This is a genomic window from Pleomorphomonas diazotrophica (genome assembly GCF_002844595.1).
Classification (GTDB): domain Bacteria; phylum Pseudomonadota; class Alphaproteobacteria; order Rhizobiales; family Pleomorphomonadaceae; genus Pleomorphomonas; species Pleomorphomonas diazotrophica.
In genome coordinates, this window is the sequence record NZ_PJNW01000023.1 from 1 (window position 1) to 55,245 (window position 55,245).

General features: G+C 65.1%; 56 protein-coding genes (1 of these 56 only partly in view). 39 read left to right on the forward strand and 17 right to left on the reverse strand.

Translation table 11 applies throughout. The features are described 5' to 3' along the window. Positions 1-187: 187 nt before the first annotated feature. From CXZ10_RS20665 to CXZ10_RS20695, 7 genes are all read left to right on the forward strand, one after another. On the forward strand, positions 188-613 hold the full coding sequence (locus CXZ10_RS20665; RefSeq protein WP_101291265.1) for a hypothetical protein: 426 nt from the start codon (positions 188-190) through the stop codon (positions 611-613). A gap of 204 nt (positions 614-817) precedes the next feature. Continuing rightward, positions 818-1,234, forward strand: a complete 417-nt coding sequence (gene mscL / locus CXZ10_RS20670; RefSeq protein ID WP_101291266.1) for a large conductance mechanosensitive channel protein MscL — start codon at positions 818-820, stop codon at positions 1,232-1,234. 146 nt (positions 1,235-1,380) lie between these two features. Next, positions 1,381-2,586 (forward strand): pyridoxal phosphate-dependent aminotransferase, encoded by a 1,206-nt coding sequence (locus CXZ10_RS20675; protein ID WP_101291267.1) that lies wholly within the window; start codon positions 1,381-1,383, stop codon positions 2,584-2,586. A gap of 165 nt (positions 2,587-2,751) precedes the next feature. Beyond that, on the forward strand, positions 2,752-3,915 hold the full coding sequence (locus CXZ10_RS20680; protein WP_101291268.1) for a two-component system sensor histidine kinase NtrB: 1,164 nt from the start codon (positions 2,752-2,754) through the stop codon (positions 3,913-3,915). Between the two features lie 246 nt (positions 3,916-4,161). Then, entirely contained in the window at positions 4,162-4,782 is a 621-nt protein-coding gene (locus CXZ10_RS20685) for a response regulator transcription factor (protein WP_101291269.1), read from the forward strand. A gap of 74 nt (positions 4,783-4,856) precedes the next feature. Continuing rightward, positions 4,857-5,195, forward strand: coding sequence for a response regulator (locus CXZ10_RS20690; protein WP_101291270.1), 339 nt, complete (start codon positions 4,857-4,859; stop codon positions 5,193-5,195). A 395-nt stretch (positions 5,196-5,590) separates the two neighbouring features. Beyond that, a complete protein-coding gene (locus tag CXZ10_RS20695) occupies positions 5,591-6,349 on the forward strand; it encodes a Crp/Fnr family transcriptional regulator (protein ID WP_210199977.1) in 759 nt (252 codons plus the stop codon). Positions 6,350-6,356: 7 nt separating this feature from the next. On the opposite strand, the gene hemN is transcribed toward CXZ10_RS20695, so the two are convergent. Beyond that, entirely contained in the window at positions 6,357-7,718 is a 1,362-nt protein-coding gene (gene hemN / locus CXZ10_RS20700) for an oxygen-independent coproporphyrinogen III oxidase (protein ID WP_101291271.1), read from the reverse strand. Between the two features lie 517 nt (positions 7,719-8,235). On the opposite strand from hemN, the gene ccoN reads away from it, so the two are divergent. The 8 genes from ccoN to ccoS all read left to right on the forward strand — a co-directional run bounded on the left by ccoN (position 8,236) and on the right by ccoS (position 16,416). Further along, the gene (ccoN, locus tag CXZ10_RS20705) at positions 8,236-9,861 is read left to right on the forward strand and encodes a cytochrome-c oxidase, cbb3-type subunit I (protein ID WP_210199979.1); all 1,626 of its coding nucleotides are present in this window, start codon (positions 8,236-8,238) and stop codon (positions 9,859-9,861) included. Between the two features lie 11 nt (positions 9,862-9,872). Next, entirely contained in the window at positions 9,873-10,604 is a 732-nt protein-coding gene (gene ccoO / locus CXZ10_RS20710) for a cytochrome-c oxidase, cbb3-type subunit II (protein ID WP_101291273.1), read from the forward strand. Positions 10,605-10,613: 9 nt separating this feature from the next. Continuing rightward, on the forward strand, positions 10,614-10,769 hold the full coding sequence (locus CXZ10_RS20715) for a cbb3-type cytochrome c oxidase subunit 3 (RefSeq protein WP_101291274.1): 156 nt from the start codon (positions 10,614-10,616) through the stop codon (positions 10,767-10,769). A 3-nt stretch (positions 10,770-10,772) separates the two neighbouring features. Continuing rightward, entirely contained in the window at positions 10,773-11,639 is an 867-nt protein-coding gene (gene ccoP / locus CXZ10_RS20720) for a cytochrome-c oxidase, cbb3-type subunit III (protein WP_101291275.1), read from the forward strand. A 188-nt stretch (positions 11,640-11,827) separates the two neighbouring features. Further along, on the forward strand, positions 11,828-13,282 hold the full coding sequence (gene ccoG / locus CXZ10_RS20725) for a cytochrome c oxidase accessory protein CcoG (protein WP_101291276.1): 1,455 nt from the start codon (positions 11,828-11,830) through the stop codon (positions 13,280-13,282). 85 nt (positions 13,283-13,367) lie between these two features. After that, complete coding sequence (locus tag CXZ10_RS20730; protein WP_180336113.1) at positions 13,368-13,877, forward strand: FixH family protein; 510 nt, start codon at positions 13,368-13,370, stop codon at positions 13,875-13,877. 14 nt (positions 13,878-13,891) lie between these two features. After that, the gene (locus tag CXZ10_RS20735) at positions 13,892-16,204 is read left to right on the forward strand and encodes a heavy metal translocating P-type ATPase (protein ID WP_244617189.1); all 2,313 of its coding nucleotides are present in this window, start codon (positions 13,892-13,894) and stop codon (positions 16,202-16,204) included. Further along, positions 16,201-16,416 (forward strand): cbb3-type cytochrome oxidase assembly protein CcoS, encoded by a 216-nt coding sequence (ccoS, locus tag CXZ10_RS20740; RefSeq protein ID WP_101291278.1) that lies wholly within the window; start codon positions 16,201-16,203, stop codon positions 16,414-16,416. Before CXZ10_RS20735 ends, ccoS begins: the two co-directional genes overlap by 4 nt. Before the next feature lie 86 nt (positions 16,417-16,502). Here ccoS and hemA read toward each other — a convergent pair whose 3' ends face one another. Continuing rightward, positions 16,503-17,774, reverse strand: coding sequence for a 5-aminolevulinate synthase (gene hemA / locus CXZ10_RS20745; RefSeq protein WP_101291279.1), 1,272 nt, complete (start codon positions 17,772-17,774; stop codon positions 16,503-16,505). Between the two features lie 438 nt (positions 17,775-18,212). Between hemA and CXZ10_RS20750 the strand changes: the two genes are divergently transcribed. Together CXZ10_RS20750 and CXZ10_RS20755 are read left to right on the forward strand one after the other, a co-directional pair. After that, on the forward strand, positions 18,213-18,713 hold the full coding sequence (locus CXZ10_RS20750; RefSeq protein ID WP_026790096.1) for a response regulator: 501 nt from the start codon (positions 18,213-18,215) through the stop codon (positions 18,711-18,713). A gap of 108 nt (positions 18,714-18,821) precedes the next feature. Further along, the gene (locus tag CXZ10_RS20755; RefSeq protein ID WP_101291280.1) at positions 18,822-19,148 is read left to right on the forward strand and encodes a hypothetical protein; all 327 of its coding nucleotides are present in this window, start codon (positions 18,822-18,824) and stop codon (positions 19,146-19,148) included. A gap of 16 nt (positions 19,149-19,164) precedes the next feature. On the opposite strand, the gene CXZ10_RS20760 is transcribed toward CXZ10_RS20755, so the two are convergent. Next, positions 19,165-19,869, reverse strand: a complete 705-nt coding sequence (locus tag CXZ10_RS20760) for a polysaccharide deacetylase family protein (protein WP_101291281.1) — start codon at positions 19,867-19,869, stop codon at positions 19,165-19,167. Between the two features lie 126 nt (positions 19,870-19,995). Here CXZ10_RS20760 and CXZ10_RS20765 point away from each other — a divergent pair, with 126 nt between their 5' ends. Then, complete coding sequence (locus tag CXZ10_RS20765; protein WP_210199978.1) at positions 19,996-20,355, forward strand: DMT family protein; 360 nt, start codon at positions 19,996-19,998, stop codon at positions 20,353-20,355. Here CXZ10_RS20765 and CXZ10_RS20770 read toward each other — a convergent pair whose 3' ends face one another. The 7 genes from CXZ10_RS20770 to cpaB form a co-directional block, all read right to left on the reverse strand. After that, entirely contained in the window at positions 20,356-20,832 is a 477-nt protein-coding gene (locus tag CXZ10_RS20770; RefSeq protein WP_180336114.1) for a tetratricopeptide repeat protein, read from the reverse strand. 233 nt (positions 20,833-21,065) lie between these two features. Then, positions 21,066-22,064 carry a type II secretion system F family protein gene (locus tag CXZ10_RS20775; protein WP_101291283.1) on the reverse strand — a complete coding sequence of 333 codons (999 nt, stop codon included), beginning with the start codon at positions 22,062-22,064 and terminating at the stop codon, positions 21,066-21,068. 7 nt (positions 22,065-22,071) lie between these two features. Continuing rightward, the gene (locus tag CXZ10_RS20780) at positions 22,072-23,031 is read right to left on the reverse strand and encodes a type II secretion system F family protein (RefSeq protein ID WP_101291284.1); all 960 of its coding nucleotides are present in this window, start codon (positions 23,029-23,031) and stop codon (positions 22,072-22,074) included. Positions 23,032-23,038: 7 nt separating this feature from the next. Continuing rightward, a complete protein-coding gene (locus CXZ10_RS20785) occupies positions 23,039-24,445 on the reverse strand; it encodes a TadA family conjugal transfer-associated ATPase (protein WP_101291323.1) in 1,407 nt (468 codons plus the stop codon). After that, positions 24,438-25,673 carry a CpaE/TadZ family protein gene (locus CXZ10_RS20790; RefSeq protein WP_101291285.1) on the reverse strand — a complete coding sequence of 412 codons (1,236 nt, stop codon included), beginning with the start codon at positions 25,671-25,673 and terminating at the stop codon, positions 24,438-24,440. The genes CXZ10_RS20785 and CXZ10_RS20790 overlap by 8 nt, the downstream gene beginning before the upstream one ends. Before the next feature lie 5 nt (positions 25,674-25,678). Then, positions 25,679-27,049, reverse strand: a complete 1,371-nt coding sequence (locus CXZ10_RS20795; RefSeq protein WP_101291286.1) for a type II and III secretion system protein family protein — start codon at positions 27,047-27,049, stop codon at positions 25,679-25,681. Next, positions 27,046-27,987 (reverse strand): Flp pilus assembly protein CpaB, encoded by a 942-nt coding sequence (gene cpaB, locus CXZ10_RS20800; protein WP_101291287.1) that lies wholly within the window; start codon positions 27,985-27,987, stop codon positions 27,046-27,048. The genes CXZ10_RS20795 and cpaB overlap by 4 nt, the downstream gene beginning before the upstream one ends. Before the next feature lie 194 nt (positions 27,988-28,181). On the opposite strand from cpaB, the gene alr reads away from it, so the two are divergent. Beyond that, positions 28,182-29,288 carry an alanine racemase gene (gene alr, locus CXZ10_RS20805; RefSeq protein WP_244617190.1) on the forward strand — a complete coding sequence of 369 codons (1,107 nt, stop codon included), beginning with the start codon at positions 28,182-28,184 and terminating at the stop codon, positions 29,286-29,288. Between the two features lie 4 nt (positions 29,289-29,292). Here alr and CXZ10_RS20810 read toward each other — a convergent pair whose 3' ends face one another. The 6 genes from CXZ10_RS20810 to CXZ10_RS20835 all read right to left on the reverse strand — a co-directional run bounded on the left by CXZ10_RS20810 (position 29,293) and on the right by CXZ10_RS20835 (position 34,455). Further along, a complete protein-coding gene (locus CXZ10_RS20810) occupies positions 29,293-30,126 on the reverse strand; it encodes a class I SAM-dependent methyltransferase (RefSeq protein ID WP_101291289.1) in 834 nt (277 codons plus the stop codon). A 20-nt stretch (positions 30,127-30,146) separates the two neighbouring features. After that, positions 30,147-30,608, reverse strand: a complete 462-nt coding sequence (locus CXZ10_RS20815) for a NanQ anomerase/TabA/YiaL family protein (RefSeq protein WP_101291290.1) — start codon at positions 30,606-30,608, stop codon at positions 30,147-30,149. 281 nt (positions 30,609-30,889) lie between these two features. Next, entirely contained in the window at positions 30,890-31,648 is a 759-nt protein-coding gene (locus tag CXZ10_RS20820) for an iron ABC transporter ATP-binding protein (RefSeq protein ID WP_101291291.1), read from the reverse strand. Then, complete coding sequence (locus tag CXZ10_RS20825) at positions 31,645-32,610, reverse strand: iron chelate uptake ABC transporter family permease subunit (protein WP_101291292.1); 966 nt, start codon at positions 32,608-32,610, stop codon at positions 31,645-31,647. The genes CXZ10_RS20820 and CXZ10_RS20825 overlap by 4 nt, the downstream gene beginning before the upstream one ends. After that, positions 32,600-33,523 carry an iron chelate uptake ABC transporter family permease subunit gene (locus tag CXZ10_RS20830; RefSeq protein ID WP_101291293.1) on the reverse strand — a complete coding sequence of 308 codons (924 nt, stop codon included), beginning with the start codon at positions 33,521-33,523 and terminating at the stop codon, positions 32,600-32,602. Before CXZ10_RS20830 ends, CXZ10_RS20825 begins: the two co-directional genes overlap by 11 nt. 44 nt (positions 33,524-33,567) lie before the next feature. Then, entirely contained in the window at positions 33,568-34,455 is an 888-nt protein-coding gene (locus tag CXZ10_RS20835) for a helix-turn-helix domain-containing protein (RefSeq protein ID WP_101291294.1), read from the reverse strand. Between the two features lie 212 nt (positions 34,456-34,667). On the opposite strand from CXZ10_RS20835, the gene CXZ10_RS20840 reads away from it, so the two are divergent. The 18 genes from CXZ10_RS20840 (at position 34,668) to fdxB (ending at position 53,910) form a co-directional block, all read left to right on the forward strand. Continuing rightward, the gene (locus CXZ10_RS20840; RefSeq protein WP_101291295.1) at positions 34,668-36,863 is read left to right on the forward strand and encodes a TonB-dependent siderophore receptor; all 2,196 of its coding nucleotides are present in this window, start codon (positions 34,668-34,670) and stop codon (positions 36,861-36,863) included. A gap of 5 nt (positions 36,864-36,868) precedes the next feature. Then, positions 36,869-38,497 (forward strand): enterochelin esterase, encoded by a 1,629-nt coding sequence (gene fes / locus CXZ10_RS20845; RefSeq protein WP_180336115.1) that lies wholly within the window; start codon positions 36,869-36,871, stop codon positions 38,495-38,497. Then, entirely contained in the window at positions 38,494-39,405 is a 912-nt protein-coding gene (locus CXZ10_RS20850; protein ID WP_101291297.1) for a siderophore ABC transporter substrate-binding protein, read from the forward strand. The genes fes and CXZ10_RS20850 overlap by 4 nt, the downstream gene beginning before the upstream one ends. Positions 39,406-39,438: 33 nt before the next feature. Beyond that, positions 39,439-40,518, forward strand: coding sequence for a siderophore-interacting protein (locus tag CXZ10_RS20855; protein WP_101291298.1), 1,080 nt, complete (start codon positions 39,439-39,441; stop codon positions 40,516-40,518). Between the two features lie 306 nt (positions 40,519-40,824). After that, a complete protein-coding gene (gene nifA / locus CXZ10_RS20860) occupies positions 40,825-42,594 on the forward strand; it encodes a nif-specific transcriptional activator NifA (RefSeq protein ID WP_101291299.1) in 1,770 nt (589 codons plus the stop codon). A gap of 142 nt (positions 42,595-42,736) precedes the next feature. Continuing rightward, positions 42,737-42,931, forward strand: coding sequence for a 4Fe-4S binding protein (locus CXZ10_RS20865; protein WP_101291300.1), 195 nt, complete (start codon positions 42,737-42,739; stop codon positions 42,929-42,931). Position 42,932: 1 nt separating this feature from the next. Further along, positions 42,933-43,232, forward strand: coding sequence for a nitrogen fixation protein NifZ (locus tag CXZ10_RS20870; RefSeq protein WP_101291301.1), 300 nt, complete (start codon positions 42,933-42,935; stop codon positions 43,230-43,232). Beyond that, positions 43,229-43,441: a putative nitrogen fixation protein NifT gene (nifT, locus tag CXZ10_RS20875; protein ID WP_101291302.1), complete on the forward strand. Its 213-nt coding sequence runs from the start codon at positions 43,229-43,231 to the stop codon at positions 43,439-43,441. Before CXZ10_RS20870 ends, nifT begins: the two co-directional genes overlap by 4 nt. 1 nt (position 43,442) lies before the next feature. Next, positions 43,443-44,312, forward strand: a complete 870-nt coding sequence (locus tag CXZ10_RS20880) for an SIR2 family NAD-dependent protein deacylase (protein ID WP_101291303.1) — start codon at positions 43,443-43,445, stop codon at positions 44,310-44,312. 310 nt (positions 44,313-44,622) lie between these two features. Beyond that, the gene (gene nifH / locus CXZ10_RS20885) at positions 44,623-45,522 is read left to right on the forward strand and encodes a nitrogenase iron protein (RefSeq protein WP_101291304.1); all 900 of its coding nucleotides are present in this window, start codon (positions 44,623-44,625) and stop codon (positions 45,520-45,522) included. 80 nt (positions 45,523-45,602) lie between these two features. Continuing rightward, positions 45,603-47,117: a nitrogenase molybdenum-iron protein alpha chain gene (gene nifD / locus CXZ10_RS20890; protein ID WP_101291305.1), complete on the forward strand. Its 1,515-nt coding sequence runs from the start codon at positions 45,603-45,605 to the stop codon at positions 47,115-47,117. A 135-nt stretch (positions 47,118-47,252) separates the two neighbouring features. Next, entirely contained in the window at positions 47,253-48,794 is a 1,542-nt protein-coding gene (gene nifK / locus CXZ10_RS20895) for a nitrogenase molybdenum-iron protein subunit beta (RefSeq protein WP_101291306.1), read from the forward strand. A gap of 194 nt (positions 48,795-48,988) precedes the next feature. Further along, positions 48,989-49,627: a hypothetical protein gene (locus tag CXZ10_RS20900; protein ID WP_101291307.1), complete on the forward strand. Its 639-nt coding sequence runs from the start codon at positions 48,989-48,991 to the stop codon at positions 49,625-49,627. A 151-nt stretch (positions 49,628-49,778) separates the two neighbouring features. After that, positions 49,779-51,254: a nitrogenase iron-molybdenum cofactor biosynthesis protein NifE gene (gene nifE, locus CXZ10_RS20905; RefSeq protein ID WP_101291324.1), complete on the forward strand. Its 1,476-nt coding sequence runs from the start codon at positions 49,779-49,781 to the stop codon at positions 51,252-51,254. A 16-nt stretch (positions 51,255-51,270) separates the two neighbouring features. Continuing rightward, positions 51,271-52,641 (forward strand): nitrogenase iron-molybdenum cofactor biosynthesis protein NifN, encoded by a 1,371-nt coding sequence (gene nifN, locus CXZ10_RS20910; protein WP_101291308.1) that lies wholly within the window; start codon positions 51,271-51,273, stop codon positions 52,639-52,641. Further along, the gene (nifX, locus tag CXZ10_RS20915; protein ID WP_180336116.1) at positions 52,604-53,092 is read left to right on the forward strand and encodes a nitrogen fixation protein NifX; all 489 of its coding nucleotides are present in this window, start codon (positions 52,604-52,606) and stop codon (positions 53,090-53,092) included. The genes nifN and nifX overlap by 38 nt, the downstream gene beginning before the upstream one ends. Positions 53,093-53,096: 4 nt before the next feature. Beyond that, the gene (locus tag CXZ10_RS20920; protein WP_101291309.1) at positions 53,097-53,558 is read left to right on the forward strand and encodes a NifX-associated nitrogen fixation protein; all 462 of its coding nucleotides are present in this window, start codon (positions 53,097-53,099) and stop codon (positions 53,556-53,558) included. 34 nt (positions 53,559-53,592) lie between these two features. Next, positions 53,593-53,910 carry a ferredoxin III, nif-specific gene (fdxB, locus tag CXZ10_RS20925; RefSeq protein ID WP_425298932.1) on the forward strand — a complete coding sequence of 106 codons (318 nt, stop codon included), beginning with the start codon at positions 53,593-53,595 and terminating at the stop codon, positions 53,908-53,910. Between the two features lie 15 nt (positions 53,911-53,925). Here the strand turns inward: fdxB and CXZ10_RS20930 are convergent, their stop codons facing one another. Further along, a complete protein-coding gene (locus CXZ10_RS20930; protein WP_101291311.1) occupies positions 53,926-54,525 on the reverse strand; it encodes a DUF2478 domain-containing protein in 600 nt (199 codons plus the stop codon). A gap of 125 nt (positions 54,526-54,650) precedes the next feature. On the opposite strand from CXZ10_RS20930, the gene CXZ10_RS20935 reads away from it, so the two are divergent. Both CXZ10_RS20935 and CXZ10_RS20940 read left to right on the forward strand, forming a co-directional pair. Then, positions 54,651-54,863, forward strand: coding sequence for a TOBE domain-containing protein (locus tag CXZ10_RS20935; RefSeq protein WP_101291312.1), 213 nt, complete (start codon positions 54,651-54,653; stop codon positions 54,861-54,863). A gap of 105 nt (positions 54,864-54,968) precedes the next feature. Next, a protein-coding gene (locus CXZ10_RS20940; RefSeq protein ID WP_101291313.1) for a nitrogen fixation protein NifQ crosses the window boundary here: on the forward strand, positions 54,969-55,245 show its 5' portion. It continues 353 nt past the right edge of the window; 277 of the gene's 630 nt are visible here — the first part of the coding sequence; the start codon lies at positions 54,969-54,971; its stop codon lies off the right edge, out of view.

The window sequence follows — 55,245 nt, forward strand, 5'->3', positions numbered from 1 at the left end:
CGGCTTCCGGCGTCAAGCGACGCCGCGCGAAGCGGGTCTTTCGAGACCCGAAGCGTCTCGAAAGACGTCAAGCGGAGCGAAAGCCAGGGGCCGGAGGCCCGCCGGCGCCTGAGGCCGGAATAAAAGAACACGTCAAGGCGCTCGATGGGGTATTCTGTTGGCGAGAAAACCAACCGGGAGACCCACGATGCGCGCGATCCTGGCAGCCCTTCTTGCCCTCGGCACCATTCTCACCTCGCAAACTGCAACGGCCCAAGAACCGCCACCACCTCAGGAAGGCTACAGTCTGCAGCCGGCCACCGGCGAATATCTGAAGATCGACCGTCGTACTGGCGACGTCTCCCTTTGCGCGTCGCGCAGTGGCGGCTGGTCCTGCGAACTGATCGCCGACGATCGCAAGGCCTATGAAGACCGCATCGCCGAACTCGAGGCCGAGAACGAGCGACTTGGCAAGCGGATCGCCGCCCTGGAGGCCGACGGCACGCGGACGCCGCTTCTCGGTCAGGACGACGAGCGCCGTCTGCAAGAATTCTTCGACCTTAGCGATCGCATGTTCCGCCATTTCTTCGATCTGGTCGGTCGACTGCGCGAACGGGACGAGGCACCGATCTAGCTGGAGTAGTTCCAGCAAAAGTGGGAACCGGTTTTGCGTCCGCTCTTCCGTTGAATCTCATTTCACCGGAAGCGCTCTGGCGACGGACCGAAATCCACAGATTTATCCGTAAAAATGCGGTCGGGGCCGACCCAGGCCATGGCAGCGCGGCAAGCGCTGCTGCATGATCGCACTCACCCTAAGCACATGCGGGGAGGCTGAAACATGCTCAAGGAATTCAAGGAATTCGCGCTACGCGGCAACATGGTAGACCTGGCTATCGGTGTGATCATCGGCGGCGCCTTCGGCGGCCTCGTCAACTCGATCGTCGCCGATCTCCTGATGCCGATCATCGGCCTGATCACCGGTGGCATCGACTTTACCAATCTCTATGTCCAGCTGTCCGGGCAACCGGTGGCGAGCGATCTCGAGGCCGCCCGCAAGGCCGGCGCGACGATCGCCTACGGCAACTTCGTGACGCTGGCCATCAATTTCCTGATCATCGCCTTCGTCCTGTTCATGGTGGTGAAGGTGATGAACCGGCTGAAGACCTCCTCGGAACCTCCGGTGGCGGCGCCTCCCGAAGTGCCGGCCGACGTCGCTTTGCTCACGGAGATCCGCGACCTTCTGAAGAAGGGCTGAAGGGGAACGCGCCGCGATCGTCAGGGCCGCGGCAGCTTCTTCCATATTTTGCGTTTTGATTCGTTTTTGCGAGCCTGATACTCCCGGATGACGGCGATTCCCGCCGGGCATCCGAGCAAGGCATCCCCATGACACCCGATGTTGCCATGCGTTTTCTCGACGATATCCGGCCAACCGCCCGGAACGCGCCGCCGAGCGGCATCGTCGAAGTTCATCTCGAAGGACTGAAGAGGCCGGGAACCGCAAAACTCTGGGTCGGCGAGGGCAGCCTGCCGACACCCGCCCATATCCGCGACGCCGCGGTCCGCTCGCTACTGGCCGGTGAAACCTTCTATACCCATCAGGCGGGGCTTCCCGAACTGAGGGAAGCCCTCTGCCGTTATCATGACCGGCTCTACGGGCCGTTCGGCGGCCGCCCTGCCGACGCCGCCCGCTTCATCATCACCGGCTCGGGCATGCACGCCATTCAGATGGCGGCGTCGCTGGTTACCGGCGCCGGTGACGAGGTGATCGTGCCGACGCCCGCCTGGCCGAACGCACCGGCCGCCGCTGCGCTCTGCGGCGCTTCGATGTGCGAGGTGCCCATGCGCTTCGGTCCGAGCGGTTGGGATCTCGATCCCGACGATCTCAAGGCGGCGATCACGCCTCGCACGCGTGCCATCTTCGTCAACTCGCCGGGCAACCCCACGGGCTGGGTGGCAAGCCGCGATCGTCTCGCCGCCATCCTCGACATCGCCCGCCAGCACGGCATCTGGATCGTCGCCGACGAGGTCTACGGCCGCTTCTGCTACCTGGACGGTGTCATGGTGGCGCCGTCCTTCCATGAAGTGGCCGAGCCTGAAGACCGCCTGATCTTCGTCAACACCTTCTCCAAGAACTGGGCGATGACCGGCTGGCGCATCGGCTGGATCGAGGTTCCTGCCGCCCTCAACGCCACCGTCCAGAATCTGGTGCAGTATACGACCTCGGGAACGGCGGTCTTCATGCAGCGGGCGGCCGTCGAGGCGCTCGACAACGGCGAGGATTTTCTTGCCTTCCAGATCGCCCGGGCGCGCGACAACAGGGCGGCGGTCATCGCCGCGCTCGCTGCCACGGATGGCGTGACGATGTCGCCGCCCGATGGCGCCTTCTACCTGTTCTTCTCCGTCGAGGGGGAGAGCGACACGCGTCGCCTCTGTCTCGACATGGTGCGCGAGGCCGGTGTCGGCATCGCGCCAGGCACCGCCTTTGGTCGAGGTGGCGAGCGATTCATGCGCCTCTGCTTCGCCGGGGATCCGCAGGACATCACCGCCGCGCTCGACCGTCTTCCGGCCTGGCTCGCCACGCGCCGAGGGCTTGGCGGCGGTCGTTAGCGACTTTTTGCAGGCATTTGCATTTGAATTTGATCTGGAACAGTTCCTTTTCCGTCAAACTCGTGCATGGTACATCCGGACTTGCACTGAAGGGCTGTTCCTGATTTGACAGGCTCGTAGGCCGAGGCCGTGGCCAAACGGGACGAAGGGGAGAGCGAGGCGGATATGGGTGAACTCGAGGACCGCAGGACAGCGGTTTCGGAAGCTCGTTTCGAGAGCCTTCTCGACACCGCCGCCGATGGCATCATCGTCATCGACGATACTGGTCGCATGCTGGTCTTCAACAAGATCTGCGAACGGCTGTTCGGCTATACCGCCCAGGAGGCGATCGGCCAGAACGTGTCGCTGATCATGCCGCCCGAGTTCTCGACCTACCACGACCGCTTCATGCATAATTATCACCGTACCGGTGAGAGGCGGATCATCGGCATCGGGCGTGAAGTGTCCGGCATGCATCGCGACGGCACTGTCTTCCCATTGGAACTGTCGGTCGGCGAGGCGAAGACAACCGATGGCCGGCAGTATATCGGCGTGTTGCGCGACCTGCGCTCGCGCCGGGCCGTCGAGCAGCGGGTGTCGCAGCTCCAGGCTCAAGTGGTGCACATGACCCGCCTGTCGGCCATGGATGAGATGGGCGCCGCCATGGCCCATGAACTCAACCAGCCGCTCACCGCGCTGCTGCTTTACCTTCAAGCGGTTGCCCGACAGGTCAAGGCCTGCCATGCCGACGCCAAGCCGCCGAGCGACAAGATGCTCGACGTGCTCGACAAGGCGGTTCTGGAGGCCGAGCGGGCCAGCCATATCGTCCAGCGCATGCGCCAGATGGTGGAAAAGCGCGATCCCGAACGCGCCACCGTCGATCTGCGCGAGGTGGTCAACGAGGCGCTCGATCTCAGTGAGTTCGTGGCGCAGGGTGCCACCGTCACCATCCGTCGCGTCTTCGGCATGGCGCCCATCCACGTGGACGCCGACGCCACGCAGATCCAGCAGATCATCCTCAACCTCTTGCGCAACGCCCTTGAGGTGGCCAAGGAGAGCGAGGAGCGCTGGGTGAAGGTATCGATCGGCTCTGACGATCGGTCGGCCTTCGTCTCGGTGACCGACAGCGGTCCCGGTTTCTCCGAAGAAGTCGGCAAGTCGCTGTTCAGAACATTCAGTACGACCAAGAAGTCCGGCATGGGGCTGGGGCTCGCCATTTCCCGGGCAATCGCCCAGAACCATGGCGGCGACCTGATGGCCGACCCAGGCGGCAACGGCCAGGGCGCGACCTTCACGCTGATGCTGCCGATGCACCGTTCGGACGAGGCGGAAGACGATACGTGGGGGTGAGAGGCGGCGCGGTTGGCGCCGGTGGGGAAGGGCAACTAGTCAATACGACCGTCCAAAGGGCGGTAACTGGCGCGGCGGGAGGTTTCGCCGTATAAATACGTAGACCAACAATGTCCGCCGCGCAGTTTGCGGGGCCGCCCAAGGGCGGGAAGCTCAAAAGGCGCGGAGCGGACGCGATCCATGGACTTGGCTAGCCGGGCGGGACCCTGGCGGTCTTCAGGGATCCTCAGATCGAGGAAGGGTGACATGGCTGAAACAGAAGGAAAAATCTTCGTTGTCGATGATGACGCTTCGGTGCGTGACGCGCTGTCGGTCATCTTCGAGATGGAAGGTTATGGCGTGAGAGTGTTCGCCGACGGCGACCAGTTCCTGACCGCGCTCAAGACGGAAAAGCCGGCCTGCGTGCTGCTCGACGTGCATATGCCCGGCAAGTCCGGCCTCGACATTCTCCGGTCGATCGATGTCGGCACCTTCCCGGCGCCGGTGTTCATCATTTCCGGCCAGGGCGACATTCCCATGGCGGTCAGCGCCATCAAGGCCGGCGCCACCGACTTCATCGAGAAGCCGTTCGACGCCGATACCGTGGTGACGCGCGTCCGCGAGGCGATCGCCTCCTACGGCCGCCACGCCAACGGCAGCAGCCCCAGCCTCAGCTTCCCCGGTGCCGAACACCTGACGCCGCGCGAGCGCGACGTTCTCCAGGAGATCACCGGCGGTGCTTCCAACAAGGAAGCCGGACGGCGTCTCGGCATTTCCCCGCGCACCATCGAAGTGCACCGTGCGCGCATCATGGAGAAGCTCGGCGCTCGCAATGCGGCCGATCTCGTACGTATCGTGCTGACTGCGCATACGGGGGATCACGGATAAACATTGTCAGTTGATCAAGGCACACTACTTTTTCCTGCGACTGGTTTGCGTTTTGCAGATTTAGAGTGTTGCCGATGTATATCATTGTTGAGGATGACCCCTCGGTCGCCGACGCGCTGGAATCCCTGCTCTCCGGAGCGGGATTGCCGGTGCGTGTTTTTGCCAGCGCCGAGGACTTCATTCACTCCGCCTCCCTGACGCCCGATGACACGATGATCGTCGATCTCGGTTTGCCGGGCATGAGCGGCGGTGAGCTCGTTCGCCATCTGGAAAAGGCCGGGGCAACGCCCAAGGTGATCGCCATTTCCGGCAAGTCGTCGCGGACCATCGCCCGCGAGACCGAGGGCCTGTCCGACGTGAAGATCCTGCGCAAGCCGCCGGCCGCCGACTGGCTGGAGGCCATTACCGCCTGATCCTACTCGCCCGGACGATGCTCTGATCGCCCGGCTTGCCGGGTTTTTTCATCTTCTTTGCCCAGGGAAAGCAATGTTGTGCGACGGGATCGTCCATGTGGACGCCTGTTTTGTCCTGGCACATCCACCCTCGAATGGCTCAAAGGAGTGGCCGCAACCTGCGGCCCAGGCGCGCGCTGCCGCGTCAAGCCCTGTAACCCTTCCTCCGATGGTTAAGTAACCAAACGAATTACCGCAGGGCGCATATGTCCATATTGTGTCACGGTCGATAGTGGTGCGGCCGAAGCGGACGGGTTTCGGTCGAGCTGGCGGAGAAGGAACGGCCGTGGACGGATGGCCGGATCGATCTTCCGGTGGGCTGCCGACCACGGTCATGTGTCATCGAGGAGGGATCGATGTTCATTGAGAAGAAAATGTCGTTCGACGAAGGCCCTGCCGCCGGTGGGTTCGATGGCGGTCGTCATCGCAGCCGGTACGCCGGCACCACGCTGCGCGCGCCGGTCGACGACAGCGCCTGGACGCACTATCGCACTTCACCGCGCGCCCGGCTCGACCGCCATGATGCCCACGCCGTGCTGTTCCGCGAGGATGACACGGCAAGCCATCTCTACGAGGTGGTCAGCGGCCAGATCATGCTCTATCGGCTGCTCGGCGACGGCCGCCGTCAGGTCGTCGACATTCTCGGCGAGGGTGACCTTTGCGGCCATTCGCTTACCGGTCTCTACGACTGCACCGCCGAGGCGCTGACCCCGGCCGAGGTGCGAGTGCTCGACCGCCGCGACATCGACCAGTCGACCGATCTGCTCGCCCACGTCAACCGTTGCCTGCTGACCCGCATCGAAGCGTTGCACAGCCACGCCGTGCTGCTCGGCCGCAAGTCGGCCTCCGAGCGGGTGGCGAGCTTCCTGATGCGCTTCGTGCGCGGCCGCGGCATCGTCGGCTGCAAGGGACCGGAGCGACACAGCGCCGACACCGAGCTGGTGATCCTGAAGATGACCCGGCAGGAGATTGCCGACTTCCTCGGTCTGACCATCGAGACGGTGAGCCGCGTGCTGTCTGACCTCAAGCGGCGAGGGGTCATCGCCATCGAGCGCAATGACCGCATTCGCCTGGTCAACGTCTGCCGCGTCTGCAAGATGACCGGCATCCACTGAACCGAGACTACACCGCCACTGAATGCCGCCCGCCGGTGCCGAGATAGGCATCGAAGGCCGAAGCGACAAGGCGCGCCAGCTCGGCGCCATGGCGGAGGATGGCAACCCGTCCACCATGAGCGGTCACCCAGCCGGAGCGGACGAGCGGTTCCAGTTTGTCGAGGTCGGCGGAAAACACGGCGAGATCCGCGCCGTGGCGCGCCGCCATTGCCGAGAGATCCACGTCGAAGAAGCACAGGATCTGTTCGATCACGTCAGCCCTGAGCCGGTCCTCGGCCGTCAGGACGCGTCCGCGTTCGGTGGCGAACCGACCGCCGACAATGCGTTCGCGCCAGTTGCCGGTATCCGTCACGTTCTGCGCGTAGCCCGCCGGCGTCCGGCCGATCGATGACGCGCCGAAGCCGATCAGCGTGTCGGCGCGGTCGGTGGTGTAGCCCTGGAAGTTGCGCCTCAACGTTCGCGTCGACAAGGCCAGGGCCATGGCGTCGCCCGGCCGGGCGAAGTGATCGATGCCGACCGGCGTGTAGCCAGCCGCCTTGATCGAGCCGTGGGCGGTTCGTTCGAGTTCGAGCCGCAGCTCGCTTCCCGGCAGTTTTGCGGTGTCGATGAGCTTCTGATTGACGCGGAACCAGGGGACGTGGGCATAGCCGAACAGCGAGATGCGGTCGGGGGCGAGCGCCATGGCCGTCTCGACCGTACGTCTGATGGAGGAGACCGTCTGTTCGGGCAGCCCATAGATGAGATCGAAGCTCAGAGAGGTGATGCCGGCGCCCCTCAGATGGTCGACGGCGGCCATCACCGTCTCGGCAGGTTGGATGCGCCCAATCGCCGCCTGAACCGCCGGGTCGAAGTCCTGCACGCCGAGGCTGGCTCGGTTGACGCCAATGCTGGCCAGAAAACTCGCGCGCTCCTCACCGAGATGGCGCGGATCGAGCTCGATCGCATGCTCGGTATCCGATCCGATGTCGAAGAAGCGGTGGAAGTCACCGACGATCGCCTCGAAGGCTGCGGCCGACAGAAGGTTGGGCGTGCCGCCACCCCAGTGGATATGCGATACCGCCCGCCGGCCGATCCGCGCCGCCACCATGGCGATCTCCGACCTCAAGACTTCGACATAGGCTTCGATCGGCGCGTAGCGCCGGGTCGCCTTGGTAGTGCAGCCGCAGTAGTGGCAGATCGAGTGGCAGAAGGGGATGTGCACGTAGAGCGAAATCGGGCCGTCCTCAGCCGCCGCCCGGTCGAGAAAGCCGCCATAGGCGTCCGCTCCCACGTCGGTCGAGAAGTGCGGCGCCGTCGGGTAGGACGTATAGCGCGGTACGGTGGCTCGGATGACGGTTTCGAGGGAAACGGCTTCGTCCAGATAGGTCATAGGCAATCCTAAAGCACGTCGCACGAACTCTATGGCGGTTTGCGCCAGCTGCATGTGCATGAAAAGGCCCGAAGCGGGCATAGCGGATCTGAAGGATCGCTATACGCTCTCGGCGCAGAGAGCCAGCCCAGACATTGATCGGGTCAAGTGGGGTGGCATCCAGCCGAATCACCACTTAGCGCTACTACGTACGATCCCCTGCGGTGCGATCTGTTTTCCCGGCAACAGTACGGAATCCATTCCAGACGCACATTATAATTAGTCCATTTTGATATAGGCAAAACGTCTAGAACTGCGCTAAACCCGCTCCGTTCCCGGACCGGTTTTGACCTTTGTCAAAGCTGGTATGCGTAGAGCCCACTAGGTTATTTCCCGTGCCAAGGACGCGAAGGTCCGGGGCGGGGGAGTTCCGAGGGGCGTCGGCAAACGGGCGAAGCGAGACGCCCGTTGGCGACGGCAGGCGATCTCCGACAAATACGGGGCGACGAACATGACGGCGTTGAGGGCCAAACCTCTGATGTCGCTCGAGGAGACCGCGTATGCGGTTTTCCTGGGGCTTCTCTTTCTCTACTGCGTTCTGGCCGCCGGCAAGGCGCTGGATCCGGTCTTTGCATTTCATGCCACCATCGGCGCCATCGCGTCGGCGGCCGGCATCTTCCTGATCGTCCGGTCGTTCATCGATCGCGATGGGCGTGCCGAGCCGGAGGAGATCAACGGCAAGCCGAACTACAACCTCGGCCCGGTCAAGTTCGCCTCGATCGCTGCCATGTTCTGGGGCATCGCCGGCTTCACGGTCGGTATCTGGATCGCCCTGGAGTTGGCCTATCCGGCCCTCAACCTCGGTCTTCCCTGGACCACCTTCGGTCGTCTCCGGCCCCTGCATACGTCGGCGGTGATTTTCGCCTTCGGCGGCAACGTGCTGCTGGCGACGTCCTTCTACGTCGTGCAGCGCACCAGCCGCGCCCGCATGCCGGGCCTCGTCACGCCCTGGTTCGTCATCCTCGGCTACAACGTGTTCATCGTCATCGCCGGCACGGGCTATCTGCTCGGCGTCGGGCAGGGCAAGGAATACGCCGAGCCCGAATGGTACGCCGACCTCTGGCTGACTATCGTCTGGGTCGCCTATCTCCTAGTCTTCCTGGCGACGCTGTGGAAGCGCAAGGAGCCGCATATCTATGTGGCGAACTGGTTCTATCTCGCCTTCATCGTCACCATCGCCATGTTGCACCTCGTCAACAACGCGGCGGTGCCGGTCAGCATCTTCGGCTCCAAGTCCTACGTGGTCTGGTCGGGCGTGCAGGACGCCATGGTGCAGTGGTGGTACGGCCACAATGCGGTGGGCTTCTTCCTCACCGCCGGCTTCCTGGCCATCATGTACTACTTCGTGCCGAAGCGGGCCAACCGTCCGGTCTATTCCTACCGGCTGTCGATCATCCACTTCTGGGCGCTGATCTTCCTCTACATCTGGGCAGGTCCCCATCACCTGCACTACACCGCGCTGCCCGAATGGGCATCCACGCTCGGCATGGTGTTCTCGGTGATGCTGTGGATGCCTTCGTGGGGCGGCATGATCAACGGCCTGATGACGCTGTCGGGCGCCTGGGACAAGCTCCGCACCGATCCGGTGCTGCGCCTTCTCGTCGTGTCGGTCGCCTTCTATGGCATGTCGACCTTCGAGGGACCGCTGATGTCGGTGAAGGCCGTCAACTCGCTCAGCCACTATACCGACTGGACCATCGGCCACGTGCATTCGGGCGCGCTCGGCTGGGTGGGCTACGTCTCCTTCGGCGCGCTCTACTGCCTGGTCCCCTGGGTCTATGGCAAGCGGGACGTCTATTCGCTGAAGCTGGTCGACTGGCACTTCTGGATCTCGACTCTGGGCATCGTGCTCTACATCACCTCCATGTGGGTGTCGGGCATCATGCAGGGTCTGATGTGGCGCGCCTACACCGAGCTCGGTTTCCTGCAGTATTCCTTCGTGGAAACCGTCGAGGCGATGCATCCCTACTATGTGATCCGTGCGTTGGGCGGCATCCTCTTCCTGACCGGCGCGGTGATCATGGCGGTCAACCTCTATCTCACCATTCGCCACGGCGAGGCCGAAAAGCCGGCCGCTGACGTGGCCTTGGCTCCGGCCGAGTAAGGAGACGACTGATGAGTCTCATGCAAAAGCATGCGGTGTTCGAGCGGAACTCCATCGTTCTCCTGATCGGCATCCTGATCGTGGTGGCCATCGGCGGTCTGGTCGAGATCGTCCCGCTGTTCTACTTGAAGAGCACCATCGAGACGGTGACCGGGATGCGTCCCTACTCGCCGCTGGAGCTTGCCGGTCGCAACATCTTCGTCCGCGAAGGCTGCTATCTGTGCCACAGCCAGATGATCCGCCCGATGCGCGACGAGATCGAGCGTTACGGCCACTTCTCGCTGGCGGCGGAAAGCCAGTACGATCATCCCTTCCAGTGGGGATCGAAGCGGACGGGCCCCGATCTCGCCCGCGTGGGCGGCAAGTATTCCGACGACTGGCACGTTGCCCACCTGGTCGACCCGCGCTCGGTGGTGCCGGCCTCGGTCATGCCGGCCTATCCCTTCCTGAAGGAAGCGCCGCTCAAGACCAATCTCATCGCCGAGGACATGAAGACGCTGCGGATCGAAGGTGTGCCCTACACCGACGAAGCCATCGCCAATGCCGAAGCCGATCTCAAGGCCCAGGTGAACCCGGACGGCACGGCCGACGCTCTGGTCGCCCGCTATCCCAAGGCGGTGGTGCGCGACTTCGACGGCAACCCGGACAGGCTCTCGGAGATGGACGCGCTCGTCGCCTATCTCCAGATGCTCGGCACGTTGGTCGACTTCTCGACCTACGACGACAAAGCCAACCTGCGTTGAGGTGCAGCCATGGACTTCAGCTACGAACAGGTTGCCGCCTTCGCCCAACAAAGCGGGCTTCTGTACTTCTTCCTGATCTTCTCGGCCATCTGCGTCTACGCGCTCTGGCCGAAGAACAAGGCGAAGTTCGATCACGCCGCGCAGATCCCGCTTGAGGAGGATTGAGCCATGGCTCACGAGGATATCGACAAGGTCACAGGCGTGGCGACCACAGGCCACGAGTGGGATGGGATCAAGGAACTCAACAACCCGCTGCCGCGCTGGTGGCTCTGGGTGTTCTACGCCACCATCGTCTTTGCGGTCGGCTACGTCTTCGTCTATCCGGCCGTGCCGCTCGTCACGAGCTATTCCAAGGGTCTGCTGGGCTACTCGCAACGCGCTTCGGCGCTTGACGAGACCGCGGCCGGCCAGGCAGCGCGCGCCGAGGTGGGCAAGGGACTGGCGAACGCCAGCCTTGAGGAGATCAAGAACGATCCCAAGATGCTGGAGTTCGCCATGGCCCAAGGCCGGGCGGCCTTTGGCGACAACTGCGCGCCCTGCCATGGTTCCGGCGCCACCGGCTCCAAGGGTTATCCCAACCTGCAGGACGACGACTGGCTGTGGGGCGGTACGCTTGCCGACATCGAGCAGACCATCACGGTCGGCGTGCGCTCGACCAGCCCGGACACGCGCATGAACGACATGCCGCGCTTCGGTGCCGACGGGTTGCTTGATGCCAAGCAGGTCCGCAATGTTGCCGGCTACGTGCTGTCGCTGTCGGGAAGCTCCGTCAAGGGAGCTGACGTCGAAGCGGGCAAGCAGATCTTCGTCGAGAACTGCACCAGCTGCCATGGTGAGGACGCCAAGGGTATTCAGGAACTGGGCGCGCCGAACCTGACCGACAAGGTCTGGCTCTATGGTGGCGACGAGGAGTCGGTGATCTACACCGTCACCCATGCCCATCGCGGGGTCATGCCGACCTGGGGCGGCAAGCTCGATCCGGTGACCATCAAGTCGCTGGCGATCTACGTCCACGATCTCGGTGGCGGCACCTGAGCCTTCTTGAGGAGAGTTGAGGCGGCGGCGGGCCTGGCCTGCCGCCGTTCTTTGCAAGGTCAGGTCGGGCATGGCCGTGTTGCTCAATTCGCGGTTCGTTCTTCAGTCTTTTTATGCTTATGTGCTAATAAGAGGCGAATGCTTCGTCCGTCGGGATGAACCGACGGTCTCTGGGAGACGAAGGCAACATGCGGGTCGATGAGAACGTGGCGGCCGGAAGCGACAGCTATTATGCCGCCGCCAAGAAGAATTACCCAGCATCAGTCAGCGGCCGATTGAGGACCATCAAGTGGTCCGTGCTGATCATCACGCTCGGAATCTACTATCTCCTGCCGTTCATCCGCTGGGACCGGGGTCCGGATGCGCCTGGGCAGGCGGTATTGATCGACATGGCGGGCCGCAAGGCCTATTTCTTCGGCATCGAGATCTGGCCGCAGGAAGTCTATTACCTGACGGGCCTCTTGGTACTGGCCTCCGTCGCCCTGTTTCTGATGAACGCGGTTGCCGGCCGTGTCTGGTGCGGCTACCTCTGCCCGCAGACGGTGTGGACCGACCTTTACTTCGCCGTCGAGCGCTGGTTCGAGGGTGACCGCCGCGACCGCATCCTGATGGATCGTGCGCCGATGAGCGCCGGCAAGCTTGCCCGAAAGGCGGGCAAGCATGTCGTCTGGCTGCTGATCGCCGTCGGAACCGGCGGCGCCTGGGTGCTCTACTTCGGCGATGCGCCGACGATCATCAGGGACATTTTCACCGGCAATGCCGCGCCGATCGTCTATATCTGGATCGGCATCCTGACATTCACGACCTATTCGCTGGCTGGCTTCATGCGCGAACAGGTCTGCCTCTACATGTGCCCCTGGCCGCGAATCCAGGCGGCGCTCACCGACGAATGGGCGCTCAACGTCACCTACCGCACCGATCGCGGCGAACCGCGCATGTCGGTGCGGACGGGAGCCAGGGCCAAGGCAGCCGGCGCCGAGGTCGGCGATTGCATCGACTGCAAGGCCTGCGTTCAGGTCTGCCCCACCGGCGTCGACATTCGTGAAGGCATGCAGCTCGGCTGCATTCAGTGCGGCCTCTGCATCGACGCCTGCGATACGGTGATGAAGAAGGTCGGCCGCGAGCCTGGGCTGATCGGTTACGACACCGACATGAACATTGCCCGGCGCAGCGAGGGCAAGCCGCCGATTTATCGCATCGTGCGGCCGCGCACCGTGCTCTACGCCGCGCTGATCGTCATCATCGGCGGTGTCATGGCCTATACGCTCGCCCATCGAGCCTTCCAGGGCGTCAGCGTCCTGCACGACCGCAACCCGCTCTACGTCAATCTGTCGGACGGCGGCACGCGCAACGGCTACACCATGCGCCTCATCAACAAGCGTCCCCACGAGCGGCACTTCGCGCTCACCGTGTCTGGTTTGCCGGACGGCTTTACGGTGGAAGCCCAGGGCGTGGCCTCGGCCGGCGGCAAGCCGGTGATCGAGGTGCCGGCCGACACGACCCGCGAGCTGCGCGTGCTGGTCATGGTTCCCGGCGGCGCCGCGTTGCCGGAGTCGACGCCGATCAACTTCTACATCGTCGATACCGACAACGGCGAGAAGGCCTCGGCGTCCGACTTCTTCAAGGCCGCGCCAACGAACTGAACCGTGCCGCCCGGAGCTACGGCCGAAAGGTTGCTAACGGCTCGCAAAAAGCAGATGCTGGGGCATGAGCGAGGAGATCCACCGGATGACCGCCACCACCGAAGAAGCCACGCGCGGCCGTCGTCTGACCGGGCGGGGCGTCCTTCTCTGGCTCCTCGCCTTCTTCGGCATCACCTTCGCGGTGAATGGCGTCTTCATCTATCTGGCCGTGTCGACCTTTCCCGGTGTCGAAGTGGCGTCGAGCTATCGGGCCAGCCAGCAGTTCGAGGGCGAGATCGAGGCCGGCAAGGCGCAGGCCGAACGCGGCTGGGCGGTTGATGCCGCCGTTCGGCCAGTGGGCGACGACGCCTCCGTCGAGGTCCATTTTGCTGACAAGGCGGGGGCCGATCTTCACGGTCTCGACGTACGCGTCCGGCTGACCCATGCCGTCGATCCGGACCACGACCATTCGGCCAGCCTGCCGGAAGTGGCGAGCGGCACCTATCGCGCGGTAGTGCCGACCGTGAAGGCGGGCATGTGGAACCTCACCATCGAGGCCTACAAGGGCGAGGACCGGCTTTTCATGAGCCGCAACCAACTGCGCCTCATCCGCTGACGGAGGGCAACGCCGTGAACATTGCGGTGAACGCCGGCGATCTCGAAGGCGGCCCCGCGGGTCGGCCCGTCGATCACGACTGGGACGCCTACACGGTTGCCGATCGCGACGGTACCCGCCGCATCGAGCTGGCCGTCGACGGCATCACCTGCGCCGCCTGCCTCACCGACATCGAGCGCGGCCTTCGCCGCCTGCCGGGCGTGGTGCGTGCCCGGGTCAATGTCGGCAACCGTCGCACCTCGGTGGTCTTCTCGCCCGACAAGGTGACACCCGACGCGGTGCTGGAGCGCATGGCGGCCATCGGCTATCCGGCACAGCCCTTCGATCCTGCCCTGCGGCGCGACAACCGGTCCGCCGAGGCGCGCGAACTCCTGAAATGCATGGGCGTCGCCGGCTTCGGCGCCATGAACGTGATGTTGATGTCGGTGTCGGTCTGGTCCGGCAATGTCACCGACATCACGCCCGAGACGCGCGACTTCTTCCATTTCATGAGCGCGCTCATCGCCATCCCGACGGTGGCCTATGCCGCCCGTCCGTTCTTTCGCAGCGCTTTGGCCGCCCTTCGTCGCCGATCGCTCAACATGGACGTGCCCATTTCGATCGGCGTCTGCCTCGCCATGGGGCTTTCCATCTTCAACACGCTGACCCACGCTCTCGAGGCTTATTTCGACAGCGCGCTGATGCTGCTGTTCTTCCTGCTGCTCGGTCGCTTCCTCGACGAGAACATGCGCCGCCGCACGGCGGTCGAGGCGGAAACGCTGGCGACCTTGCGTGCCGACTCGGCGTTGAAGCGTGGCGCGGATGGCGACTTGGTGCGGGTGCCGCTGAGTGCCGTTCGCCCGGGCGATATCGTGGTTGTGCGGCCCGGCGAACGGGTGCCGGTCGACGGCGAGGTGCTTTCCGGACGGTCCGACGTCGATCGCAGTCTGGTCACCGGCGAAACTCTGCCGGCGCCGGTCGCACCCGGCGATGTCGTTCATGCCGGCACGCTGAATGGGGCGGGCCTTCTGACGGTGGTGGTCACCGCTGCCGTCGAAGGCACACTGATGGCCGAGATTGAGCGGCTGATCGGCGAGGCGCAATCGGCCAAGTCCGGTGCGCTCCGTCTGGCCGACCGTGCCGCCCGCGCCTATGCGCCGGTTGTCCATTCTTCGGCTTTCCTGACCGCCGCCGGCTGGCTGATGGCCGGCGCCGGTTGGCATACGGCGCTCATCAATGCCATCGCCGTGCTGATCATCACCTGCCCCTGTGCCCTGGCGCTTGCCGTGCCGGCGGTGCAGGTGACGGCGGCCGGGCGTTTTTTCCGAAACGGCATTCTGCTCAATGCCGGCGACGCCATCGAACGCCTTGCCCGCATCGACACCGTCGTCTTCGACAAGACCGGTACCCTGACCAGCCCCGAGCCAATCCTGGCCAACCGGACCGCCGTTTCCGACGACCTGCTCGATCTCGCCGGCCGGCTCGCCCGTTCGAGCCGGCATCCGCTGGCGGAGGCGCTGGCCCGGGCGTCCGGTGCCACTGGAGCCATCGACGGCGCCCGCGAGGTGACGGGCGAAGGCGTCATGGCCGATGTGGCGGGCCGGACGCTGCGGCTCGGTTCGCTCTCCTTCTGCGGGATCGGCAGCGACGTGGCGGACCCGGTACGCGCCGCTCATCCCGACGCCTCGCTCATTGCCTTCTCCGATGGCGAGCGCAGCGCCGTGTTCGCCTTCGCCCAGCGTCTCAAGACGGACGCTCCGGAGGTGATCGCCGAGCTTCGGGCAAAGGGCTGCCGGATCATGATCCTGTCGGGCGATCGCGAGGCCGCTGTCGCCGTCGTCGCGGACCGGCTGGGTGTGTCCGAATGGCAGGCCGAGGTCGATCCGGCCGGCAAGATCGCCCGGCTGGACGCGTTGAAGGCCGAGGGCCGGCGGGTGCTGATGGTCGGCGACGGCCTCAACGACGCGCCTTCGCTCGCCGCCGCGCATGTGTCCCTGTCGCCGGTGTCCGCCGCCCATCTGGCGCAGGCCGCCTCCGACGCCGTCTTCCTGGGAGACCGTCTGAAACCGGTGGTCATCGCCCTTGATGTGTCGCGGGCTGCCTATCGGCTGATGAAACAAAACCTTTGGACGGCGGTTGTCTACAATCTGATCGCCGTGCCGATCGCCGTGCTCGGCTACGTCACGCCGCTGATCGCCGCGGCCGCCATGTCGGGCTCGTCGCTGATCGTCACGCTCAATGCCTTGCGGCTGCGTCGTGTGGCGGCCCCACCGGCGGAGCGACCGGCGGCGGCAGTGGCCGCCGCTCGCGAGGAACTGGCCAGGGAGCAGGCCGAGGAGCAGGTATGAGCGTTCTCGTCTTTCTGGTGCCGGTCGCGTTGCTCCTCGGGCTCTTGGGTCTCGCTGGCTTCATGTGGTCGCTGAAGACCGGTCAGTACGAGGATCTCGAAGGCGCTGCCTGGCGCATCCTTGAGGACGACGACATCGAAGACAAGCCCGAGGCGGATAGCGAAGGCGTGCGCGGCCGGGTTCCGGAAGGCGAGGAACGGCGCAGGGGTTGAGCCGCATCCAGCGCCAGCTGCTCCCAAACAAAAGCGGGACCGGCGTTGCCACCGGTCCCGCTTTTTCGTTGGTGCCTCTTTGATCGTCAGCCGCCGGCGGCGCTGAAGATCTGCTGGCGAACGGCCTTTTCGACCTCCGGCACGCTCGGCTCGGAGAAGGGCAGGCTGAGCGTCTCCCAGACGTCGACCAGCGCGTCACGCAGGTGGTCGATCAGCGCGTCGTTGTGGAACGGCGTCGGGGTAATCCGGAGCCGTTCGGTACCGCGTGGCACGGTCGGGTAGTTGATGGGCTGGATATAGATGCCGTGCTTTTCCAGCAGGATATCGGTCGCCTTCTTGCAGAGGTCGGCGTTGGCGACCAGCACCGGCACGATATGCGTGACCGACGGCATCACCGGCAGCCCGGCAGCCCTCAGCACCGCCTTGGTGCGGGCGGCCTGCCGCTGATGCGCCTCGCGCTCGCTGCGGCTCTCCTTGAGATGGCGGATCGAGGCGGTGGCGGCGGCGCATAGGCCGGGCGGCAGCGCCGTCGTGAAGATGAAGCCGGGGGCATAGGAGCGGACGGCATCCACCAGCGACTTCTTGCCGGTGATATAGCCGCCCATCACGCCGAAGCCCTTGGCGAGAGTACCCTCGATGACGTCGATACGATCCATGACGCCGTCGCGCTCGCAGATGCCGGCGCCGCGCTCGCCATACATGCCGACGGCGTGTACCTCGTCGATGTAGGTGAAGGCGTTATACTTGTCCGCGAGGTCGGCGATCTTTTCGATCGGCGCGATGTCGCCATCCATCGAATAGACGCTCTCGAAGACGATCAGCTTGGCGCGGTCGGGACCGGCGGCGATCAGCAGTTCTTCGAGATGGTAGAGGTCGTTGTGCCGCCAGATCTGCTTGGAAACGCCCGACGAACGCACGCCATGGATCATCGAGGCGTGATTGAGCGCGTCGGACAGGATCAGGCAGTTGGGCAGCAGCTTGGCGATGGTCGAGATCGCCGCTTCGTTGGAGACATAGCCGGAGGTGAAGACCAGCGCCGCTTCCTTGCCATGCAGGTCGGCGAGTTCATTCTCAAGCTGGACCAGCGGATGATTGGTGCCGGAAATGTTGCGCGTGCCGCCGGCACCGGCGCCCATCGCCTCGGCGGCCGCCGTCATGGCGCCGATCACCTTGGGATGCTGGCCCATGCCGAGATAGTCGTTGGAACACCAGACGGTGATCTCGCGCGTGCCGCCGCCCTGATGCCAGAGAGCGGTCGGAAACCGTCCGGCCATCCGCTCCAGTTCCGCGAACACGCGATAGCGCTTCTCGTCCTGCAGCGCCTGGACGGCACTCTCGAACACGGCATCATAGTTCATGATCGATCCAATCCCTCCGACGCTCGGCGGGCTGAGCGTCTTTCCGTGAACGGATCGCCCTGCTACCGGCCGACGGTCCGTCGTCTTTCCACCTACGATAACCTACGCACATTGCCGCGAACCGCCTTTGATCATGATCAAACCATACACTGTCTTGATCAATTCGTTCGGCGAAAAGACGAGGTAGCCCTCGATGTGCTTGCGTGGTCACAGCCTTTTGAACGGGTCCAAAAACCCGATGCATCTGTCTGAAACTAAAGCACGGCGAGGGTGAAGTCTCAAGCGGTTTCGTTGCGCTCTCGCCGGGAGGAGACCGGCGGCGGCCCCCTTCCGGCATGTCATTGTAACTTTGGTCGAAGGCCCCGGCCGGCGACCGCTCCGGCCATATCGCCTAACCGCTTTTTCATCTTTGGCTGCTAAGCAGAAAAGCGAAGGAGTATGCCGGTGCAGCTTGATCTGTCATCCCTGACCTTCCTGGTCGTGGAAGATAGCGCCTACATGCGCACGATCCTCAGGACGATGCTGCAGGGTTTTGGCGCGCGCCGCATCGTGGAGGCGGAAGACGGCGCCTCTGGCCTGGAGGCGATGGATCGCGCCAATCCGGATATCCTCATCCTCGACTGGGTGATGCCGATCCTCGATGGCGCCGACATGGTGCGGATGATTCGCGTGCCCTCCAATCCCTTCGCCTATATTCCGATCATCATGGTCACAGGACATACCGAACGAAGCCGGATCATCGAGGCGCGCAGGCTTGGCATTCACGAGCTGCTGTGCAAGCCGATTTCGGCCAAGTCGCTCTACCAGCGTATCCAGTCGGTGGTGCTGGCCCCACGCGATTTCGTCAAGACGCCCACCTATTTCGGCCCTGCGCCGCGCGAGATCCGCAACCGCCAGAATATCTGGCAGGCCAAGCCCGGCGAGAAGGCCGCTTCCTGACCGAAGTCTTTTGTCGTCGCCTCTGAAACTCTTTGCCTCGCTCCGCGTTGAAGAGCCTGACGAAGGCCGCCTTCGGCAACGTCTGGCTCGTCCTCCTGGAGAGATGCAATGGCTCGCACCCTCTGCACTTCGGCCTCCCTTCCGCTGGCCATTGCGGCGCTCGTCGCCCTGGCACCCGCAGCCGCCGCCGACGAGACTGCCGCAACTCCGGGCCTTCCTGTCTGCCTGATCGGCCTCGGCGCGGGTGATGGCTCGCCTCTCTGGTCGCAACTCGACGTGGGGCCGAGCCGTAGCGTCGACTTCGATCTCGCAGATGGCGCCGGCCTGACGATCGCCTGCGGGACCTTCGTTGCGCCGAAATATCGGCCGGCGGCCGCCGTTGTGCCCCTGGGCGCCAAGGATCCCTCCGCCAAGGGGGACTTCGGCTCGCTCTGAATGCCTCTTGCCGGCTTCAACCGGTCGGCAACGGAAAGGCCGTGTCGAGCCGCTCGAACCGTACGCCCCTCACGACGAGCGCCTTGATGGCCTCGGCGACGCCGGCGCCAGCCGGCCGCTCCGGGTGGTTGATATGGGCGATGATGACGTCGCCCGGCTTCGCGGCCCGAATGCGGCGGCTTACCTCGGCCGCCGGCAGCGAGGCGCCGACATCGGCGTTGAGCGAGTAGCCGGCAATCCTGTAGCCAAGATCATCGATCAGATGGACGGCATCGCGACTGTAGCGGGCCGAGGCATCGCGATACCAGACGGGCGCGTGGCCGAAGACGGCTGTCACCGCGGCCGCCCCACCGGTCACCTCCTGCGACACCGCCGCAAGCGACCCTGCCGTCGGCAATCCGAAGACGGTCGGCCGATCGGTGATCGCCGGAACATGGTTTTCGCCGTGATTCTCGATCTCGAACAGGTCGGCATGCGCGAGAAGCCTCGCCGCTGCGGTCGCGTTGCGCTTCAGCCAGCGATGCGTGACGAACAGCGTCGCGGGTACGCGGTCGGTGATGAGCTCGTCGAGGATGCGGTCGTCAACGGCGCCTGAGCAGGCGTCGAATGTCAAAGCGATGCTGCGATCGCCGGCCGGCAGCGTCATGCGCGGCTCGATGTCGCCGGCGAAGGCCGGTGAGGCAAGCAGCGAAAGAACGGGAACCAGGCGGGACAAACGCATCTCTCAGCTCCTGACGATCGAGACGGCGGTTCGATGCGCCGCCCGCGTGTCGAAATCAAGGCTGCCGTCGTGCCGCCAAAATTATGGAATCAAGACTCCGCAATTGCTCACACCGGATTGTCGTCAATGTCCTTCATCCCGCCGGCGCTTCTCCCCGTCGTCCTGCTCGTCGCTTCCAATCTGTTCATGACCTTCGCCTGGTACGGTCACCTCAAGTATCCGAACAAGCCCCTCTGGGCCGTTGTCCTGATCTCCTGGACGATAGCCCTCGTCGAATACTGTCTCGCTGTACCGGCCAACCGCTATGGCTTTCGCGTTTATTCGGCAGCCGAGCTCAAGACCATGCAGGAGGTGATCACCCTCGCCATCTTCATGGTGTTCTCGGCCGTCTATCTGAAGCAGCCGGTCACGCTCAACCACCTCATCGGCTTTGCCTTCATCGGTCTCGGTGCCTTCTTCATCTTCAAGGGCCCGATCCGGCTTTGATTAGCTTTTGGCGTTCTGGGCCGATGCGTTGGCGGCGATCACCGGGTTGCCGGGGGCGAGCGTCAAGGCTTCGGCAAACAGCAGCTTGGCCGCCTCGCGATTGCCCCGGTGCCATTGCGACCAGCCCATGTTGTTGACCACTTCGCCGCGTCGGCCGGCGATGGCGATCACCTGCGCATAGGCTTTGTCCGCGACCTCGAACCGCCCGAGCCGATCGGACGCGGCGGCGAAGCCGAGCCATGCTTCCGGGTCGAGAGGATCCTTGGCGAGGACGGCCCGGTAGGTCCGCTCGGCACCGGCGAAGTCATTCTGCCGGAAGGCAGCCTTGGCTCGATTGCGCAAGGTCGCCTGCTGGCTCGCGAACTGCGAATACTCCGGACCATCTTCGAGCAGGCTGTCCTCGAAGGCTGTACTGCACGCCGTGAGTTGTATCGAGAGGGTAACAACCAGTGCTGATAGGTAGATCTGTCGTTTCATGAGGCACGCCTTGATGGATAGTCGGAGGATAGCGAATGCCCCCATAAGGCTGGCTCAAGAATTCCTGTTCAATTTTACGCAGAGGCTAGGCCGAAGTAGTTAGCTCTTGCGAGACCAAGAGGCCTTGCTGGATCAACTCTCCATTCACGCGCCCATCAATCACCTGTTCAAAGGCGACAGGGTGAAAAGAGGCTGCCGGCTCGACAGCTCTTGTTGTCGTGGCAATGGCTCGATCAGCTGTTGAACTTCACCACCATCGGCCAGATGGCGATGAACAGAACCACCGGCAGAATGCAGGCGGTAACGGGCACCGACAGCTTGGCCGGCAGGGCATAGGCCTTTTCCTCGGCGGCGGCGAGGCGCTGGTGGCGCATGTCCTCGGCGAAGACGCGGAGCGCGTCGGACAGGCTCGATCCGAGCTCGCGCGACTGTTGCAGCAGCGTTGCGAAGGCGCGCACTTCCGGCACGCCGACGCGATCGGCCAGGGTTTGCAGCGCAAGTTCCATCGATCGTCCCGCCCGCACCTCGAGGCAGAGCACCTCAAGATTGACCCCGAGAGCCGGATACATCGGCGCCAGCTCCTGCGTCACCCGCTCCAGGCTGGCTTCCATGGAAAGCCCGGCATTGGCGCAGACGCCCATCAGGTCCATGAAGTCGGGAAAGGCGATGCGGTTCTGGCGCAGCACGGTCTTGGCACGCCGGTCGACGTAAAAGCTCGGGCCGAGGTAGCCGACGATGGCGGAGACCAACAGCACCACAAGCAGCTTCGTTGTCTCAGGCATGGCGTTGGCCACGGTGAGAAGTAGCAGCGCGGTCGCCGGCGCCGCGATGGCACCGGCGAGGCGGGCCAGGAAGAACAGGGCAACGGCATGAGGGGAAAACAGGCCCGCACGGATCATTCGCTGCCGAGCGATCTTCATCTTGCCGGCGTCGCCGCCGCTGACGATGCTGTTGGCCTGGGCAATGAACTTCTCAAGCGTGGGCGGCAGGCGGCTTCCCTCCGGCCCGAGGCCAAGGGTCGACAGCGGATCATCGCCCGGCTCTTCTCCCGGGGCGTCGCGCCTGGACACCGGCAGATTGACCGTGAGGCGGCGCTTGAGGTGTCGACGACGCGCCATTGAACTGGCCACCGTGACGACGATGCTCGTGAGCATGGCGATGAAGGCCGCCAGCGCCAGAAGATCGGGGCGGCTTGCGGCAATATCGAGAAGAGCGCGAACGACGTCGGGCATTGGAGCCTCAGAAACGGAAGCTGATCATTTTCTTCATCATCAGGTTGCCGACGCCGAGCCAGGCGGCGGCGCCGACGAGACCCCACGTGGTCATCGGCTTGCCCCACACCGAGCCGTAATAGTCGGGCGACATGAAGTTGAGGGCCACGAACAGCAGCACCGGCATGGCGGTGAGGAAGACGGCGGAGATTCTGCCTTCTGCCGAGATGGAGCGGATCTTGCGCCGCATCTTGATGCGTTGGCGGATCACGTCGGTGAGGTTTTGCAGGATTTCGCGCAGGTTGCCGCCGGTCGACGATTGAATGGAGACGGCGGTGACGAACAGCGGCAAATCCTCCTGCCCGACGCGCGCCTGCATGTTGGCGAGCGCCGTGACGAGATCGGCGCCATAGGTCACCTCGTCGGTCATCATGCCGAACTCGGTGCCGATCGGATCGGACATTTCGCGCGCCACCATGGACATGGCGACAGGCACCGGATGGCCTGCCTTGAGGCTTCGGACGATCAGCTCGATCGCCTCGGGAAACTGCACGGCGAACTTCTCCTGCCTTTGGTTCCGCCGCATGCGCAACACCATGACCGGCAGAACGAAGCCGCCGAGCGGCAGGGCAAGGGCCGTCTTGACGAGGTCGTGGTTGGTGAAGTTGAACACCAGCCCGGCGATGATGACGCCCGTGGCGGCAAAGACCAGCATCAGCTTGCTGAGGCCGATGGTGATGCCGCACTGGACGATCAGCCGGCCAAGCCAGGCAAGATGGCGCGGCATGCCGCCGGAGGCCGTGAGGCCGCGCTCGCGCCTCAGAAGCACCATCACTTCCTGCCGGTTGGCATCGGGCGCCGATACGCGGAGCCGTCGGTTGACCTGACGGCGATCGGCGCTGGCGTTCACCGTCAGGAGATACACCGCCTCCGCCAGGAAGGCCGCGGCGAAGCCGGCGAAGGCGTAGAACAGGTGCATCTCGTTCATGCCGACCTCACACGAGCGGCTTGGTGGGATCGAAGTAGGCGCTCGGCACGGTGATGCCCTTGGCGACGAGATCGTCCAGGAAGCGCGGCCGGATGCCGGTGGCCCGAAACTCGCCGACCACCGTTCCGTCCGCCTCGGTGCGCAGGCGGTTGAAGCGGAAGATCTCCTGCATCTGGATGATGTCGCCTTCCATGCCGGTGATCTCGGAAATGGAGGTGACGCGGCGCTTGCCGTCGGAAAGACGGGTGAGCTGCAGGATCAGCCGGATGGCCGATGCAATCTGCGAGCGGATGGAGGCGACGGTCATGGGCATGCCGGTCATGCCCAGCATCTGTTCGAGACGGGAGATGGCGTCGCGCGGCGTGTTGGCGTGGATGGTGGCCATCGACCCTTCGTGGCCGGTGTTCATGGCCTGCAACATGTCGAAGGCTTCCTCGCCGCGGCACTCGCCGAGAATGACCCGGTCGGGCCGCATGCGCAGCGCATTCTTGACGAGGTCGCGCTGCCGGATTTCGCCGTGACCTTCCGTGTTGGCCGGCCGCGTCTCCATGCGGGCGACGTGCGGTTGTTGCAGTTGCAGTTCCGCCGCGTCCTCGATGGTGATGAGACGCTCGTCCGGCGAGATGAAGGCCGACAGGGCGTTGAGCATGGTGGTCTTGCCGGTGCCGGTGCCGCCTGAGATCAGCGTTGTGACGCGGGCGTTGACGGCGGCGGCCATCAGCTCGCCCATCGGCTTGGCCAGGGCGCCGACGTCGATCAGCCGGTCGAGCGACAGCTTCTTCTTCGCGAACTTGCGGATGGAGACCAGCGGCCCATCGACGGCGATCGGTCGGATCGCCGCGTTGAAACGCGAGCCGTCGAGCATGCGGGCGTCGCAGGTCGGGTGGCTCTCGTCGATGCGTCGGCCGACGGCGGCGACGATCTTGTTGATGATCCTGAGAAGATGCGCCTCGTCCTTGAAGGGAATGTTGATCGGTTCGAGCTTGCCGAACCGTTCGACGAAACAGTTCTGATGGCCGTTGATCAGGATGTCGTTGATGGTGGGGTCGCGCATGATCGCTTCGAGCGGCCCAAGCCCCATCATCTCGTCGTAGACGGCGGTGACGAACTCGCCGAACTCGATCTCGTTGAGCGCGAGCCGCTCCTCGGCGGCAAAGGCGCTCACCTGTCCATAGAGCTCGCGCATCACCGCGTCCGGCGACAGCTTCTCGAGCTGGGACAGGTTAAGGTCCTCGATCAGCCGCTTGTGCAGCTTGTCCTTGGCGGCGATCAGTTTCTCGTTGATCGGCTTGGGGAGCGGCAACGGCTCCATCTCGCGCAGCGGTGCCACCTGGATCAGCGAAGCCGCCGGGCGGTCGGGCACCGCCGGCGTCGGCGTTTCACCCGATTGCAAGGCCTGGAAACGGCTACGCATGGCGGCGCCCCTTGGCGGCAGCAGGTGCATCGGTGCGCCTCAATCTGGCGAGCAGGGCGCGCAGCGGCGCCGTCCAGGACGATGTGGCGAGCTCCGAGGGATCGGCGATGATCGCTCGGAGGTCGGCGATGACCCGCGAGTTGGGGGCCACCTCGCCGAGCGGGCGGCCTTGGTCGAGTGCCTCGCGCACCGCCTTGTAATCGTTGGCCACCGCCCCAGCAAAGGCGTCGCCGAACAGTTGCTTCACCTCGGCGAGCGACACGCTGGCGCCGGCGTCGGCGCGGTTGACGATGACGCCGAAGCGGGCGTCCTTGTGCACCCGTTCCCGAACCGCCTGGGCGAGCCGCTGGGCCTGCCTCAAAGCCGGTACCGTCATCTCGGTGGTCACGAACACATGGTCGGACCCCTGCAGCACGGAATCGGTCCACGGGAACCAGGTGCGGGGCAGGTCGATCACCACATTGTCGAAATGGCCGGCGACGAGGTCCAGAAGTCGCGCCACGAGATCCGGCCGGTAGCTGCGCATCTCCCACGGGCAGGGCGGCGCCGAGACGATGGCGAGGCCCGACTTGTGCCGGCTCAGCATGACGTCGAGCAGCTTGCGGTCGAGCCGGTCGGGCTGGTTTTCGATCTCGGCGATATCGAAGTGCGGTTCGAGATCGAAATACTCGGCGCAGGAGCCGTTCTGAAGATTGAGGTCGACGACGCAGGTCGTCTGGTGCCGGCGTGCGGCTGCCTGATGCAGCAGCACCGCCGATTGAAGCGTCAATGTCGTGTTGCCGACGCCGCCGGCCGCTGGCAGGAAGGTGTAGATCCGGGAGTCCGGATAGGGATCGGCGTCGTCGCGGCCGAGACGGGTCAAGGTGTGGGCCAGATCGGCGGGCACCACCGGCTTGACCAGGAAGTCCTGCAACTTCAGCCGCAGGAAGCCGCGCGCCACCTCGGCGTCGAACACGCCCGTGACGGGCAGGAAGCGCACCGACGGTCCCGCTTGCCGGTAGAGTTCCGAAAGGCCGGCGACCGGGCCATCGGGAAAGGCGTCGAGATCGGGCACGACCAGGCCGCAGGCCGGGTCGGCAAGCTCGTCGGACAGCTTGTCGGGTGCTCGCACCTTGAGGTCGCCAACGTTGGCGCCGGACGCCCGGAGCGCATCGGCCACCAGGACGGCGAAGTCCTTGTCGGCGGTGACGACGACCACGGTACCGAAGTTGATCGGGGATTCGGCCATCGGCTTTACCTTACCAGGTCGAGGATGTAGCCGCCGGTCGATGCTCCGTTGGCGGCGACATAGGCGGCGGTGTCGGGGGGGACCTCGGCATTGCCGCGAGCGAAGGCATCGAGATCGCTGCCCGGCAACGCCCGGTCGAAGGGCGTGGCGATGCTCGAGCCCGCACCGAGCGGATCGACAATGTGCGGCGTCACGATGATCACGAGATCGGTTTCCGAACGCTTGTAGGCGGTGGAGCGGAACAGGTTGCCCAGCACCGGCACCGAGCCCAGCCAGGGCACGCGGTTGTTCGACACCGAGCGCGAGTTGGTGAGCAGGCCGGCGATGACGAAGCTCTGGCCGTCGCGCAGTTCGAGCGTCGAGTCCGAGCGGCGCACCTTGAGGCCGGGGATGGTGATGTTGTTGATGGTGACCGCCGCCGAATAATCGATCTCGCTCACCTCCGGCTTGATGTTGAGATGGATGAGCCCGTTGGGCGCCACGGTCGGCGTGAAATCGAGGCCGACGCCAAACTTCTTGAACTCGATGGTCACGGACTCGTTGTCGCCGGCCACCGGCACGGGGAACTCCCCGCCAGCCAGGAAACTCGATGTCTGTCCGGACAGCGCGACGAGGTTGGGCTCGGCGAGCGAACGGGCGAGACCGCGCGCCTCCAGCGCCTGCACCACCATGTCGACGGACAGACCGCCCGACAGGACCTGGCTGACGATCTCACCAAATGGCGTCGAGCCCGAAGCGAGGGACGATGATCCGACGCCGACGGCAAAGCCGTCGGTCTGCACCGCCCAGCCCAGGCCGAGCTCGCGATTGGCCGACCGCGTCGCCTCGAGGAAGCGCACCTTGAGCTGTACCTGCTTGCCGCCGCCGATGTCGACGGTGTTGACCACCTTGTCGCCGCCGAACTCCTTGGCGATGGCGCCCGCTTCGTCGATGGTCTTTTGATCGGCGGCGACGCCGGACAGCACGATGGAACCGTTGGCCGAGGAAACGTCGACCCGGGCGTCGGGCAGCTTTCGTTCCAGCGCTTCCTGCAACCGGTCGGTATGCAGGGCGATCTCGAAGTCGGCGGCGCCGACCACGTTGCGTTCCTTGTCGAATAGCACGATGCCCGTGACGCCACCCTTGGTGCCCAGCACCATGAACGACTTGTCGGTGAGCGGCCATGCGTCGGCCAGTGCCGGATCGCCGACCACGATCTCCGAGAAGGCGGCGGTGGTTACGATCATCTGTGGCACACCCTTGGCAATCGCGAACGACTGGCCCGAGGTTGCCGCCGTCATGCGGACGGGCGAGGCGGCATTGGCCGGCAGGGCAACGGTCAGCGCCAGAAGGAGGAGCACCACCAGGCGAAAAGCCGCCTGCGTCGAGGGGGTCATTGCGGTTCTCCGGCGGCGATCGGGGCGGAGGAGGAAGGCGGAACATCGGCGGCCGGCTCGGCAGGCGCGGCGGGAGCATCCGGCGGCGTCACGCGGCGGCTCGGGCCGCCGTCCCTCACCGGAACGGAATATTGGGTGAGTTCGGTCGCCCGCCGCACCCACACCGTGGCATCGGTGGCCGGTGGCGTGGGCGGCAACTCGGCCTTGGCGTTCTCGGTCTCGCGGGCCGTGGTGAGGTCGGCGATGCTGATCGGCCGGAAGGCGGCGGCACGCACCTCGCCGGCCCGTCGCAACACCAGCGACAGGCTGCCGACGCTCTGGGCCAGCACCAGCTTCTGCGCCGCTTCCGGCGAGACCTCCACGGTGGCGGTGTGGGCCACCATCGGCTCGGCGCTCTTCTCGTCGGCCATCTGGTCGATCGACAGGATGCGCACGTCCTGAAGGATCACCTCGGCGACATCGGCGGTGGTCAGCACCACGTCGACGCGGTCGCCCGGCAGTGCCAGCCCACCGACACCGGCGACATCATTGACCCGCAGCGTCACGGCGCGGTTGCCGTCGGAAATGAGGCGGGAGAGGGCCGCCCGCTCGCCGGGGCCGGTCAGCTTGGAGGCGAACAACGGTTCGCCTTCTTCCAGCGGATAGAGCACGGTGCGGTCGCCATCCTTGAAAAGATCGTCGGCCGTGGCAAAGGCGCCAGGCGGCAGATCGCCTTGAGGCCATGGAATCTCGCGGACCGATTGGCGGGACAGCGGAGCGCCGAAGCGGAGCGGTTCGGCGGCCACCATCAGCGTTCCGAAGGTAACCGAGGGCTGTGCCGCCTCGATCTCCCTGAGACGAGCGGCCGAAGCATTGTCGAGCCAGCGGCCGCCAGCCCAGACGGCTCCACCGCCGCAGACGACGGCAAGCAGGATCATGATCTTGAAGTTGGCGCGCATCGGACACTCTCTTCGGATGCGCCGAAGCTAGCAGGTTCGCAATAAAGGCCGGTTCAATCGGTTCGTGGCTTTTCCGCAATCATCTCAAGCTTTTGTTAACGTCTATAATGGCGGTTCTTCGCCGGCGCGGCTTGCGGCCGGACTGGAGGCGGACTAAGCCGGTTTCAGGCGATCCATCAGACGCGGAGGAAAAAGTGTCGGCTTCCGAGGGCGTTTCAGGCGCGGCGGCTGCGGCCGGCGGTATCCTGACGATCGGCGTCGAGGCCGTCGTCGCCAATTGGCGGAGCCTTGCCGCCCGCGTTGCGCCGGCCCGTACGGCTGCCGTGGTCAAGGCCGATGCCTATGGTCTTGGCGCGGCGCCGCTGGTGAGGCCACTCTACGACGCCGGCTGCCGCGATTTCTTCGTGGTCGCACTGTCCGAAGCCGATCTCCTTCGGCCGTTGCTGCCGTCCGATGCCTCGATCTACGTGCTGAACGGGCTGTTGCCGGGCACGGCTGCCGCCTACGGCGACGGTGTCGTGCCGGTCCTGAACTCGCTCACCCAATGCCGTGCCTGGGCGGACGCCACGCACGGCCGCCGCCCGTCGGTGATCCAGGTCGATACGGGCATGTCGCGTCTTGGTCTCGACGTCGCCGAGCAGCAGTCACTCGTCGCCGATCCCGGCCTTGTCGCCGCCACGGGCGCCCGTCACGTCATGAGCCATCTAGCCTGCGCCGACGAGCCGGACAAGCCGGCCAGCGGTGAGCAGCTCGCCGCTTTTCGCGCCGCGCGCCAGCGATTGCCGGGTCTTGCCGCCTCGCTCGCCGCGTCGAGCGGCATCTTCCTGGGGGCGGACTATCACTTCGATCTGACGCGTCCCGGCGCGTCGCTCTACGGCATCGAGACGAGCCCACGCGCCGAGGGCATCCGGCCGGTGGTGGATCTCAAGGTGCGCGTCGCGCAACTCCGCGAGATCGAGACCGGCACCTCGGTCGGCTACGGCTACACCTTCCGGGCCAGCCGGACCATCCGCCTTGCCACGCTGACGGTGGGATATGCCGACGGCTGGTGGCGCCGCTTCTCCGGCGGTGCCGGTGCAGTCTATTTCGGCGGCATTCGTCTGCCGTCGGTCGGGCGCGTCTCCATGGACAGTTGCTCGGTGGACGTGAGCGCCCTGCCGGTCGGGGCGCTTGCCGAAGGCGACCTCGTCGAGCTGATCGGTCCGCATCAGAGCGTCGACGACGTGGCGCGTGCCGCCGGCACCATCGGCTACGAGGTGTTGACCGCGCTCGGCCGCCGCTATCACCGCATCTATCGCTGAGGCCTCATGGGCGGGCGATCACCGCGAAGGCGGTGGCCCCGCCCGGCCAAGGACCACCCGTCGCAAAATCGACGATCTCCACGGCCGAGTAACCGGCGGCCAGCACCTCCGCCGTGATGATGTCTGGCGTGTAGTACTGCATCCAGTTGTGGATCTGGAATGTGCGGTCGGGCGTTACAATGAGATACCGCTCGAGGCTGATCGCTTCGTCCCGGTAGAGCTGTGTCATCTTGAACCCGATATAGTCGCCGGCCGCCCAGAAGCCGTTCATCAGGCGAGGCTGGAAGAGCGTCTCCTCGTGCAGCTCGTCGAACATGCCCGTCGAGAAGACGTCGAACACGAAGACGCCGTTGGGCTTCAACGCGGCTTTGATCTTGCCGAGAACGCGGCTGCGCCTGTCAGGCGCCATGGCGCAGAAATCGCCATAGATCATGGTGGCGAGGTCCTGACCGCCGGGTAAGTCGTCCCGGAGATAGTCGGCTTGCCGGTAGTCGATGGAAAGGCCGGCCCCCTCCGCCGCCTTGCGTGCATGGGTCAGGGAGCTGGCCGAAAAGTCGAGGCCGGTGACCATGCCGCCTCGCTCGGCATAGCGGCTCGTGTAGAGCCCCGGGCCGCAGCCTAGGTCGGTGACCGCCAGGCCGGCGAGCGGGAATCGCCTGTCCAGCCAGGCGACGAACCCGTCGATGGTCGTTGCTCGCCGCGAGGCGAGGTCGTTCTCTCCATCGAGATGAAAACGCAGCATCTCCCCGGCGATATGCGGGTCCGTCCACAACAGCTCGGTGGTCGAAACGGAAAAGGGGGCAGGGCGGAGGAGGAAGTCCGAAAGGATTTCATACATGACGGCAAGGCGCCTCGACGTCAGGCCAGGATCTTGACCACGACCTTCCGCACCCGGGCCGGCTCGCCCGCGATGCAGCCCGGTCGATGGATGTCGGTGGGGTGGAAGACGGCATAGGCGCCGCTGCCAAGGATGAGGTCCGTCTCATCGGTCACCGAGGCGAAGAACTGCACGTCACGCGCCTCGAAATCATTCTCGGCCACGGGGTTGTCGCCGGCCAGCGAAGCGTAGCCGATCAGCTCGCGACCCCTCGCCACATACTGAATGTCGATGTAGCGGGCATGCGACTCGGGCCGCTTGTCGGCCTTCGGCACCGTCTCATAGTCCTGCACCAGCGCGAACATCCGGTCGCCATCGATGTCGACGCGGCCGGTCGGCAGGGTGGCGATGTCGGTCCCCGCGAGGAACCGGAGACCGCGCCGGATATTCTCAGGCAGGTTGATGGCGTCGCGGTCGAGCGTGGCGATATGACTGAGATACATAGGCTTTCTCCCTGGGGAAGCGGTCGGGGCCGGCATGCTGGGCCGACGCGTTTATTCCGCCACTTGCACCCTTCTGCGGAGGCTGGTGTGGCGCCCTTGATACGCTTGGCCCACATGCCGGTCAAACTCGGCACGAAGATCGCGGTGGTGAGGCAGGCGGCTGTGACCGGGGGGTCGCGCCGGCGGTCGAGGAGGCCGCGAGTTCAATCCCGATTGCTTCTCCGGCAACGTCGGCGCCGTCCACGATTGCTGGGCCCGACGCGATGGCATGATGGCGGCGCTCACGGCGCCACGCTGACCAAGCGCCGGCCGCTCACCTCGACGACGTCGCCGTCGACGCGGAAAACCTCCGACAGAAGCCGCCGGTCGATGACGTCGAACGGGGGACCATCGCCGACCACCCGTCCCGCCTGCATCACAATGACCCGGTCGGCGTAGGCGGCGGCGACGTTGAGATCGTGCAGCACGATCACCACCGTCTTGCCCGGCTGATCGGCCATGCGGCGCAGGAGCCGCATCATCGATACGGCATGGTGGATGTCGAGGTTGTTGAGCGGCTCGTCGAACAGCGCGTAGTCGGCATCCTGGGCGAGCGTCATGGCAACGAAGGCCCGCTGCCGTTGTCCACCCGAAAGCTGGTCGAGAAAGCGGTCGGCCAGGGCTTCCAAGCCGACGAAGTCGATCGCCATCCTGACCCGCTCCACGTCTTCGCGCGTCGGGCGGCCTCGATTGTGTGGAAAGCGACCGAAGGCGACGAGATCGCGTACCGTGAGACGGGCGGCGACGTGGTTTTCCTGGCGCATGATCGACAGTCGGCGCGCGATCTCGCGACCCGGAGCCGTTGTTACGTCAAGCCCGTCGACGCGCACCACGCCGGAATCGGCCTTGATTAGCCGGCTTATTATCGACAGAAGCGTCGACTTGCCGGCCCCGTTCGGGCCGACGATACCGACCACGCCGCCGCGCGGGATTGTCAGGCTGGCGTCGTCGACGACCGTCGTGTCGCCGTAGCGTTTGCTGAGTTTGTGGATTTCGATCATCGCCGTCCGGTCTTGAACAGAATGAGGAGGAAGGCGATCCCGCCGATGAAGTCGATGACGATGGACAGCGCCGTACCGAAGCCGAGCACCCGTTCGAGCAGCATCTGGCCGCCGACCAGGGTGATGATGGCGAGGCCGACGGCAATGGGCAGCACGTCGGCATGCCGAGCCGACGGCACCAGGAGATAGGCGAGATTGGCCACCAGCAGGCCGAAGAAGGTCGTGGGTCCGACCAGCGCCGTCGACGCCGACACCAGAATGGCGACGAGCGCGAAGACGAGTGCCGACAGTTTTGCCGTATCGATACCGAGGCCCGTCGCCTTGTCGCGGCCGAGGGCGAGCACGTCGAGTTCCGGGAGGCGCGGCAGCAGCAGCCCCGTCACCGTGAGTGCCAGAAGGGCGGCAATGCCGATCAACGCCGGATCGGCCGCATTGAAGGATGCGAACGTCCGTCCCTGCAATACCATGAAATCGTTCGGGTCCATGACGCGTTGCAGAAAGGCCGACAGGCTGCGGAAAAGTGCGCCGAACAGCAGGCCCGCCAGCACGACCAGAGCCAGGTTGCGCCCTTCGCCACGGAACAGCAGACGGAACAGAAAGCCGGAGAGGCCGATCATGACGAGGCATTCGATCGAGAACAGAAGTCGCGGGTCGAGCGCGCCGGCTCCGGCACCGCCGAGGAACGCCACCAGCGACGTCTGTAGGAGAAGGAACAGCGCGTCGAAGCCCATCACCGCCGGCGTCAGGATGCGATTGCCGGTCAGCGTCTGGAACAGCACCGTCGACAGGGCGATGGCATAGGCCACCGTGACGAGAGCGGCGAGACGAATGCCGCGGTGGGTCAGCACGAAGCTCCAGGATCCGCGCGCCCCGATTGTCATGAAGGCCAAGGCGGAAACGGCCGCCAGAAGCGCGACCAGGAGCGTCAGGCGACGGATGGCACGAGCGCGGTCAGGCGGCATGGCCGCGCCGCCCGAAGATGAGCGTCAGGAAACCGAGGCTGCCGACGACGCCCATGATGGTGCCGACCGGTATTTCGTAGGGAGCAATGACCAGCCGCCCGGCGACGTCCGAGGCGAGCACCAGCAGCGCTCCGCCAACGGCCACAAATGGCAGGCTGCGTCTCAGGTCGTCGCCCAACAGGAGGCTGACGACGTTGGGAACGATCAGACCGACAAAGGGGACGGCGCCGACCGTCACGACCACGGCAGCGGTGACGACCGAGACGATGACGAGCCCGAAGATGATGAGGCGCCGGTAATCGAGCCCCACGCCGACGGCAACGGCTTCGCCCATGCCTAGAATGGTGAAGCGGGCGGCCGTGGCGTAAGCGGCGGCCACCAGGCCGGCGATGACCCAGAGGAACTCGTAGCGGCCGCGCAGCACGATGGAAAAGTCGCCACTGCCGAAGGCGCCGAGCGATTGCAGGAGATCGAAGCGGTAGGCGAGGAAGCTCGTCACGGCATCAAAGATGCCGCCGAGCATGATGCCGACCAGGGGAACCATCAGCGCCGATCCGAGGGGTAGCCGGCCGAGCAGCACCAGGAACAGCGCAGAACCGGCAAGCGCCACCAGAGCCGCCACCAGCATGCGCACGACGACCGGAGCGCCGGGCATCAGAAGCAGCGTGAGCAGGATGCCGAGGCTTGCCGATTCCACCGTGCCGGCGGTCGATGGTTCGACGAAACGATTGCGCGCGATCATCTGCATCAGGATGCCGGACACGGCCAGCCCGGCACCCGACAGCAGCAGGGCGAGGGTACGCGGCACCCGGCTCGCCGCGAGCACGAGCGCGCCGTCACCCTCCGTCGTCAGCACATCGGTCCAGGTATAGCCGCCGCCGGTGATGAGGCTCACCGCCACGAGGGCGGCCATCCCGATGAGAGCAATGCATGCCAACAGGGGGCGGGGCGGAACGCTCACTCGGCCGCCTCGCGGAAAGGCATCGCCTGCCGCCGCCGCAACTTGGGCGGCACGCCATAGGCCTTCTTGAAGGCGGTGGCAAAGCTCGAGGGCGCCGAGTAGCCGGCAATGAAGGCGGCGCAGGCGATGCTGACGCCGCGATTGTCAAGCGCGTCGCGGGCGGCGTCGAGGCGCCGGCGGCGCACGAAGTCGAACACCGTCATGCCGTAGAGCTCCTTGAAGCAGCGCTGCACGACGCTGACCGATGCGCCCACGGCCTGGGCCACCGCATCGATGGTCAGCGGTTCGTTGAGGTGGTCGAGCAGAAAGACTCGGATGCGCTCGCCGAGTAGCGACAGTGCCGGACGCGGCAGGGTGCTTTCCTCGCGCCGAAGCGCCAGGGTACTGAGCGTCAGGCAGATCAAGTCGAAGGCGCGGGCTCGCCGGTAAAGCGGCAGAGCCTCGCGTGGCACCCAGGCCGGCGGCTCCGCGGCGAGCCGGGCGAGGCGGATGCTGTCGTCGTCGAGGCGCCAGAGATGGTTGTTGCCGTGGCCGGCGAGGAAGGTGGCGAGTGCGTCGCCGTGACCTGCCCCCTTGAGGTCGAGTGCCGAAGTCCAGTCGCGTGGCGCGGTGATCATCAGCTTGCCCATGCGGTCTTCCGACCAGGCGAGCTGGGCCAGACGCGCCGGGCGGGTGAGCGCCAGCGCCAGCGCCACCGGGCCGCCGTCGGCGGAGATGTCGAACCGTTGACCGTCGATCTCGAAGCGCTGCCAGCCCTGCAAGTACACGAACAGGCGGAAGCCCGGCTGGATCTCGCGCACCGGCCGCGGACCGGCGACCACCGGTGCAAGCCGGCAGGCCAGCGAGATGCCGTCGTGTTCCGAGGTCGCTGTCGACAGTTCCATGAACGCACCCAATGCCACCCGAAGAGCCGTCTCACAACCTCTGCGGCGGGCTCGGCTGTTTATGAAAAAGAAACCGCCGTTTTCGCTGAAGCCCTTGTCGTCGACAGCTCTCGACCCCCTTGTTTATATACATGATCAAACGAGTCAAGTTTAAGGGAAATCCCTTATGCGATTGGATCTCAATTGCAATACGGGAAGTGGGGCAGGGTTAAATGGCTGATATTACGGAACTTCTCACCAAGGGCGACGTGCGTTGGGTCCGATATGCCCGTCGCGTCTTCATGCGGGCGGCGCTGATGACAACGGTTTGTCTTGCCGCCGCCGGCGGGGCGAGAGCGCAGTCGGCGGATGATGCCGCCACACTTGAGCCGATCGTCGTCGAGGGGACCGGCGAGGCCGCCGACGGCCCGGTGAAGGGGTATGTCGCCAAGCGATCGAAGACCGCCACCAAGACCGACGTGCCGCTGGAAAAGACGCCGCAGTCGGTCTCCGTGGTCACTGCTGATCAGATGGCTGATCAGGGCGTCAAGTCGGTGGCCGAGGCGCTGCGCTATACGCCCGGCCTGTTCGCCGAATATCGCGGCGCATCCAACCTGCACGACGAAACATTCCTGCGCGGCTACTATTATGCGCCGCGCTTCCTCGACGGTCTGCTGTTCGGCTCCAACTCGCTCGGCCAGGTGGATCCCTATCTTCTTGAGCGCGTCGAGGTGCTGAAGGGGCCGTCGTCGGTGCTCTACGGCGAGGCCCGGCCCGGCGGCCTCATCAACCTCGCCAGCAAGCGTCCGACCGGCGAGACGGCGCGTGAGGTGCAGGCGACGGTCGGCACCGACAACCGCGTCGAGGCCGCCTTCGACCTCATGGACAAGCTTCCCGGCAGCGACGCTGTCTCCTACCGCCTCGTCGGCAAGGCGGCGCGTGCCGACACCATGGAGGCCGGGCTCGATACCCAGCGCATTGCCGTGGCTCCGTCGGTCATGTGGCAGCCGGACGACCAGACCAAGGTCACCGTTCACGCCTTCTACCAGAACGAACCGGAAGCCGGCTTCCGGAATTTCCGCGAGGCCAAGGGATCGCTCACGCCGACCGCTTACGGCTACATACCGCGCGACTTCCTGATTTCCGATCCCAACGTGCAGAAGTCCGAGCGCGAGCAGGCTTCGATCGGCTATCAGGCCGAGCATCGCTTCGACAACGGCGTCACGCTGCGCCAGAACGCCCGCCTCACCGACATCGACACCGCCTACCAGACCCTGACCTGGGGCGCCTTGCAGGCCGATGGCAAGACCATCACCCGCACCGGCTCCGGCGGCACCGAGGACATGTTGCAGTTCGTCATTGACAACAGCGCCGAGGCCAAGCTTTCCACCGGTCCGCTCGACCACACGCTGATCGGCGGCTTCGACTATCGCTATTCGATTGTCGATTACGCCTGGGGTTACGACTACACGGTGCCGTCAATCGACTGGACCAATCCGGTCTACAACGTCACCAGCCTCAACCTCTCTTCGGGTCGCACTGACACCCAGACCAAGGCGTCGCAGGTCGGCCTCTACTTGCAGGATCAGATCGAGATCGGTCGTCTGAACCTGCTGTTCGGCGGGCGTCAGGACTGGGCAACCACCGATATCGACAACAACCTGACCGGCACGGCGACCAGCTTCGATTCCTCGGCCACTACCGGTCGTGCCGGGGCGGTCTACGATATAGGCTGGGGCCTTTCGCCCTATGTCAGCGTTGCCACATCCTTCGAGCCGGTGCTGACGGCGGCGCCGTCCGGTTCCGACCCCTTCGAGCCGTCGACGGCCATCCAATACGAGGCAGGCTTGCGATTCGCGCCGGAGGGCTACGGCTTCAATCTCAGCGCCGCCATCTACGAGCTCACCCAGCAGAACGTCCTTTACCGCGAGACCAGCTCCAGCCCCTGGCAGCAGACCGGCGAAATCCGCACGCGCGGTGTCGAGCTGGAGGCTCGCGCCGAGATCACCGACAACCTCAGCCTGCTTGCCGCCTACAGCTACACCGACCAGGAGGTGACGGAAGCGGCGCAGGCCAACATCGTCGGCAAGACGCCGGCCCGTATCCCGCTCAATCAGGCTTCGATCTGGGGCAAGTACGAGTTCGATGACGGCCCCTTTGCCGGCCTCGGCCTCGGTCTCGGCCTGCGCTATATCGGAGAGAGCTGGGGCGATGCCACCAACACCTTCAAGGTGCCGGACACGCTCCTGCTCGATGCGTCGCTCTCCTATGACTTCGGCGCGCTCGACAGGGACTTCGAGAACGTGTCGCTGCAGGTGAACGCCACCAATCTCACCGACGAGTTCTACACCGCGTCCTGTGCCAGCGCTTATGCCTGCTTCGTCGGCGCCGGCCGTACGGTCACGGCCACGCTGAAGTACAAATGGTAAGGCGCATGCGGAAGGCTTTGGAAGCATTGTACACGCTGGCCTTCGTCCTCCTCTCCGGTGGTGTCTCCGCCGGGGAGGGCATCCGTCTTGTGCCCGGCCTGCCAACGATCGTCGAGGCGGTCGCGCCGGGCGCGACCGTTACTTTGCCGTTCGAGGCGGCGCCCGGCGACTACCTGCGCGGTCGGCTCGACGTTTCGGTCGGCAGCTTCGCTCTCGAAGTCGTCGGCAAGGACGGCAAGCCCTGGCGGCGCCTGCTCGATGACATCGGCCTTTCCGGCGATTTCCAGTTCGTCGCAGGCGATGCGCCATCGGCGTTGCGGCTTGTTGCAGGGCCGGACGGCGGCGCCGGTCGCCTGACCCTTGCAACGCGCCTTTCGCCGGCCGAGCAGCGACCTCCGGCCATAGGCCACGACAGCCCGGCGATCGCCGGCGTTGCCGCGACGATTGCCACCGGCGGCACGACCGACGCCTTCTGGAGCCATGCCGGAGAGGTGGGCACTCCACTCATCGAGCGAGCCGAAGACGGCAAGACGCTGCTGACCTTCGTCTATCGCGGCGCCAGGCGGAACGTCCGCCTCGTCGGTGCGCCCTCCGGCGACCACGAATGGCTCGACCGGCTCGACAACTCCGATATCTGGTTCAAGAGTTTCCGCGTGCCGCCGGAGACGCGGTTTTCCTATCAGCTCGCTCCTGACGTGCCGGAGTTGCCGGGGTCCGCGCGGGAGCGGCGGTTGGCGTTGCTTGCCACCGCCGCCGCCGATCCGCTGAACGCGGCACCCTGGCCGGACGATGCATCGGACCGGTTCAATGCCAAGTCGACGGTGACGCTCGCGGCGGCACCGGTGCAGCCGGGCATGGAGAACACGGCCGCGCCGACGGGAGAGTTCATCCGCTTCCGCTTCGCTTCGGACCGCCTGGGCAATACGCGCAACATAGCGATATACAGGCCGAGGCACTTCGATCCCACCGATCCCGACGCCCTGCTCCTCTTGGTCTTTGACGGCCGGAGCTACCAGCGTGAGGTGCCGACGCCGACGATTCTCGACGCTCTTGTCGCCGCCAACCGGTTGCCGTCGACGCTTGCCGTCTTCATCGACAACCCCGATCAGGCGGCGCGGTCGCGCGAACTGCCCGACAATGCCATTTTCGCCGACGTCCTGGCGGACGACCTGATGCCCGAGATACGCAGGCGGACCGGTTTCTCGCCGCCGCCGGGCCGAACGGCGCTGGCTGGGTCCTCCTACGGCGGGCTCGCCTCGATGACGGTGGCCCTTCGCCGTCCTGAAGTCTTCGGCAACGTGTTGTCGCTCTCCGGCTCCTACTGGTGGAGCCCGCCCGGCACGCCGGCCGCCGGCGCCAACATCGTCGCTCGTCGCGTCGCCACCACGAGCCGGCGTCCCGTACGCGTCTTCCTGTCGGCGGGTCTGTTCGAGCGCGAACATGGCGGCGCCGATGGCATCCTGGAAACCAACCGCCATCTGCGCGACGTGCTGACGGCGCGCGGCTACGAGGTGACCGCCCGCGAATATGCCGGCGGCCACGACTATTTCGTCTGGCGGGGCGCACTCGCCGACGGATTGCTGGCGCTGTTCGGGCGCGGCTCGGCCTCACAGATCATCAAGGACAAGCCATGATCGGATTTCGCCACCTCGGCGCTGTGCTGGCGCTGTTTCTCCTGTTCGCCGGTTCGGGCACCGTCGAAGCTGTCACCATCACCGATGCGCAAGGGACGCATGATCTGCCCGACCGTCCAAAGACAGTCGTCGTGTTCGATCTCGCCGCCCTCGACACGTTCGATACGCTGGGCGTCGAGGTGAAGGGCGTGCCCGACTGGTCGATGACCGGCGAACTCGAGAAATATGGAAGTGAGTCCTACACCAAGGTCGGATCGCTGTTCGAGCCGGACCTCGAGGCGGTGGCGGCGCTTGAACCGGATCTCATCGTTGTCGGTGCTCGCAGCCAGAAGCACGTCGCAACGCTGTCGGAGATTGCGCCGGTGCTCGACCTTACGCCGGACAACGGGGACTTCCGTGGTTCGGTGAAGCGCAATGCCGAGGCCGTCGGCAAGCTGTTCGGCAAGGAAGCCGAGGTCGCCGAGCGGCTTCGGAAACTCGACGCCACGATGGCCCGTCTCCGGCAGATGACAGCCGGCAAGGGCAGGGGGCTCGTGGTGCTGACCACCGGCGGCAAGATCAGCGCCTACGGTCCTGGCTCGCGCTTCGCCGAGGTCCACGATCTCTACGGTCTCGCCGCTGCCGACCCGACCATCGAGGCGACAACCCACGGCCAGGTCATTTCCTGGGAATACATCCTCAAGGTCAATCCGGACTGGCTGATCGTCATCGACCGCGATGCGGCCATCGGCAAGACCGAGACCCCGGCCCGCGCCCTGCTCGACAACGAGCTGGTGAACCGCACCCGCGCCGCCACGGCCGGGCATGTCGTCTACCTCGATCCGGTCGCCATGTATCTCACCAGTTCCGGCCTGCGCGCCGAGCAGGCCATTGCCGACAGCTTCATCGCAGCCTTCGGGCGGCCTTGATCCCGCACTCGTCCTCTGTCCCGGAGCCTCCCCATGACCATCCAAGAGCCGGTCCGTCTTGCCGCCACGCTGTTCGTTCCGAGCCCCGACCCGGCGGCACTGCGCGCCCGGCTCGTCGAACACGTCGGCCGCTACGCTCACTCCGAAACGACGGCAGCCGGCGACATCCTGCTGTCGAGCGAGCTTGGCCTGTCGCGGCTGACGCTCGAAGCCGGTGGTTTGCGCATTGCCGCCGAAAGCCGCGACCCCGCCGGCCTCGCCTATATCAAGATGATCATGGCCGACCACGTCCTCGAGTTCGGACAGGCCGGGGTGGCGCTGCACTGGACAGGGGCCGGCGGCGCCGGTTCGCCGCTGCCGTTCTTTCGCGAGATGACGGTCACGGCCGTCGCGATGGTCGGCCGCTTCCTCCGCCTGACCCTGCGCGGCAACGATCTTGGCCGCTTCGCCGAGGGCGGGCTGCATGTCCGCCTGTTGTTGCCATCCGAGGGTGTAGCCCAGCGCTGGCCGGTGACCGGAGACGACGGCCGTCCCTTCTGGCCGGACGGCAACCCGCCGCCGGCCCGTGTCTACACGCTGCGGCGTATCGACGTCGCCGCCGGCGAGGTGGAGATCGACATGCTGCTGCATGCCGGCCATCACGGCGCGCCCGGCGCCGCCTTTGCCGAACGGGCAAGGGCTGGCGACGTCGTCGGCATGACAGGTCCAGGCGGTGGTGACTTGCCGGAGGCGGCTGACTATCTCTTCTTCGCCGACGAGACGGGCTTGCCGGCCGTTGCCCGGATGCTCGCCGAGATGCCCGCCGGTCGCCGCGTCCGCGCCTTTGTCGAGGTTGAAGATGAAGCCGATCGGCAGGTGCTGCCGAGTTCCGCTGCGGCGGAGATCACCTGGCTGTACCGGCGAGACGGCGCGCGGCTTGAACTCGCCGCCATTGCCATTGGGACCGGCGATCTCCCACCCGATTTCGTTGTCTGGGGCGGGATGGAGCACGCCGCCCGCCGCGCCATTTATCGAAGGGCGATCGACACGTGGAATCTGTCACGCGACCGCCTGCGCCTTGCCTCCTATTGGCGGCGCGGACAGGCTGGCGAGGACCATCACCACGACGATTGACACGGATTCGGCGGGTCACGAGGTCACTTTGCCGGACTCCCATGCTCATATGCGGCGCACCGCCTCCGATAGGTGGCAATCCTGCCGAAGGACGATGGCACAAGGACTTGGTCGCGAAAGAGCCCGCAGCTTTCCCGGTATCTCGGCGTTCTTCTTTAAGTATATAGACTTATATGCTTTCGTATTATGCAGGGTAGTGTCAGGAATGACTGCAATTCGTGCGTGACAAAAGCAGGATTTGCCTCGACCCTTCAGGGGTGGGAAGCCGGTCTCCTCCCTGCCGGCCCCGACCTGAGGAGCCATGGCATGATCGTGGCAGTCCGCCAAGCGCCACGCCTCGCGCCAGCCGCGTCGGCGCCCGTTGTTCGGCGCGAAAGCCGGCAGAGCGCCGAGATGGCGCTGTTCGGCCTTTATGAGATCTCGAAGATACTCAACGCGCCCGTCCGCCTTGAGAGCATGCTGGCGAGCGTCGTCAACATCCTCACTTCGTTCCTCGCCATGCGGCGCGGCATGATCGTCGTCATCGACGAAGCCGGCGAACCGGAGATCGTCGCCACCGCCGGCTGGGCGGGCGAGGTGAAGGGACGACCGATTGACAGCCTGCCGCAGGCGGTCATCGACCGCATCGTCGCCACCCAGACCTCGCTCGTCGTGCAGGACACGGCGGCCGATCCGCTGTTCGCGGGCACGCCGGCGGCTCACGATCCGAGTCGGGTTTCCTTTGTCGGCGTGCCGATCAAGGATGACGCCAAGGTGATCGGCACGCTCAGCATCGACCGCGTCTGGGACGGGTCGGCCGACATCCGCATCGACGAGGATCTGCGCTTCCTTGCCATGGTCGCCAATCTCGTGGGGCAGGCGGTGCGCCTCCATCGCGTCGTCGCCGCCGATCGCAAGCGTCTGATCGACGAGCGGTCGCGACTTGAGAAGGCGCTCGACGAGAAGCCCAAACCGGCCCGTATCCGCATCGGGACCGGCGGCATCGTCGGCGACAGCCCGTCGGTGCGCCGTGTCATGGAGACCATCTCCATCGTCGCGCCGTCCAACTCCACCGTGCTGCTGCGCGGCGAGAGTGGCACCGGCAAGGAACTGTTCGCCCGCGCCATCCACGAGCTGTCGAGTCGCAAGGCCAAGCCCTTCGTCAAGCTCAACTGCGCCGCCGTCTCCGAAAGCGTTCTGGAATCCGAGCTGTTCGGCCATGAGAAGGGCGCCTTTACCGGCGCCATAGCTCTGAAGCCCGGCCGTTTCGAGCTCGCCAACGGCGGCACGCTCCTGCTCGACGAGATCGGCGAGATCTCGCCCGCCTTCCAGTCCAAGCTGCTGCGCGTTCTTCAGGAGGGCGAGTTCGAGCGCGTCGGCGGTACGCGGACGCTGAAGGTCGACGTCCGGCTGATCTGCGCCACCAATCGCGATCTCGAGGCAGCCGTCGCGAAGGGCGACTTCCGCGCCGACCTCTACTATCGCATCAATGTCGTGCCGGTGTTCCTGCCGCCGCTCCGCGAGCGGCCGGGCGACATTCCCTTGCTCGCCCGTGCCTTTCTCGACCGTTTCAACCGCGAGAATTCACGCCGGCTAAGTATCACCGACAAGGCCCTCGACCTTCTGGGCAAATGCTACTTCCCCGGCAACGTGCGTGAGCTGGAAAATTGCGTTCGCCGCACGGCGACGCTGTCCCGCAGCGACACCATCCGCCGCGAGGATTTCGCCTGCGCGCATGGGGAATGCCTGTCGGCGACCTTATGGACCGGCGCCCACCACGTCACGGCCGACGAGCAACTGACCGCGCTGAAGCGCGGCGAGGTGCTGGTGCCCGGCCTGCGCCCTCCGGTTTCATCTTTCCAGCCGCCTCAGTTCGAGCCGCCGCAGAACGAGCCATCGGCCGAGGGGCATGTCTGTGAACACGCGGGTCCCGACTGCCCGGCGCTCGGCCATCGTGCGGGCGAGAAGGAACGGCTGATCGACGCCATGGAGAAGTCCGGCTGGGTGCAGGCCAAGGCGGCCCGCATCCTTGGCCTGACGCCACGCCAGATCGGCTATGCGCTCAAGAAGCACCGTGTCGAGCTGAAGCGGTTCTGAGCGCTGTCGGAAGTCCGACAATGGCGTGTCGCGTCAGGAGTGTTTTCGTGAGGTGTTCTAGTAAGTATCTGTAATGGAATGGTTTTATAGGTGGCATGCCGCTTGCGGAGCGGATGGCGGGCTTCATTACGGAGATATCGCCATGGCCATGTCCATCAATGCTGACGATTGCACCGCCTGTGGCGCCTGCGAAAGCGAATGCCCGTCGAAGGCCATTCGCTTCAAAGGTGCGGTTTATATGATCGACCCGAAGAAATGCACCGAATGCCAGGGGGCGGCCGACGCACCGCAGTGCGACGAGGTCTGCCCGTCCGGCGCAATATCGAAGGCAGCCTGACATGGCCTTCGTCGATCGGGAGATTGATATCGAGATCGACGGCCCGCCGCGCTTTCAGCCCGGCGACAAGGTGTCTGCCCGCCTCAACGTGAAGAACGACGGCACCTTTCCCGGCCGCGACATCGGCGAGCGCCTCGTTCACAAGGGCGATGTCGGCTACGTGCGCGACGTCGGCACCTTTCTGCAGCAGTTCTACATCTACGCGGTCGAATGGGTCGATCGCGGCATTCTGGTCGGCATGCGGGCGCGGGAACTTGTCGCACTCGATGCCCCCGAGACCACGGAGCGCGCCCAGCGATGAAAGTGATGATCCGCCAATCGGCCAAGGGCCTGTCGGCCTATGTCGCCAAGAAGGACCTGGAGGAGCCGATCGTCTCCCAGGAGAAGGACGCGCTTTGGGGTGGTGCCGTGACGCTGAAAAACGGCTGGGTGCTGGACCTGCCGGACATGCCCTTGGAAACCCGCCTTCCGGTGACCGTCGTTGCCCGCCGACGCGGCGAGGACGATTGACATGAGCGCGCTTCTCGCCGGTGGCCTTCTTGAGAGTCTCTCCGGTGAAGCTGCCCGCGCCGCGCTGTCGAGCCTGCGGGCCGAGCTTCTCGCCGATCGTCTCGTCCCCTATCTCGGCCCTGGTCTCCTGACCCTCGACTGGCCACCGCCGATGCCGGCCTCGCCGGAAGAGGTGGCCGCGGCATTGCAGAAACGCGTGCCGGTGCCCGGCCGCATCCGCGGCAACATGTGGGCCGTCGCCCAGTACATCGAAAGCCGCCGTCATCGCCGGACGCTGAAGAAGCTGATGGCAGACATCTTTGCCGCCGAGCCGCGCCCGTCGGCTTTCCACCGTTTACTGGCGGGCTTGCCACTCGGCCTCGTCATCGACAGCTGGTATGATGGCACGCTCGCCGCCGCCATGGCCGAGGTTGGGCGAGCCGACGTTGCCGACGTCCAGGGTATGTCGCGGGCCGCCATCGGCGAGGATCGTTGGCATCGGGCCTTCGATCTCGCCGGTCAAACCGCCGAACCGGAGAAAGCGCGTACGCTGCTCTACAGGCCGCATGGCGGCATCCGACCGGACGGCGACGTGCTGGTGTCCGACAGTGATTACGTCGAGGTGCTGACCGAGATCGACATTCAGACGCCGATCCCCGAGGAGGTCCGGACGCGACGGATGACGCGCGGCTTCCTGTTCCTCGGCTGTCGCTTCCACGACCAGATGCTGCGCACCTACGCCCGGCAGATCCTCAAGCGATCGGCCGGTCCGCATGCTTGCGTGGCCGATGCCGTGACGTTGACGGTCAACGAACGGCGCTTCCTCGCCGCGGAGGGCATCGCATTGCTCGACCTGCCCCTGGCGGAGGCGACGCGCCTTCTTGCCGGCTGATATTCGGGGCGGACGCTCTTTCTGACTCCCCACGTCTGTCCCATCTGGCCGCCCTTCGGGGCGGCCTTTTTCATGCGGCGGCCTTCGTCTTCCGACATCGACTGTCGATTTTTGTCGGACCCGCGACAGCCCCTGTTGCCACGTAGTCTTGCTGCCAAGAAGAGATAATGCATTGATTTACATTGAGTATCTCAAGCCATCGCCAGTTGGCACGCCCCTTGAAAATAGAGAGGCGTGAGGCGGCTCGTCGCTGCCGACCGAATTTGCATCCACCTCCCGATGCTTTTCGCGAAGACAAGGAACCATGACCATGGCAGCACTCCGCCAGATCGCCTTTTACGGCAAGGGTGGCATCGGCAAGTCGACCACCTCCCAGAACACGCTCGCCGCCCTCGTCGAGATGGGCCAGAAAATCCTGATCGTCGGCTGCGACCCCAAGGCCGACTCGACGCGCCTCATCCTCAACGCCAAGGCCCAGGACACCGTCCTTCATCTCGCTGCCGAACATGGTTCGGTCGAAGACCTCGAACTCGAGGACGTGCTGAAGGTCGGTTACAAGGGCATCAAGTGCGTCGAATCCGGTGGCCCGGAGCCGGGCGTCGGCTGCGCCGGGCGCGGCGTCATCACCTCCATCAACTTCCTCGAGGAGAACGGCGCCTATGACGACGTCGACTACGTCTCCTACGACGTGCTCGGCGACGTGGTCTGCGGCGGCTTCGCCATGCCGATCCGTGAGAACAAGGCGCAGGAAATCTACATCGTCATGTCCGGCGAGATGATGGCGCTCTATGCCGCCAACAACATCTCGCGCGGCATCCTGAAATATGCCAACACCGGCGGCGTCCGCCTCGGCGGCCTGATCTGCAACGAGCGCCAGACCGACCGTGAGCTTGATCTCGCCGAAGCCCTGGCCAAGCGCATCAACACCAAGCTGATCCATTTCGTGCCGCGCGACAACATCGTCCAGCACGCCGAACTGCGCAAGCAGACGGTCATCCAGTACGCGCCGGATTCCAAGCAGGCCGAGGAATACCGCCAGCTTGCGACCAAGATCCACGAGAATGGCGGCAAGGGCACCATCCCCACGCCGATCTCCATGGAAGAGCTTGAGGACATGCTGCTCGCCTTCGGCATCATGAAGACCGACGAGCAGATGATCGCCGAACTCGCCGCCAAGGAAGCCGCCCGCCAGGCAGCGGTTCCCGCCTGATCTCCGGGAGGATGCGTGGGCTCCGGGCCTTGACCCCGGTGTCCGCGCCTTTCCCGTTTCCTTCCGCGAGGACTTGATCCATGAGCGACAGTTACGAAAACGACGGCAAGGCCCACGAGCAATACATCACCGAGGTCCTTGCCCAATATCCCGACAAGTTTGCCAAGCGACGCCGGAAGCACCTCGCCGTCGCCAAGGCCGTGGAGGCGGCGCCGGACGCGCCGGTCGGCGAGGAAGGTCCGCTTCTCACCGAATGCGACGTCAAGTCGAACATCAAGTCGATCCCCGGCGTCATGACCATTCGTGGCTGCGCCTACGCCGGCTCCAAGGGCGTGGTGTGGGGACCGGTGAAGGACATGGTCCACATCAGCCACGGGCCGGTCGGCTGCGGCCAGTATTCCTGGTCTCAGCGCCGCAACTATTATGTCGGCACCACCGGCATCGACGCGTTCGGCACCATGCAGATCACCTCCGACTTCCAGGAGAAGGACATCGTCTTCGGTGGCGACAAGAAGCTCGACAAGGTGATCGACGAGATCGAAGCGATGTTCCCGCTGAACGGCGGCATCTCCGTGCAGTCGGAATGCCCGATCGGCCTCATCGGCGACGACATCGAGGCCGTCTCCCGCCGCAAGGGCAAGGAGATCGGCAAGACCATCGTTCCCGTCCGCTGCGAGGGCTTCCGTGGCGTGTCGCAGTCGCTCGGTCACCACATCGCCAACGACGCCATCCGCGATTGGGTGCTCGACAAGAGCGCCGAAGCCGAATGGGAAGCCGGTCCCTACGACGTCAACATCGTCGGCGACTACAACATCGGCGGTGACGCTTGGGCGTCTCGCCGCCTTCTCGAGGAAATGGGGCTGCGCATCTGCGGCAACTGGTCGGGCGACGCCACGCTCGCTGAGATGGAGCGGGCGCCCAAGGCCAAGCTCAACCTCATCCACTGCTATCGCTCGATGAACTACATCTGCCGGCACATGGAAGAGAAATACGGCGTGCCGTGGATGGAGTACAACTTCTTCGGCCCGTCGCAGATCGCTGCCAGCCTGCGCAAGATCGCCAAGCACTTCGGCCCGGAAATCGAAGCCAAGGCCGAGGAGGTCATCGCCAAGTACAAGCCGCTGGTCGATGGCATCGTCGAAAAATACGGCCCGCGCCTCAAGGGCAAGAAGGTCATGCTCTATGTCGGCGGTCTCCGCCCGCGCCATGTCATGACTGCCTACGAGGATCTCGGCATGGAGATCGCCGGCACCGGCTACGAGTTCGCCCACAACGACGACTACCAGCGCACCGGCCACTACGCCAAGCCCGGCACGCTGATCTACGACGACGTCACCGGCTATGAGCTGGAGAAGTTCGTCGAGAAGATCCGGCCGGATCTCGTCGGCTCTGGCATCAAGGAGAAATATCCCGTCCAGAAGATGGGCATCCCCTTCCGCCAGATGCACTCCTGGGACTATTCGGGCCCCTATCACGGCTACGATGGCTTCGCCATCTTCGCCCGCGACATGGACCTTGCCATCAACAACCCGGTCTGGGACCTGTTCGACGCCCCCTGGACGGACGGCGGAGAGTTGCTCGCCGCTGCCGAGTAGCCCGATGCGCTGCCCCTTCCCGTGAGGGGAGGGGTTTCTTCCGAAGCTCACCGTTTCACCACGCGCTGCCGCGTGACCGATACTCCATGCCCGTCTGGCCGCCGTATGGCGCGGCGCGGGCGATGAGGTCAGACAATGCCCCAGTCAGTTGAAAAGATCCTCGACCATGGCCCGCTGTTCCGCGAACCGGAATATCAGGAGATGTTCGCCCGCAAGAAGGCCTGTGACGGCGCCGCAAGCATCGACGCCACCGCCCTTCAATCCGAATACACTAGGGGATGGGACTACCGGGAAAAGAACTTCGCCCGCGAGGCGCTGGTCATCAATCCCGCCAAGGCCTGTCAGCCGCTCGGCGCCGTGTTCGCCGCCGCCGGTTTCGAGAAGACCATGAGCTTCGTCCATGGCTCGCAGGGCTGCGCCGCCTATTTCCGCTCGCATCTCTCCCGCCACTTCAAGGAGCCCTGCACGGCGGTTTCCTCGTCGATGACCGAGGACGCGGCGGTGTTCGGCGGCCTCAACAACATGATCGACGGTCTCGCCAACTGCTATTCTCTCTACCAGCCGAAGATGATCGCCGTCTCTACCACCTGCATGGCCGAGGTGATCGGCGACGACCTGCACGGCTTCATCGGCAACGCCAAGGCCAAGGGCTCGGTCCCCGAAGACTTCGACGTGCCTTTCGCCCACACGCCCTCCTTCGTCGGCAGCCACATCGACGGCTACGACAATGCCATCCGGGGCATTCTGGAGCACTTCTGGAAGGACAACCCGGCGTCGGCTGGTTCTTCGGAGACCATCAACATCGTCCCCGGCTTCGACGGCTTCTGCGTCGGCAACAACCGCGAGCTCGGCCGCATGCTTGGCCTGATGGGCGTCAGCTATACCTTCATCGGAGATGCCGCCGATCAGTTCGACACCCCGTCGGACGGCGAGTACCGCATGTATGACGGCGGCACCACCATCGACGAACTGAAGGCGGCCAAGGGCGCCAAGGCGACCGTCGCGCTGCAGCACTGGAACAGCCGCAAGACGCTGGAATACGCGGCGAGCGTCGGCCAGGAGACGGCGAGCTTCAACTATCCGCTCGGCGTCAAGGCCACTGACGATCTTCTCATGAAGGTCTCGGCGCTCAGCGGCAAGGCCATTCCCGAGGCCCTTCGCCTGGAGCGCGGCCGCCTCGTCGACGCCATGGCCGACAGCCAAGCCTATCTGCACGGCAAGCGCTACGCCATCTTCGGCGATCCGGACTTCGTCAAGGCGATGGCCCGCTTCATCCTGGAGACCGGCGGCGAGCCCGTCCATTGCCTCTCCACCAACGGCGGCAAGGAGTGGGCCGAGGATATGCAAAAGCTGTTCGATGGCTCGCCCTTCGGCAAGGACTGCAAGGCCTACGCGCAAAAGGATCTCTGGCACCTGCGCTCGCTGCTGTTCACCGAGCCGGTCGATTTTCTGATCGGCAACAGCCACGGCAAGTATCTCGAGCGCGATACCGGCACCCCGCTGATCCGCCTGACCTTCCCGATCTTCGACCGCCATCACCACCATCGCTTCCCGGTGATCGGCTATCAGGGCGGCCTCAGGGTGCTGACTACCATCCTCGACAAGCTGTTCGACAAGCTCGATGCGGAGACCAACATCGCCGGCGAGACGGACATCTCCTTCGATCTGACGCGCTGACGCCGTTTCGGTGGGGGCGCAGGCCTGGCTCCGGTCATGGGGCCAGGCCTTTTCTTTTGCGAAAGGTCGAAGCGGCCCGGCTGGCTGCCCAGTGCAGGCAGCGATCGGCCAATAAGCAATCTCGATATCGGCTTAGTTGATTTTATTCTCGTTAAACGATAATTATTCACCGTCAATCAGAAAGACGGTGTCCTATGCCTACCTATCGTCCGCTGTTCGCTGCCGCGTTGGCCTTCTGCCTTTCCTCCTGCGGCGCCGTGCCGCTCACCTCCTTACCGAGCCTTGCCCGCATCGATCCGCGCACGACCGATTTCTCCGTCATGATGGTCGCTCTGGCCGCTCCCCGGTCCATCGACGCGGTCGCCGGCAGCGTGCATGTCGAGTTCAAGAGCCGCGTTGATGACGCGCCGGAAAGAACGGACACGTTCGTGCTCGCCCCCACGACGGCACCCGTAGACCTCACCGACATGGTGGGCACGCTGCGCGAAAGCGAAAGCCTCTCTATCTACGCCCTGCCGCCGGAGGAAGCCGCCCGCCTGACCATCGCCCGCGACCAGCTGATTGCCGAGCGGGCGGCCGGCCACAAGGTGACGGCATCGATCGGCGTGACGGCGCGAAGCTTCTGTCTGGCCGGTGTGGTGCCGGCCGGCGATCTCCTGATCACCACCTATCTTCGCACTTCGGAAACCCAACGCTTCGTACCGCTGGTCCGCGATTTCGATCTCGCCTCGCAGCCCGATCTCACCGCCAGCCTCAGAACGCTGCCGCCCTGCTCCTCGGGCGCCGCAAAACCCGCGATATCATCGGTCGACGCGTCGCAAACCCGACAATGACGTGTCGCAGGTTCCGCAGCCACGCGACATGAGCTGCAGCGCCATGGCTGGAGATCAGGAAAAGCGAACGATTCCAGTCTGTTGATGAATGGGAACCCACTGGCACGTCGCTTGCGAAACACGCCTTGTGATCGCAAGCGACGAGGTGTCGATGTCCCTGGTCAGAACCGCCAACCTGTTCGACGAGCCGGCTTGCCCGACCAATCGGGAAAAGACCGAGACGGCGCGCAAGAAGGGCTGCTCGAAACCACTGACCCCCGGCGCGGCGGCCGGCGGCTGCGCCTTCGACGGCGCCAAGATCGTGTTGCAGCCGATCACCGACGTCGCCCATCTGATTCATGGGCCGATTGCCTGCGAGGGGAACTCCTGGGACAACCGTCACGCCGCCTCGTCGGGCTCCGACCTCTGGCGGCGATCGTTCACCACCGATCTCACCGAGCTCGACATCGTCATGGGCAACGGCGAGAAGAGGCTGTTCAAGGCGATCCGGGCCATCGTCGAGCGGCATGATCCCCCCGCCGTCTTCGTCTATTCCACCTGCGTCACCGCACTGATCGGCGACGACATCACCGCTGTCTGCAAGCGCGCCGCTGAGCGCTTCGGTCGGCCGGTGGTTCCCGTCGAGGCGCCTGGCTTTGCCGGCTCCAAGAACCTCGGCAACCGTCTGGCCGGCCAGACGCTGCTCGATCATGTCATCGGCACTGCCGAGCCTGACGATGTCACGCCCTATGACGTCAACATCCTCGGCGAATACAATCTCGTCGGCGAGTTCTGGTTCGTGAAGCCACTGCTCGAGGAGCTCGGCATCCGCCTGCGCGCCGTCATTCCCGGCGACGCACGTTATCGCGACATCGCCACCGCCCACCGCGCCAAGGCCAACATGATGGTCTGCTCCTCGGCGCTGATCAATCTCGCGCGCGGCATGCAGGAGCGCTGGGGCATTCCCTATTTCGAGGGCTCCTTCTACGGCATCGCCGACACGTCGGCAGCCATTCGGGGCATCTGCGGGCTGTTGGTGGAGCAGGGCGCACCAAGCGCACTTCTTGATCGGGCCGAGGCGCTGGTCGCCCGCGAGGAGGCGATCGCCTGGCAGCGCATCGCACCGCTGAAACCCCGGCTCGCCGGCAAGCGGGTGCTGCTCAACACCGGTGGCGTCAAGAGCTGGTCGATGGTGGACGCGCTTCAGGAAGCCGGCATGGAGGTGATCCGCACCTCGATCAAGAAGTCGACCGAGGAGGACAAGGCGCGGGCGCTGGCCGCGCTCAAGGACGAGAAGCATCTGTTCGATCGTCTGGCCCCGCGCGAGATCTACCGCATGCTCGCCGACGGCGAGGCCGACATCATGCTGTCCGGCAGCCGCACCCAGTTCATCGCCCTGAAGGCGAAGACGCCCTGGCTCGACGTCAACCAGGAACGTCATCATCCCTATGCCGGCTACGAGGGCTTCGTCGAACTGCTCAGGCGGATCGATCTCGCCGTCAACAGCCCGGTTTTCCCGGCCCTTCGCCAGCCGGCGCCCTGGGACGAAGCCGGGCGGCTGACAGCTCAGCCAGTCATTCCGACTGACGTCGCTCACAGCTTTCGCAAGTTCGCGAGTGGCGCCCTTGAAGACTCCGACGATTGCTGAGGAGACGGTCATCCCGATGAATGAAGCCCGCTCGCTCTCCACCAATCCGCTGAAGTCGTCGCAACCGCTCGGCGCCGCCTATGCCTTCCTCGGCATTGAGGGCGCCATGCCGCTTCTTCATGGCAGCCAGGGCTGCACCGCTTTCGCGCTGGTGCTGTTCGTCCGCCATTTCAAGGAGACCATCCCCATCCAGACGACGGCCATGAACGAGGTGTCGACGGTGCTCGGCGGTACCGACCATCTGGAGGAGGCCATTCTCAACATACGCCAGCGCGCCAACCCCAAGCTGATCGGCGTCTGCACCACGGCTCTGGTCGAGACGCGTGGGGAAGATTTTGCCGCCGACCTCGCTGCCATCCAGGCGCGCCGCGCCGATGCCCTCGGCGATTGTCGCGTCGTTCTGGCCGAGACCCCCGATTTTCGCGGTTCCATCGAGGAAGGCTGGAGCGCCGCCGTCACGGCGATGATCGAGGCGCTGACCCGGCCGACGACGCGCCGGGATCCCGAACGCCTCGTCGTCCTCGCACCCAGCCACTTCACGGTCGGCGACATCGAAATCTTGCGGCAGACGGTGGAGGCCTTCGGTCTCGTACCGGTGATCTTGCCGGATATCTCGGGATCTCTCGACGGCACGGTGCCGGATCGCTGGATACCCTCCGCCTACGGCGGCACGAGCGTCGCGGACATCGAGACGCTAGGCGCCGCCTGTCATTGCATAGCCGTCGGCGAGCATATGCGCCGCCCGGCCGAGACGCTGCGCCGGAAGACCGGTCTTGCCTTCACGCTCCTGCCGACGCTGACCGGACTAGCCGCCGCCGACCGATTTGTGGCGCTGCTCGCCCGCCTGTCCGGCCGGCCGGTTCCGCCCTCGATCCGCCGCCGTCGCTCGCAGCTTCAGGACGCCATGCTGGACGGGCATTTCCACTTCGGCGGCCGCAACATCGCCATCGCCGCCGAACCGGACCTCCTCTACCAGATGGCAAGCTTCTTCGCCGAGATGGGCGCCGAGACCACCGTCGCGATCGCATCGACGCCGGACAATCCTATCCTGGCCGCCGTGCCGGCCGAGGTGACGGTCGGCGACCTTGGCGATCTGGAGGAGCGCGCGGCCGGCGTCGATCTTCTGGTTAGCCATGCCCACGGCCGGCAGGCGTCGGAACATCTGGGCATCCCGCTGTTCCGTGTCGGCTTTCCGATTTTCGACCGGCTCGGCGCCCAGCACCGCCGTAGCGCGCTCTACGAGGGCACGCGCGACCTGATCTTCGAGGTGGCGAACATGATGATCGCCGCTGCCGACCACCACGCCACACCCGAAAGCCTCAATCCGCTTCGCAACCGGGAGATGCTCCATGACAGCCGTCCGTCGCCTGAGCCTCGTCGACACTGACGCGGCGGCCGATGCCGCGCCACCGCCCGGAGCGGTGCGCGTCGCCATCGCCTCTACCGATCTCAAGGCGCTCAATGCCCATTTCGGCTCGGCGCCCAAGTTCGCGGTCTATGACGTGACGCCGTCCGGCTGGAGCTTCGTCGAAGCCGTCGAGTTCGAGGGCAACACCGACGGCGGGGGCTCGCATCGGAGCGATGGCGACGACCGCATCACGCCCAAGGTCGACGCGCTCGCCGGCTGTCACCTGCTGTTCTGCCTCGCCATTGGCGGGCCGGCGGCCGCCAAGGCGGTGGCGCAGCGCATTCATCCGATCAAGGCGCAACAGGCACCGATCGATGAGGTGCTTGAGAAGGTGCGCGTCATGCTGACCGGCACGCCGCCACCCTGGCTCCGCAAGGTGCTGCAGGCGGCCGGCGTTGGCGCTCCCCGCCCCGATTTCGAGGACGATTGAGCCCATGAACGATATCGCCATGCAACCCGCCGCGCTCGACCATCCCTTCGTCAAGACGCTGGCCCGCCTGGTCCGCGCCGCCGACAGCCACGGCGTCTGGGACCGCAAGTCCGACGCCGAGGTGCTGGCCGATTTCATCGTCAGCCGCGAGGATCGTCGATCGCGCCCGATCATCGACGACCCCGATCCCGATATCATCGACCGAGTGGAGGCCTTCTATGGCGCTGTCGGCCTGGCCGTCGAGCAGGCGACCGGGCGCATCGCCTCGCCGATACTGAAGCTCAACCACGAGGGCTTCGGTCGCGTGCTGCTCACCGCCGGTCGGCTGGTGGTGATCTCCCGGACGTTGCGCGACGTCCATCGCTTCGGCTTCGACGATTTCGCGGCGCTGGCCGCTGCCGGCGGCAAGCTGGTCGACGAGGCTATCGCCATGATCGGCCGCTTTCCCGAGGTCGCCGATTTCTGAGCTACCTACCGAACCATCCGAGCTGGAGACATTGATGGCCGACTACACCACCCGCGACGGCAGTCCCTGGACGCCGCTGTTCCTCGTTTCGATCGATGGCGGCGCCTGCATCGGCTGCGCTCGTTGTTTCAAGGTCTGCGACCGCGACGTCATGCACCTCTATGGTGTCGACGACGAAGGTGAGATCCTCGGCAAGGTGGTCGAGGACGACGATGACGATTTCGACGGCGAGCTCAACCGAAAGATCATGGTCGCCGACAATGACGGCGCCTGCATCGGCTGCAACGCCTGTGCCCGCGTCTGCCCGAAGGCTTGCCAGAGCCACGCCACGCCCGACAAGCTGGCGGCGTAACGCTCTTCCCTACTGTCAGAAGGTCGGCAGGAGCGGCACGACGTTGCCGCTCTCCGCTTCCATCCGGGCAAGCATCTTCCGGCGCCGCTGATCGGTCTCCTGCCACCAGGCGCGTACGACGCGCAGGCGGCAGGCGAGGAGGGTGCCGATGCCGCCGGTGAACCGCAGCCAGGCCTCCACGTCTTCCCGGCGGATGGCGGTCAGAACGGGCAGGCCGAAGGCGGCCAAGGTGCCGAAGGCATCGGCACGGCCGCCGCCGGCAATCTCGGCCGCGCCGAAGCGAGGGATGATGGCGAGATCGGCCTGCGCTTCGATGGCTGCGCAGATGCGGCGTGTCATCGCGGCAATCTCGCCTGGAGCAAGGGAAATGCGTGGTTGCCGCCAGCAATCGCCGGTCAGGAGATCGGCCGCGGTCACCTCTCGGCTCGGCGGCTCGTCATCCGGCAGATGGATGGTGCCTCCGACCCGTCGTCCCGCGGTCCGCAGTTCTTCGGTGAAGAAGGCAATGAGATGGTCCACCGAAGCCCCCTCATCGAAGACGATCGCCGCAAGCTCGGACGCGTTGATCCCGAGAGGATCGAGAGCTGGAAAACGATCAAGCAGGCGGCGAGTCATGGGTGCTCCCTGTCGGACGCGAGGCTGTGGTGACGAGTGTCTCGCAAAGGCTGGGCCAACCGCTTCAAGCGTTATGAAAATTGCTATATAACGAAACACGACTTCGCAACCCAACGGAGATGAGCATGCGACTTTCGGCACGTAACATATTGAAGGGCAAGGTCGTGGCGCTGACGCGAGGCGCCACCACCACCCACGTCAAGGTGGAAGTCGTTGACGGCATGGTCGTGACCGCCTCGATCACCAACGAGGCGGCGGATGACCTGGGACTGGCGGTCGGCATCGACGCCGCCGCCATCATCAAGGCTTCGGACGTGATGATCGGCGTCGACGCGTGACCTGATCCCGGCACGGTCTTTGCGCTGCCCCTCCTTGATTGCTCCGGAAACTCGCCAGGCGGCTTTCGCCTGTCGGATTCCCGACAGAGATGAAGGAGGTGGCACATGCCGGCGTCGACCTTTGCCCGTCACTATGCGGAGATTCGCATCGCTGCCGGTCCGGCGCATGACGAGACGGAGGCGTTCGACAGCCATGTTCTCGCTGCCATTCTCGCGTCGGCTCAGACCGAGGCGGACATGAGCGGCGTCGGTCTTGCCGATGGCCTTGGGCTCTCGAACCCAGAGATTGCCCGTCTCGTCGATTGTCACTTTCCCCGCTGGCACCCGGCCGGCTTCGCCGATCTGGCTTCCGGCGCTCCTTCGGATGAGGAAACGCTTCTCA

What these genes read in the sequence shown, in the direction of transcription:
- CXZ10_RS20665 (WP_101291265.1), top strand. Translation starts at nt 188, where the DNA reads ATGCGCGCGATCCTGGCAGCCCTTCTTGCCCTCGGCACCATTCTCACC.
- mscL (WP_101291266.1), top strand. Translation starts at nt 818, where the DNA reads ATGCTCAAGGAATTCAAGGAATTCGCGCTACGCGGCAACATGGTAGAC.
- CXZ10_RS20675 (WP_101291267.1), top strand. Translation starts at nt 1,381, where the DNA reads ATGCGTTTTCTCGACGATATCCGGCCAACCGCCCGGAACGCGCCGCCG.
- CXZ10_RS20680 (WP_101291268.1), top strand. Translation starts at nt 2,752, where the DNA reads ATGGGTGAACTCGAGGACCGCAGGACAGCGGTTTCGGAAGCTCGTTTC.
- CXZ10_RS20685 (WP_101291269.1), top strand. Translation starts at nt 4,162, where the DNA reads ATGGCTGAAACAGAAGGAAAAATCTTCGTTGTCGATGATGACGCTTCG.
- CXZ10_RS20690 (WP_101291270.1), top strand. Translation starts at nt 4,857, where the DNA reads ATGTATATCATTGTTGAGGATGACCCCTCGGTCGCCGACGCGCTGGAA.
- CXZ10_RS20695 (WP_210199977.1), top strand. Translation starts at nt 5,591, where the DNA reads ATGTTCATTGAGAAGAAAATGTCGTTCGACGAAGGCCCTGCCGCCGGT.
- hemN (WP_101291271.1), bottom strand. Translation starts at nt 7,718, where the DNA reads ATGACCTATCTGGACGAAGCCGTTTCCCTCGAAACCGTCATCCGAGCC.
- ccoN (WP_210199979.1), top strand. Translation starts at nt 8,236, where the DNA reads ATGTCGCTCGAGGAGACCGCGTATGCGGTTTTCCTGGGGCTTCTCTTT.
- ccoO (WP_101291273.1), top strand. Translation starts at nt 9,873, where the DNA reads ATGAGTCTCATGCAAAAGCATGCGGTGTTCGAGCGGAACTCCATCGTT.
- CXZ10_RS20715 (WP_101291274.1), top strand. Translation starts at nt 10,614, where the DNA reads ATGGACTTCAGCTACGAACAGGTTGCCGCCTTCGCCCAACAAAGCGGG.
- ccoP (WP_101291275.1), top strand. Translation starts at nt 10,773, where the DNA reads ATGGCTCACGAGGATATCGACAAGGTCACAGGCGTGGCGACCACAGGC.
- ccoG (WP_101291276.1), top strand. Translation starts at nt 11,828, where the DNA reads ATGCGGGTCGATGAGAACGTGGCGGCCGGAAGCGACAGCTATTATGCC.
- CXZ10_RS20730 (WP_180336113.1), top strand. Translation starts at nt 13,368, where the DNA reads ATGACCGCCACCACCGAAGAAGCCACGCGCGGCCGTCGTCTGACCGGG.
- ccoS (WP_101291278.1), top strand. Translation starts at nt 16,201, where the DNA reads ATGAGCGTTCTCGTCTTTCTGGTGCCGGTCGCGTTGCTCCTCGGGCTC.
- hemA (WP_101291279.1), bottom strand. Translation starts at nt 17,774, where the DNA reads ATGAACTATGATGCCGTGTTCGAGAGTGCCGTCCAGGCGCTGCAGGAC.
- CXZ10_RS20750 (WP_026790096.1), top strand. Translation starts at nt 18,213, where the DNA reads ATGCCGGTGCAGCTTGATCTGTCATCCCTGACCTTCCTGGTCGTGGAA.
- CXZ10_RS20755 (WP_101291280.1), top strand. Translation starts at nt 18,822, where the DNA reads ATGGCTCGCACCCTCTGCACTTCGGCCTCCCTTCCGCTGGCCATTGCG.
- CXZ10_RS20760 (WP_101291281.1), bottom strand. Translation starts at nt 19,869, where the DNA reads ATGCGTTTGTCCCGCCTGGTTCCCGTTCTTTCGCTGCTTGCCTCACCG.
- CXZ10_RS20765 (WP_210199978.1), top strand. Translation starts at nt 19,996, where the DNA reads ATGTCCTTCATCCCGCCGGCGCTTCTCCCCGTCGTCCTGCTCGTCGCT.
- CXZ10_RS20770 (WP_180336114.1), bottom strand. Translation starts at nt 20,832, where the DNA reads ATGAAACGACAGATCTACCTATCAGCACTGGTTGTTACCCTCTCGATA.
- CXZ10_RS20775 (WP_101291283.1), bottom strand. Translation starts at nt 22,064, where the DNA reads ATGCCCGACGTCGTTCGCGCTCTTCTCGATATTGCCGCAAGCCGCCCC.
- CXZ10_RS20780 (WP_101291284.1), bottom strand. Translation starts at nt 23,031, where the DNA reads ATGAACGAGATGCACCTGTTCTACGCCTTCGCCGGCTTCGCCGCGGCC.
- CXZ10_RS20785 (WP_101291323.1), bottom strand. Translation starts at nt 24,445, where the DNA reads ATGCGTAGCCGTTTCCAGGCCTTGCAATCGGGTGAAACGCCGACGCCG.
- CXZ10_RS20790 (WP_101291285.1), bottom strand. Translation starts at nt 25,673, where the DNA reads ATGGCCGAATCCCCGATCAACTTCGGTACCGTGGTCGTCGTCACCGCC.
- CXZ10_RS20795 (WP_101291286.1), bottom strand. Translation starts at nt 27,049, where the DNA reads ATGACCCCCTCGACGCAGGCGGCTTTTCGCCTGGTGGTGCTCCTCCTT.
- cpaB (WP_101291287.1), bottom strand. Translation starts at nt 27,987, where the DNA reads ATGCGCGCCAACTTCAAGATCATGATCCTGCTTGCCGTCGTCTGCGGC.
- CXZ10_RS20810 (WP_101291289.1), bottom strand. Translation starts at nt 30,126, where the DNA reads ATGTATGAAATCCTTTCGGACTTCCTCCTCCGCCCTGCCCCCTTTTCC.
- CXZ10_RS20815 (WP_101291290.1), bottom strand. Translation starts at nt 30,608, where the DNA reads ATGTATCTCAGTCATATCGCCACGCTCGACCGCGACGCCATCAACCTG.
- CXZ10_RS20820 (WP_101291291.1), bottom strand. Translation starts at nt 31,648, where the DNA reads ATGATCGAAATCCACAAACTCAGCAAACGCTACGGCGACACGACGGTC.
- CXZ10_RS20825 (WP_101291292.1), bottom strand. Translation starts at nt 32,610, where the DNA reads ATGCCGCCTGACCGCGCTCGTGCCATCCGTCGCCTGACGCTCCTGGTC.
- CXZ10_RS20830 (WP_101291293.1), bottom strand. Translation starts at nt 33,523, where the DNA reads ATGGCCGCCCTCGTGGCGGTGAGCCTCATCACCGGCGGCGGCTATACC.
- CXZ10_RS20835 (WP_101291294.1), bottom strand. Translation starts at nt 34,455, where the DNA reads ATGGAACTGTCGACAGCGACCTCGGAACACGACGGCATCTCGCTGGCC.
- CXZ10_RS20840 (WP_101291295.1), top strand. Translation starts at nt 34,668, where the DNA reads ATGGCTGATATTACGGAACTTCTCACCAAGGGCGACGTGCGTTGGGTC.
- fes (WP_180336115.1), top strand. Translation starts at nt 36,869, where the DNA reads ATGCGGAAGGCTTTGGAAGCATTGTACACGCTGGCCTTCGTCCTCCTC.
- CXZ10_RS20850 (WP_101291297.1), top strand. Translation starts at nt 38,494, where the DNA reads ATGATCGGATTTCGCCACCTCGGCGCTGTGCTGGCGCTGTTTCTCCTG.
- CXZ10_RS20855 (WP_101291298.1), top strand. Translation starts at nt 39,439, where the DNA reads ATGACCATCCAAGAGCCGGTCCGTCTTGCCGCCACGCTGTTCGTTCCG.
- nifA (WP_101291299.1), top strand. Translation starts at nt 40,825, where the DNA reads ATGATCGTGGCAGTCCGCCAAGCGCCACGCCTCGCGCCAGCCGCGTCG.
- CXZ10_RS20865 (WP_101291300.1), top strand. Translation starts at nt 42,737, where the DNA reads ATGGCCATGTCCATCAATGCTGACGATTGCACCGCCTGTGGCGCCTGC.
- CXZ10_RS20870 (WP_101291301.1), top strand. Translation starts at nt 42,933, where the DNA reads ATGGCCTTCGTCGATCGGGAGATTGATATCGAGATCGACGGCCCGCCG.
- nifT (WP_101291302.1), top strand. Translation starts at nt 43,229, where the DNA reads ATGAAAGTGATGATCCGCCAATCGGCCAAGGGCCTGTCGGCCTATGTC.
- CXZ10_RS20880 (WP_101291303.1), top strand. Translation starts at nt 43,443, where the DNA reads ATGAGCGCGCTTCTCGCCGGTGGCCTTCTTGAGAGTCTCTCCGGTGAA.
- nifH (WP_101291304.1), top strand. Translation starts at nt 44,623, where the DNA reads ATGGCAGCACTCCGCCAGATCGCCTTTTACGGCAAGGGTGGCATCGGC.
- nifD (WP_101291305.1), top strand. Translation starts at nt 45,603, where the DNA reads ATGAGCGACAGTTACGAAAACGACGGCAAGGCCCACGAGCAATACATC.
- nifK (WP_101291306.1), top strand. Translation starts at nt 47,253, where the DNA reads ATGCCCCAGTCAGTTGAAAAGATCCTCGACCATGGCCCGCTGTTCCGC.
- CXZ10_RS20900 (WP_101291307.1), top strand. Translation starts at nt 48,989, where the DNA reads ATGCCTACCTATCGTCCGCTGTTCGCTGCCGCGTTGGCCTTCTGCCTT.
- nifE (WP_101291324.1), top strand. Translation starts at nt 49,779, where the DNA reads ATGTCCCTGGTCAGAACCGCCAACCTGTTCGACGAGCCGGCTTGCCCG.
- nifN (WP_101291308.1), top strand. Translation starts at nt 51,271, where the DNA reads ATGAATGAAGCCCGCTCGCTCTCCACCAATCCGCTGAAGTCGTCGCAA.
- nifX (WP_180336116.1), top strand. Translation starts at nt 52,604, where the DNA reads ATGACAGCCGTCCGTCGCCTGAGCCTCGTCGACACTGACGCGGCGGCC.
- CXZ10_RS20920 (WP_101291309.1), top strand. Translation starts at nt 53,097, where the DNA reads ATGAACGATATCGCCATGCAACCCGCCGCGCTCGACCATCCCTTCGTC.
- fdxB (WP_425298932.1), top strand. Translation starts at nt 53,593, where the DNA reads ATGGCCGACTACACCACCCGCGACGGCAGTCCCTGGACGCCGCTGTTC.
- CXZ10_RS20930 (WP_101291311.1), bottom strand. Translation starts at nt 54,525, where the DNA reads ATGACTCGCCGCCTGCTTGATCGTTTTCCAGCTCTCGATCCTCTCGGG.
- CXZ10_RS20935 (WP_101291312.1), top strand. Translation starts at nt 54,651, where the DNA reads ATGCGACTTTCGGCACGTAACATATTGAAGGGCAAGGTCGTGGCGCTG.